This is a genomic window from Micromonospora craniellae (genome assembly GCF_014764405.1).
Classification (GTDB): domain Bacteria; phylum Actinomycetota; class Actinomycetes; order Mycobacteriales; family Micromonosporaceae; genus Micromonospora; species Micromonospora craniellae.
Genome location: NZ_CP061725.1, coordinates 3453789 through 3511093 on the forward strand (window position 1 = coordinate 3453789; position 57305 = coordinate 3511093).

Consider the following 57305-nt stretch of genomic DNA (forward strand, 5'->3'; position numbering starts at 1 on the left):
GCGGGTCCTGTAGCTGGGGGCGACCTGTTCCAGGTTCTCGTAGAAGGCGATCCACTCGTGCGGCGGCATTGCCATCGCCGTGGAGGTGTGGCCGATGCCGATGGTGCTGAACACGTGGTACTTGACCAGGGACACGCCGAGGTCGTCGGCGACCTGCAGCAGTCTCAGGCTGTCCCCGGCGTTGACCCGGTTCACGGTGCAGATGATCCGCACGTCGAAACCACGCCCCGCGAGGGTGGCGACGTTGCGCAGTGCCTCGTCGAATGTGCCTGGGCCGCGGATGCGGTCATGGCTGTCCGCCGAGCCGCCGTCCAGGCTGATCTGCACGTACGAGAAGTCCTCCGGCCGCATCTGGTCGAACTTGCGCCGGGCCGGCTCCAGTCCGTTGCTGGTGGTGATGACGTGCTCGAACCCGATCTCGCTGGCCGTGCGGATGATGCGGACGTAGTCCGGGTGCAGCGTCGGCTCCCCGCCCAGGATCGTCAGCTTCGAGCTGCCCATCCGCCGCCACAACCGCAGCGTCTCAATTACCTGGGCGTAGGGCATCTTCTCGGCCGAGTCGAGCCGATCACCCATGTAGCAGTGCGCGCACCGCAACTGGCATCGATTGGTGATGTAGACGTAGAGGTTCCGGAAACGCCCGTACTCGATCCGATCGATCCGTTCCGGGGTGGTGTCGTGTGCGCCGGCGGGCAGCCGGGCGTGACCGTACGGGTCAGCTCCGAGGTCGGGTTGGCGCATCGCGGGGATCCCGACGCGGACAGGTGCCATCGCGGACTCCTTCAGACAGACGGGGACTTGGTAACACCGACTGGAGTGCCGAGTGATCGGACGGCCGCCACCACCGCCTCGCTACAGGCATCAGCACCCCGCGTTGCGTCGACTCTGCGGTACGGCAGTCCCTCGTCCTTGGCGCACGCGCGGATCCCCGGGATTCGATCTCGGTAGCGTCGCAGTCGGGCGCTGAGTATGGCGGGGTCGTCGCTGCGCCGGGGAATGAGGCGGGTGTGGCAGCGTCGGCAGTGGCCAGGTGACGTTTCGCTGCCGACAGCGGGCCGGTGCGGATCGCCCTGCGGGTCGGCCTCGCAGGTGGGGCAGACCCGGCGCTGTCGCGAGCGCGTCTCGACAGTCAGGTCGTCCGCCACCAGCTCGATCACACCCACTGCTGACTCGGACAACGCAGCGATCTTCACAATCATCTGGAGCTGGTCGGCATTGCCGGGAAGGTTCTCCAGCAGCACGAGGCCACGTTCGGTGTAGGCACCATGGGCGAACGCCGCGGTCAGCAGGAGCTCTACGGTGCTGTCGCGGTACCAGCCCAGCGGATCGTCGGTGTCGAAGACTCCGGGATCGAATCGGCCTTCGCCGCGACAGCGGTAGGCGAACTCCCGCAGACGGAAGATCCCCAGGTCGGCCGCGTCTCCCAAAGTCGCCGAGACGGTGGATTTCCCTGCGGCGGGTGGGCCTACCAGGGCCACCCACGAAGGCCGGGTGGTGGCTGTAGGGACACCGGGGTGGGCATTCCTCTTGACCCCCGGCAGCGACCTGAAGTCGAGCAAGTCTCAGCCCTCCCGCCGTGTCGGCTACGCGACCAGTCAAGGCCGGTGAGCACGTGTCGAACACCCTCGACACAAACTTTCGACACGGCCGACGCGATCTCCGCCGGGCGATCGCAAATGCAAGAAACCATCCGTGATGCAGCGAGCCGGACCCAGATCGGTTCCTGACGACGCGCCGGAGGTGGAACATTGGCGATACGACGCAGTGAGCCTGGGGACATCGTGGGAGTTGGAACCCGCCAAGGTGGCTTGGGAGCGCCTTGTCGAGCGGGTTCGACACTCGGCTCTCGCGTCGTGGGGCCGCACGTCCACGTTCGGGGGCTGCGGGTGCCGCCGGCCGCGCAGCCAATAAAGATGTCGAGCGGTGAGGCGACGCGAATTCCCTCTCGTGTTTCGGCGCGCCATTCGGTATGGGCGGTCGCTGCAGCGACGCACGCCGCATATCGCGTGGATGCCCGACGACCTATCCGCTTCCGCCAAGGTGATCCTAGAAGCATCGCCTATCGGATTTTGAGGAGTTCAAGCGCGGTGCTGGCTTGGCGGCGAATCACGTCGATGAGGCCAAGTGCGGGTTGATCGCTGGCGATGGTGGCTTGGTGGAGCAGGGTTTCCGCTGCCCAGATTCGGTGCCAGGCGAGTGCCCAGGTTTCGGCCGGTAGGCCAGCCCGGTCGCTGAGGGCATGGGGGTGGCCGCCTGCTTGAACATAGCGGGTGAGCAGACTGCGCAGTCGTGGTGGGTCGGGCGCGTTGCGGGTGCCGTGCCAGGTGGCGAGGTCGAGAACGCTGGGCCCGTTGAAGGCTTTGGCGAGGTCGAGGAGGTGCCAGCCATGTTCGGTGATGTGCACCGAGGTGGGATGTAGTTCTGAGTGGCAGGTGCTGAACGGCGCCAGGTTTGCGCCGGCTACTCGGTCCGCGGCGACGCGACTCAGGGTGTGAAACAGTAGGGCCAGGCTGCGGGCGTCGGCGAGTATGCCGCTACCGCCGAGCTGTTGTACGTGGGCCAGACTTCGCGCGGGTAGCGTGCGAAGGGTGCTCTCGTCGAGAGTGACGAGCCCTGGTGAGGGACCGATGGCGTGTAATTTCGCGGCGGCGACGGCGGCGTCGTGCTCATTCGCTTCGCGGACTGCTGGGCCGAGATCCTCCATCAGCATGCCGAGGGTGTTCTCGATGATGGCGGAGCCATGAACCAGGGGTACGGGAACACCGTGCGCGGCCAGGTACGTTAGTGTGCGGCCCTCGTGAGTGAACGGGACAGTAGCGTATTTGAAGACCACGGTCGTGCCGCCTCGCAGGTGTAGGCGTTCGACGCCGCTGAGCTGCCAGACCTGGATCGGTTCCCGGCGTACGACGTCGACGCCAGTGGCGCGGGTGAGGGCGGCCAGGAGCTTGGCTACAACCTGATCGGGTATCACCGGTGCGGCCCCCGCATTCGCATTTCGGTCCGGGCAGTCGCGGTTGCCTGGTCGAGCAGGTGCAGGACGTGCCCGAGTTCGTCGGCCATGCCGGCGGGGAGCAAGCCGGCGGCGGCCTGGTGGAATTCGTGGAAGTGCGGCAGAAGACGCAGCAAACTGGGCCGGGCCGCGAAGAAGGCGTCCGGGGCGCCGCTGGCACGAGCGCGGCGTACCAGGGAGGCGAGAGCGACGATCTTGTCGGCGGTCGACGTGAGGAGGACGGGCCGGTCGTGTGTGATGATCGGCGGATTGTGCTGATCGAGGGCGTGGTGCTCGACCTGTAGCGCATGGATGACCCGGGATACTTCCCGGCCGTAGCGAGCGGTGAGGACGGCGTCGAGGTCCAGCTCTCGCGGGGCGAACTCCGGGGCGTCGTGCAAAAGCGTTGCGGCGACCAGCTCCGGCGACACGCCCGGTAGGTGCCGAGTGAGGGTGACCGCGACCCGGACGGCGTGCACGAGCGCCGGCCGTTCATCGATAGTCTGTCCGGTGCACCAGGTCCGGGCGTCGGCAAGGGCTTGACGGATGAGTGGGTGACGTGGCGCGGTGAGAACGGTCACTGTCGGCGCTCCTTCTGGCCCTAGCATGGGCGGATGGACGGTCCGCTGCCTGAGTGGTCCGAGCACACCTGTGGGGTGTGCCCCGCACAGGAGTTGGGGCCGGGCCGGTTCGACGTGGTCGACCGGCCAGGTCCGGAGTTCGCCTACAACCGGGCGGCGGGTTGGCGGGTCGACCCGAATGGGAACCCCGTGTGCGTCCATCCGTACCGCGTCGGGATGCCGCCGGGCAGGTACGCCTCCGCCGGAGATCCATTGCCGGACCTGAACGCGGCGACCCCAGCGCCGACCCCGGCCGCGCTGGAGTTGCCGACCGAGGTGGACGACCTGGAGGGCTGGCTGGTCGCGACGCTGCGGGTCGCGGCACCGGAGCAGATGTTCACGGCGGTCGCCCGGGCCGAACGGCTGGCCGGTGAGCGGTTCGCACCCGGCGTAGTCGTGCAGGCCCTACGCCGGGTGCTCTCCATCGAGCTCGCCAACCGATAGGTCAGACCGCGGCGGAGACGGGCTCGGTGTCGAAGGTGATGGTGTGGCTGCGCCCGCCCCGGCCGAAACCGGCAGGGGCGAGGTGGGCGTCGAGAATCTCCAGGCGCCGGCTCACCTCAGCCGCGTCGAGCCAGTACCGCAGCGGCTGCTCACCCCAGCCGGCCGCCGCGTAGTAGTCGTCGGTGACGCAGCCCCTCGTGTAGCCGAAGTCCTCCAGCTCGGTGGCGTGGGGGAACACCACCCGCAGGTCGGCCTGCATCCGGCTCATCAGGGTGAACTGCGCGAGGACCGCGTGGACCATCTCGTCCACCGGGGCCGGCACCAACAGCTCCGCCTTCTCCTCGTCACCGCCGGTCAGCTCATACACCGCCGCCTTCAGCGCGAGGACCCGCAGCGCCTCCACCAGCAGCGGCCCCGCGTCCCGCTCCAACGACCACTCGCTCACCGTCGGGTAGCCGGTGAACGTGGCCCAGCAGGTCGAGTACCGCATCGAGGACCCGTTGAGCCGCTCCCAGCCGGAGTGCTCCCGCATCGCGTCGAGGATCTGTGCCGCCCGCGGGCCGACCGCCTCCGGTGCCGGCATCTGCGTCAGAGTCGCCGTCATGGCCTGTCCCTTCCCGTACCTTGAGGATGAGGGAACGGCGGCCGAGCACTGTTCCGCGTCGACCACCGCACCGTTACCCATGACGCTAAAGACGATGACAGACGTCGATAAGAGTGTGTTGTGGGCCGCCGACGCACCAGCTTCACACGGGGTGTGAACGCGGCGAAACACTTCGATTGGCGCGCGCTTGGCCATACCCTGACGGGGTGGCCGAGGCGAACATCCTGCTCGATGCCTTTCTGGAACGCGCCGCGCTGTCCCACGCCGGCCTAGCCAAGCAACTCAACAGCCTCGACGACGGACTGCGCTACGATCACGCCTCCGTCGCCCGCTGGATCCGGGACCACGCGATCCCCCGCGACCCCGTACCAGTGATGATCTGCCGCATCCTCGGCGACCGACTCGGCACCACTGTGACACCGGCGGACATCGGCATGACGCGGGACCGGACCGGCACCGACCCGCCCGGCTTACCTCAGGCCCTGGACAGGGCCGCCGCGCTGTGGCGCAGTGACCAGAGAGGCCACAGGCCCAGGTCGACCGTCACCGGGCCGCAGGCGATAGCGCCAGTGTGGGAGTGGGAGAACCCACCCGAAGACGACGACGTGTCACACCTCGGACAGCGGCAGGTCGACCCGGCCGACATCGCCCGGCTACAGCATGCGCGAGCCCGCTATCAGGAGATGTATCGGCGTGTCGGCGGCGTACCCGTCAAGGCCCGCATCATGGACACCCTCACCGGGCAGGCGGCACCGTTGCTCCGCGCCGCCTACGACAACACCCGGGGGCGGGAGCTGTACCGGGCCGTGGGCGGGCTAACCGCCCTCGCGGGGGTGTGCGCGTACGACGCCGACCAACAACCCCTCGCACAACGTCACCTGCTGAGCGCCCTGCGACTGGCCAAAGCCTCCGGCGACCGGGCGTTCGGCGCTTACGTCGTCGCGCTCATGGCCAACCAAGCCCTCTACCTGGACGAATACCGCCTCGTCGTGCAGTATGCCCAAGCCGGCCTAAGGGCAGCAGGCACTGTCATCTCCCCAGCTCTGACCGCGGACCTACACGCACTCGCAGGGAAGGCATACGCCCGCATGGGGAACGCGCCCGACAGCCACCAACACCTCCGGCACGCCGAAACCGTCGCCGGGCGCATCATCCACGACGGAAGCCCAGTCGAAGTGTCCTACGTCCAACCCGGCCTGGTCGAAACCCAGGTCGCCGAGGCCCTACGTCGGCTCGGCGACCTCATTGCCGCGCAGACCTACGCCGAGGAATCCGTACGGACTGGCGCCACCACCCATCTACGCGGGCAGGCCCATCGGTACGCGGGGCTGTCACTCATCCTGACCGCGCGAGGGAACCTCGAGCGCAGCGTGCAGACCGCGTCGCAGATGCTCGACCGGGTCAGCGGAATGGAATCCGGGCGCCTGCACGACCGAGTGAACCAGGTCATCTCCGCATTACGTCCCCACTCGACCCACCCGACAGTCGCCGACCTCCTCGAACGCGCCCAACCGCACCAAACACCGACAGGAACCTGATGCGCTGGATAATTCACTCCGAACGCGACCTTTACCGCGACCAATGGGTCCACGTCGCCAGCGCCGACGTGGAACTACCCGACGGCCGGCACCTCGACCACCGCATCATCCGTACCGCCGCGCCCGGAGCCGGCCTCGCCGTCGTCAGCGACAATAAGGTCCTCCTCATCTGGCGACACCGGTTCATCACCGACACCTGGGGCTGGGAAATCCCCCACGGCAGCATCCGCCCCGGCGAAGACCCCGCCGACGCCGCCCTCCGCGAAGCCGAGGAAGAAACCGGCTGGCGACCGGAGCGACCGATCCAACCGCTCGTCTACAGCCAACCCTCACCCGGGCTGATGACCAGCGAACACCACATATTCAAAGCCAACGCCGCCGTCTACATCGGCCCACCCAAAGACGGCTTCGAAAGCGACAAGGTTGAATGGGTGCCACTCGCCGACATCCCGGAACTCATTATCAAAAAGCAAATCGTCGCCGGAACGACCCTCGTTGCCCTGCTCTTTCTGCTCGCCCACCGCCCTACTGCCGGATAAGCCGCTCGTTGCAGATCTCGCGTCGCACAGCAGTGGGTCTCGCTTGCGCGAGGCGGTGGCCGCACCGGAGAGCATTCGAGCAGCACCTGTGATCGTTCGTCGTGGAGACACCGGGTCTACTGGGGTGAGCAGATGATTCGGTTGTTCAGACCTCATGGACGTGACCACTGCCGCTGGCCGCCCGCGCCGAACGGCGCGGCGGCCCACACGCGTACGCCCATACCGCCAGGTGCTACGAAACCGCGCTCTTGGTTTCGTACACTGAGGCGCGCCTGCCGGCCCATTGTCACCGAGCCGTGACCGCCGGTGTATCTGGACCGAGAGGTTAGTGAGTGAAAGCCGTCATCGCCGTTGCTGGCATGGGCAGCCGTTTCTTCCCTGTCGGCAAGACGATCAACAAGTGCATGCTGCCGATCCCCCTGTCTGCCAGGGTGAGTTGAGGCCAGCGGTTCATAGCAAGTCCGCCGGACAGGGCGAGTTGAGGATTGAGAAGCGTTGACTACTGCTGTTGACATGGCCGTGGCCGAGGATGGGGTCATGAGTCGTAAGAAGGGACCGCGTTCGGGTGGTCCGCGTGCCCGCCGGTCGTTCACCCCGGGTCAGAAGTTGGAGCTACTGGCCGGATACGAGAAGGCCGTCGCGGCCGGTGACGGTGGGGCGTTCCTGCGGCGTGAGGGCTTGTACTCGTCGTTGATGTCGGAGTGGCGCCGGGCCCGTGACGCCGGGTTGTTGCAGGGCAAGCCGGCTGGGCAGACGGTAGGGCGGCCGTCGGCGGAGCAGGCGGAGATCGCCCGGTTGCGCCGTGAGCTGGAACTGGCGCAGGCGAAGTTGGCGCGGACGGAGACGGCGTTGACGATCATGGGAAAAGCGCGCGAGCTCTTGGAGGACATCTCCAGGAGCGAGCCGGACGGTCCGGACGTGTTCGGGCTCGGCAGACGCTGATGGACACCTACCACCAGCTGACCAGCGCGAAGGTCCCGACGCGGGAGGCGAAGCGGCTGACCGGGATCGCTCGGTCCAGCGCGGATCGGGACCGGCGGCGTCCGACACCGGCCCGGCCGATGCGACGCACGCCAGCGAACGCGCTCACCCTGGCCGAGCGGGAGCATGTGCTGCGGCTGGTGAACAGCCCGGAGTTCGTCGACGCGGCCCCGGCGCAGATCTACGCGGCGCTGCTGGATCAGGGTGTGTACGTCGGCTCGATCGCCACCATGTACCGGATCTTGCGCGAACACGAGCAGGTCCGCGAGCGTCGCCGGCAGGCCCGGCGCCCGGCCCGGCAGCGCCCGGAGCTGGTCGCCGACGCGCCGCGGCAGGTCTACACGTGGGACATCACGAAACTCGCTGGCCCCGTGAAAGGGATCTACTACGACGCGTACGTGATGATCGACGTCTACTCCCGGTACATCGTCGGCGTCCGCGTGCACGCCCGCGAGTCCGGCCCGCTTGCCGAGAACATGATGCGCGAGGTGTTCGACGTCCACGGCGTCCCCCACGTGGTCCACGCCGACCGGGGCACGTCTATGACCTCGAAATCGGTCGCTGACCTGCTCGAAGACCTTCAGGTAGCCCGCTCGCACTCGCGGCCCAAGACGTCCAACGACAACCCGTACAGCGAAGCATGGTTCAAGACGTTGAAGTACGCGCCGGTCTTCCCCAACCGGTTCGCGTCGCTCGCCCACTCCCGAGCGTTCATGAACGACTTCGTCACCTGGTACAACCACGCCCACCGGCACTCCGGAATCGGCCTGCACACCCCCGCCGACGTCCACCACGGCCGCCACCACCAAGTCCACGCCGCACGCCTCGACACTCTCGCCGCAGCCCGCGCCGCGCATCCGGAACGGTTCGGCGCCACCACCCGGACCACACCAAAGATCCTCGACCTGCCCGAACAGGTCTGGATCAACCAACCCCAGCCCCAGCCGCAACAACAAGCCGCTTAACTCCCGTTGGCCTCAAACCCTTGACACGTTCCGTCCTCAACCAGCCGGTCGTCGCCTACGCGGTCGCTGACTGCGTCGCCGCCGGCGCGCACGAGATCGCCGTCGTCACCGCGCCCGGCGAGACGGGCCGCCAGGTACGCCACTACTTCAGCGAGGACCACGACCTGCGGGCGTTCTTCGCTCACCGCGGCTGGCACGACAAGTACACCTCGGTCGCCGACCTACACACGCAGGCCGAGTTCACCTTCATCGAACAACCCCGCGACGACCGGTACGGCACCGCACTGCCCGCCATCCTCGCTGCCGAGTTCATCGCCAACGACGACTTCCTTCTCATTGCCGGCGACGACCTTCTGTTGCGCGGGGTCGGACGGTGGTGATCAGGTGTGCCAGGAGACGGCGGACCTCGCCCAGGGTGAGAGAAATGAGGCCGTCATCGGATTCGGTGCCCCCTTTTTGGCGTGGGCGGCGGTGACGGCGAGGTAGGCGTGGGCGCACAGAACGAGAGTTATGTGCCGGTACCAGGCGTCGTACCGACGCACCTGGTAGTGATCCAGACCAACCTCGGTCTTGGCGACGGTGGGTCGGCGGACGTAGTCGGCCGGCGAGTGCTCCAGGATGGCGTCGATCACCTGGGGATGTGCGTGTCTGCCGGTCACCTTCACCTCTTGGCTGGGGAGCGTAGCGACTATCCGCACCATCGGCAGGTCCCGACACCGGCCGCCCCGCTCGCTGTTGCTCCTCGTAGCGAGCGATCCGCGGCATGTCAGTACACGTCTGAACCTGGAAGAACCGCCAGCGATCGGACTCCCGGTCAGACGGGCGATCAACTGAGACGTAAGTGCAAGTGCATGGACGGCTAGGGCTTGCGGATCGGCTGTATGGAGCCGTCGTCGTGCCGTATCAGGGCGAGATGGCCGCCGTATTCCGCGGCGAAGGTCTCGTGCTGATCGCCAAGATCGAGTGTCTCGCCGGCTGGCGTCGGTTCGCCCATGGCAGCGGTGACGGCCGTGAGCACCCACAGCACATCCTCACGCATGCCGTCCATCACCTTGGCGAGGCTTCGGTTTTCCGGCGGCGTGTCGCTGATCTGCAGTGACGGCAGGTGCGCAAAGGTGGGTCGCAGGTCGATCGGCACCCCCTCTGCCGGGCGCTTTATCCTGAGTCGGGCCACCACCGCACCATCCTGCACCGCGCCCTCGTGTCGCCATTCCTCCACGACGGTTAGCGGAACAGACGCCTCGACCAGAACCGGCGCGATGTCGAAGGCGGTCCGTCCAACAACGTGCACCGTTCGATGCTTGTCGACGTTGCACAGCCAGCGCAGCACTTCCAGCGGTGTGGTGTGCGCCTGCGCCCCGGCGTGGAATGGCTGCACTGCCTCCACTACCTCCCACACCTTCGGCGCGACCAACGACTCAAGCTCCGTCGTGGGCTGCTGGAACTTGGCAGCCATGCTGGTGATGGGAAACTGCACCCGCTGCGGTTTCGCCGGTGGCCCGGAGTGGGCGACTACGGCGCTCCACAGCACGTGATCCAGCGCGGCCCGCAGGTTGGTCAGCACGTCACCGACGATCACGCTCCACTGCTCCGGGTAAGGCTGCTTGACGTGCAGCCGCCAGTGCATCCGCACCAGCGGGTCGGTGTGGTCGCGTGCGTTGTCGGTCCGCACGTACTCGTACGAGTCCACCTCGACGAACTCGCGCATCCGCCGAGCCAGGAGCCGTTGGTGTTCGACGGCCCGTGCCCACTTGATCCACGCTGACCGCACCACGTCGCCACCATACCGGCCACCACCAGCGTTTCCCGTGTCACCGTCTTTCCCGCCGAGCAATCTGCGTCTTCACCGCCGCCCTAGACGACGGCTGCGGCCGGATGCCGTCGGGCATGATGGCTGGCCATGGACAGCTATCCGGAGGATACCGACCGGCGACAGGGCCTCACCAAGGTCGTCGAGATGGGGATCGCCGCTGTGCCAGGCGTCGGCGGCCCCTTGCAGATCGCGTTCCAGGAGGTGGCCGGCCGACGTCTTACCGAGCGGCGGACGCGGTGGCTGAACGATCTGGCGGAGAAGGTGCACCGCCTCGAGGATCAGATCGGGGACCTCGATCATCTCCTCGACCAAGACACGTTCATGGACGCCCTGACCACGGCATCGCAAATAGCAGACCGGACGTCGCGCGCAGGGAAACTGGAGCTTCTGCGCAACGCGGTGGTGAACTCCGTTCTGCCGGACGCGCCGGATGACGACACTCAACAGTTGTTCTTCGACATGCTCGACCGGTTCACGCCCACCCATGTGCGGCTGCTTAAGCTGCTCTCCGACCCGCCCGGATGGTTCAAGCAGCACAACATCACCAAGCCGAACGTGATGATGGGCGGCAAGTCAGTGATCATCGAGTCCGGAATGCCCGAGCTGACCAGCCGGAAGGACCTCATCGACCGGTACGCGTCAGCGCTGAGCGGCGCCGGCCTGATCGCGCAGTCGTTTAGCGGCATGATGTCCGAGGCCGGCCTGTGGGCGGCAGCTACGACACCGCTGGCTGCCGACTTCCTGGCGTTCGTCGCAGACCCGGAGAGCGACGTTACCACCTAACAAAACATCAACTGTGATCGGCAGTGCCGAGTCGCCGTGGCCGGCTCGACCCGCTTGTCGATTGCGATCCGCTGCCGGGTGGCATAAAAGGGCGCTTGATCTTGGCTCCGGCCCGGAAGGTCGACTCGCCGCCAGAGTGACGCGCGCGTCGGCCTCTCCAGGTCGGACGGCCGGGGTCATGGCCGTCCGGGAACTTCGTCGCCATGTCGTGCCGGGTTCGGCGACAATGCTCGCCGGCAGGCGAGACGACGAATGGTCAGGGGTGCTGCTGGAGTGGGTCGACGGTTGGGCGGACGCAAGTGGCCGGTGCTGGTCAGCACGGTCCAACTCGGATGCCAGCAGTACCGAGTCGTGCGGCCTGCGAAGAGGCCGAGGTTCGCCGGTCTCTACGAGGGCCGTCTCGGAGCCCAGTTCTGCCTCGACGAGGAAACAGCGGTGATATTCGCCCAGGCGTGGGGCTTGGCTGCCCCGTCGCCACCGTCTACCTCCCCCTGCGCCGCGCGAAACTTCCCGACCATCACGGTTGGGGGGCCCGCTCGACCTGGTGCTGTTGCACCACCGTCTCGCAATCCGCCGTCACGGTGGAAGCAGGAGGTCCGTTCCCGGTTGAGGACCGGCAGGCCTCACACCATCGTCCTACCCAGTCGCGCGTGGCCGTCGCGGTCGATCGCCGACTACCGACCACCGACCACCGACCACCGACGAACCTGGCATCAGGAGTTTTGCGATCATCTTCGGTGGGACATAGCCGCCGACACGTTGGTGCTCACCGGCAGCCGCGAGGCGTTCGAGTTGGAAGCCGACCAGGTCCGCGCCTTGGCCGAGGAGTGTCCGGCTCATCGTGCCCGCACGCCGGGCACGCACTGCTGCGCCGAGATCGGCATGGGCAGGTCCCGGCACCACCCTGACCAACGCCGGCCGTACGCCGAACTGCACGCCGAATATTCGCAGTAATGCCCGACCCGGATGGAGGCAGTCGGGGCAGACGACGTCGAGCCCTTCGCGGCAGATGCAGACGCCGTGCTGTCAAGGTTTGCCGTAGCCGGGGAGACCCGTCACGCTGTTGGCGTGGGTCACCGATTCGACCTTGACTCCGCCGTTGAACAACTCCTCGGCACTGTGTATCGGCCTGGGCTTCTGCCTACCACCAGACGAGATCCGCCAGCTGTGCGAATCGCCTCCGAAGACTGTGGACAGCTTCACCGATGCGGTCTTCGACGTTGAAGGCATGGGCGACATGAACTACACCGATCTCCGCCGTCAGGTACGTGAAGTCGTCGCACGGCATATGAACCGCTGGATCGCGGACCGCGAGCAGGACGCCAGCCAGTAGATCTTGTTCGCGTCTACGTTCACCCTCCACGAGACCAGCGCTCCCAGACAGCCGGCAACCGTCTGACGGCGGCATGTCAGTGCGTTCAGCCGAGGGTGGGTCGCCCCTCGGCGATTTGTTCTTCCACCGGCCGACCGGATCAGGCCAGCCATGGATCCGCGCCGGACTTGGGCACGACGACAGGTCCGTTGCCTACCAACGAATCGTGTATGTCGCCTGACTCGATGAAGGCGCGGGACTGGTAGCCCACGGACCATGCGGTCTCGTGCTCCCACGCACCGATGATCACCCATTCACCGGCGCGAACCTTCAACGCGGTCAGCGAGGAAGGCAAATGCGACCTCGCGAGCCTCTTCATCGGTCATGCTCGTATCCCTAATAAGCCTTGATTGGCGCGGCCGACCTGGCGGCCTGCTCAATCTTCGCGCAGTAGGCTGCACGGGCTTCCTCGTCGATTGGCTGCTCGTGTTCGGCGCGCAACCCGGTCCGGCCGTCGAGGCCCTCGCGCAGGATATCGGCGTGCCCGGCATGCCGGATGGACTCGCCGAGGACATGGACCATGATGGCGAACAGGTTCGTGTCGGCATACGGCTTCGGCCACCACGGCACGTGACCGGGGGCGTCGAGGGGAAGCTCGTTGATCGTCGCATCCGAGTGTTCCCACGTACGCCGGTAGAACCCGATGATCTGATCGCGGGTTTCGTCCTCAGTCGCCCACAGATCGCTGCCCTTGGAGTCCTGCCACCGGGGCAGCGGTTCCGGGGAAGGGCGGTCGAAGACCTCGCCGAAGTACCTGGCCTCGACGGTGGCCACATGCTTGACCAGGCCGATGAGGTTGGTCCCGGTCGCTGTCAAAGGTCGGCGGGCGTCGTACTCGGACAAGCCGTCGAGTTTCCAGAGCAGCGCCTTGCGGTCCCGCCGCAGTCTCCCGTGCAGGTTGTCTTTCGCGAATTCGTCGATCATGCGGCATGAGCCTGCCATGGGCTACTCGTGGTCTAAAGCGGCGCTCACATGGCAGCGCTTAGCCACACTAGCGACCGAACTCAACACTGCGTCTTCCTCGGCGCGGACGCCGCACGCTTGCAACCTACAACCAGTAGTGCTTGGCGGTGTAACCGGGCTCCGACCATCCCGCGTTGCTTGGATGGCTCTGCCAGTGACCTCGCAGGGCGACCAAGCTCGCCGTCACATCTTTGAGCAGCTCAGCCTGCTTCCTGACGAACGTCTTGTCGGTGACGTTCGACCGCAACGTGTGCGCTGGCCTTTGCCGGGCGGATCGCACGTCTCTGATCGGTTTGAGAATCTCGCGTCGATTGGCCTGCGTGACGGCAGTGTTCTCCAAGAGGCGTTCGAGGCGCGACAGCGTGCCAAGGTTCTGCCCGTTATTGTCCTGCTTCGGGATGCCTGCCCTGTCGAGGGCCTCGTGCCGTAGGTTCTCTGAGAGCAGCTTGTCGAGTAGGTGGATGAAGGCGTCGTACTCCTGCTGCGACGGGCGCAGGATCCAGCCGAACTCGCGGGGGCGCTCGGTCGTCCGCATCAGATCGACGCCGAATATGCTGTTGTGGAACCCATTCCACGTCCGCAGCTCGAACAGCAGGCGCTCGAAGGGGCCCAGACCGTCCGGCCATGCGCCGTGCGCCTGCGCGTTCCACCACACAGGATGCGGCTCCAGGCCATCAACTTTCGACACCTCGTAGGTGCGCCACCTCTGCTGGTGCGTTGGCGTCAGATCCCCCAGGTCGCAGAGGAAGGCGCACACCCGCCGGATGATCGGGGCGTTCGCGTCCTCGGGGTCAAACTTCGACAGGTCATAGGCGAAGCCGACGTGCGAGATCGAGGTCTTGTCCTCCTCGTGCTCCTCGGCGTCCTCATACGTGGCGTCGGTGACCGAGATTCGTACGCCAAAGTCGGTTAGGTCGAAGTGGTAGCGCGGGTCGTTGCGGTAGGGCTCTAGGACATCGAACCGGAAGTAGGCGGCTTCCAGACGGCCACCGCCTTCGGCCTGCCTGCGCCGGTAGGGCTGATCCCGGTAGAGGTCGGCCGGTAGGCGATCGGCGAGCGCGGCCGCCGTCGGGTAGAGGCACACCACCCTCCCCTTGTCACCGGACTCGGCGATGTCGAGAAGCTGCTCCTCCCGAGTGCGGCGACTCGACCACCGGCGAATGTGAGGGTTCATCGAATCGGCGTCGCTGATCACCTCGATCAAGCCGGCAGTGACCAGCTCAGAGGCCTCGTCACGAACCTCCTTGGTGGCGTCGCGCAACGGCAGACCGTTGAAGTCGGTCGGCTCCAGGTAGAACTCGACAACGTCCTCAAGCAGCGACTTCACGCGAGAGACACTAGCAACTCCCCGGCGTGGCAGCTCCCTACCTGAGCGTCGGCAGCTCTTCCTGAGGCAGAATCACCATATGCGCCTCACCCTGGTCGAACTCGACCGCCCAGTGGGCGAGCGGTTCTGGTTTCCGTTCACGTACGAGGAAGCAGGCCTCGGATTCAACAACCTATGGTGGTACGGCAGCCCCGTCTATCCCCATTCCAAGAGCGTCTTTCTGCGAGTTGTAGAGAACAACAACGAGGTCGCGCGGGTTCACCTGGACAACGAGGTCGAGATCGATCACTATGCCGACGTTCCGCCACTGGGAGCCACCGCACTCGAGATTCAGTTCATTGAGGTGCACGACGATCACCGCGGCTGCGGCATCGGCCGCGCTGTCATCGGCCTCCTTCACAACCGCTACCCAGACCGTCGGCTCGTGGCCTTCTCCGAGGGCGCCGACGGCTTCTGGTCATCTCTCGGTTGGCGTCGCCACCTTCACGCCGATCCCGAGGAGGCGTCGTTCTTCCGACCGCTCTTCATCCAGCCACGGGCGTAACGCAGTCCCGCCGCGCTGACGAGATTCTCAAGACCTACCGGGCCTCATCGGCTTGTGATGAGCCGGGCGGGGAGGTGCCGCTTCGCTGCCGAAGGCGCGCTCATCGGCCAGATCCGGACGCCCCCGGCATACCCCGTTCGAGGACACCGGCACCACCCTTCGGGGCCTACGCGATACAGGCAAACTCACCCGGGGACTACGCGTGGTCATCGTGGAACACCTGATCTTCCACTCGAACCAAATCGGGGTACCTGCCGCAGCCCAAGCCACCTCGCGCAAGCAGCCACGGAAGCCATCTTCGGCCACGCCGACGTGTGCCTACCTCGCAGCCGTGGTACCGGACCACAGCCGAATCCGCCGATATCGTCAGATGACGTCGAATCGGGGGACTGCCCCGGGCTCGATGTGTCTCGAAGGGCTATCTGAGCAGCGCGAGACTCGCCGCGAAAGACCTGGTCAGGCTCTCCAGGACTGCCTTTCCCTTGCCGGCCGTAGCAGCGGATGGTTTGCCGATGACTCCGGTGTCGGTGTAGCCGCGCATCCCGAGTACGAGCAGATCCGGGCGGTCCGCGAGGTGGTCGGCGGTCTGGTATCCGGGCCGGACGAGTTCGGGGCAGAGGTGCAGTAGCAGAGAGGTTTCGATCTCCCCGGCGTGCATGTCGTCATGACTTGTGCTGCTCAGCCCGGCGTGCTGGCGGGCGGTCTCCCAGTCCTGCCGCCTCGGGTACAGGGCCATGCGGCGTCCGGCGACGTTCGCCTCCTGCACGACGTTGGACAGCACGTAGTTCCCGCCGTGACCGTTGACCACGACCAAGCGGTCGACGCCAGCCCGGCTCAGTGACTCCGCGACATCAGTGATGATGCGGGTCAGGGTGGACGAGCGGATACTCACCGAGCCGGGCCATCCCGCGTGCTCCTGCGAGCAACTGATCGTCACCGGGGGCAGCAGCAACAACTCGTACGCGGTTGCGGCAGCTTGTGCGATCGCGCAGGCCACGATGGTGTCCGTCATCAGTGGAAGGTGGTCGCCGTGCTGCTCGAAACTGCCCACCGGCAGTACGGCGACATCCGCAGCCCGGTTCGCCTCGTCCGTGGTCGTCGCTCCAGAGATCAAGCCCATGATCAGAGTTTGACCGTGGACTCGACGAGGGAGAAGGCATTACGGAACTCAGTCACGTCGGCAGATGTCGTCGTGCCTGCGAGTCGGAGATGCACCTGGCGCAGCGAACGCATCGCCCTCGCAGAAGCCGTCGCGGCGGCGAGGGTCAAGGCCCGGCTACCCTCGGCGCCCGCCTCGGCAAGACGGTTCGTCGCGACGTAGGACAGGGCGAGCCAGCCTCGTGTGAGCGCTTCGTCCTGCCGGTAGTCGACAGGCCAACCGTTCAGGACGTCCTCAAGAACATCAACCGCGGCCCGAGCCTGACCGAGGCGTAGCAGGCAGTAGCCCTCATGCGCTCGAAGATAGGCGTCGGTGCAGTGGCGGCCGATGGTGTCCGCGTCGTCTGCGACGTCACCTGTCGCCCGGTCGACGAGTTCTCGTGCGGCCGTGATCGCGGTGAGCGATCGGGGTCGGTCGCCGCGCAGAGCGTGTCCCTGGGCTTGGCGAATCAGGCACAGGGCACGGTCGCGGTCGGTGAGCGGCACGATGGTCTCGGCGGTGCGGGCAAGTCCTGTGGCCGAGGTGCCCTCAGATCGGTCCACGGCTTGCTGCGCTTGGCGCATGAAAATGTAGGCGGCCATCCGCTTGTCGCCCGCTCGGTTCGCCAGGGTGAGCGCGTGGTCGAGCCAGTGCGTCGCTGCGCCGACATCTCCGAGGCTGTCGGCAGTCCACGACGCGAACTCCGCCCATCGTGCCTCCACCGCCAGCAAACGCGGCTTGAGATCGTCTGGGGCCACATGTCGGTAATGACGGACGATCGGCAACTCCCGGCAGACAACACCATAGACCTGCCGTGAGCCGAAAGCATTGTGGGAGACCGCAAGGAGCTGGAGCATCTCGTTCCAGTGCAACGCCAACGCCGGATCAACCGTCACCGAGGCTAACCGCTGGCCGGGCATCGGGGCAGCCGGCAGGTCGGTCGACCACGCCTTCTCCGTAGGGTCGCTCGACGCCGTTTGGCCCGTCGCGGCACCGACGCCGCCCGGCGACTGTGGCAGATCATCGTCGGTCTCACCCCACCGCGCGTGCTGCCTCGCCCGGCGCCTCTCCTGATCGAATTGCAGCCTGAGGCTCTGGTACTCGTCGTAGGTGGCGAGGAGTTGCCCATCGGTGTCCAGCAACCTTTCGCAGCGCTGCCAGAAGACCCGGTCAGCGACCTGGTGACCCCGCTCGACACCAGCGACGGTGCTGCGGGTGCTGTACACCCGAGCGGCGAGGTCAGCCTGCGTCAGACCACGCGACCTGCGCCGGAGCGCGAGCTTCGCACCCAGCGCACGCTTGGCGTCCTGGACCTGCTGTGGCTCGATCACGAAAGTCCCGACTCTCGACGGCCTCACGGGAAAGGACAGAATAGCTGTTCGGCGCAGTGCGAAGCCGCCGCAACGACCAGACGTCTGGGGGTGTGACCGCCCCGCGTTCACGCTCGGCGCTGCCGGCGAATCACGCGATGGTTCTAGCCTGGGACTGCAACGGACTGTTCAGCCTCGTGGGAGGACCCGTGCCGACCCGTCGCACCGTCATCGCTGTCACCGGTGCCGCGCTCACCGCCCCCGCATGGGCCGCGCTCCACCAGCCCGCCCCGGACATCGTCTCCGCCGCCAGCGAGGGCGGACCTGTCAGCCCACCCCTGCTGGACATGATCGACAATCTCGTCAACCACGCCCAGCAGCTCGACGACCATCAAGGCGGCGCCGCCCGCGACTTCGTCCACGACCAATTCACCGCCGTGGCACGACTCCTGCGCCGGGCGTCTTACGACACTGCTGCCGGCCGTCGACTCGCCGCCGCCCTCGCGCAACTCGCCCAGACCGCAGGATTTATGGCTTTCGACGCCTACGAGGACGGCCTCGCGCAACGCTGGTACCTCACCGCCCTACGCGCCGCGCACGCAGCCGCCGACCCCGGCCTTGCCGCCAGCGTCCTGGCCCTCATGTCCAACCAAGCCGCCGACCGCGGACATGCCCTCGACGCGCTCCAACTCGCCGCCGCCGCCCAGGAATCCGCAGCGACCACCCCACCGGCCGTGCGTGCCCTGGTCGCCGCCCGCAGCAGCCTCGCCCACGCTGTCGCCGGCGACCTGACCAGCTTCCACCGCACCCGGGAGGACACCCTCACCCTCCTCGACACCACCCCCGACACGCCGCTTCCCCGATGGGCCTCCTACATCGACCATGTCGAACTCGACGCGATCACCGGCCGCGGACTCGTCGTTCTCGCCGAGCAAATACCCCAACAACGGCGCCGGCTCCTATGCCACGCCGAGCAGCTGCTGCACGCCCGAGCCCACACCGAACCCAACGACCCGCCGCAACGCTCCGCGCTGCGCCACGGAGCATGGCTCAGCCTCGCCCACCACGCCGCCGGCGACCTCGACCTCGCCGTCGACACCGCCCGACTCGCCCTACGCCGCCTACCCGCCGTCAGCTCCGCGCGAAGCGTCGCACTACTACGTCGCCTCCACGACGACCTCACCCCCGCCAGCGCCCGTTCCCCTGCCGTGCGAGACCTCCTCAACGAGCTACGAACACTCCCTCCGGCGTGAACGAAACTCGCCCCGCACGACGACAACCGACGCTAAGTGTCGCTGGCTGGTCTGCTGCCAGCGCCGCCCGGTCCGCCCTCAGCGGCACGATCGCCCAGCCTCGATGACAGACCCATGTCACTCAGCAAGGAGCAGCCAGTTCGTAATCGTGGCGCCTGGAGACGGATCGTCACCGCCGTCGCACCCAACTGCGAGCTCGCTGACGGTGCGCCACCGCCCGTGATGGAAGGAGTCCTGTGGCGGTCGCCGATTCACCGCTCGGAAGTGTGCCTCAGCGCTACTACGTCCACAACGAGGAACCGCGGTGACGGAAGTCATATGGATGAACGTCTGTATTCGCAGGTGGAAGTCTTCTTTTTGTAGGCCGCCGGGGACTCGAACCCCGAACCTACTGATTAAAAGTCAGCAGCTCTGCCCATTGAGCTAGCGGCCCGCCGAGCCATAGGCTACCCGATTCCGTGGCAGGGAGACGCGCGGCTTTCCCCGGAGGGCCGCGCTGCTGCTGCGCCCGGACGCTCAGTCCGGCGTCGTGGCATTATCGCGACGCCGGACTGAGTAACCGGCTGCGGCGAGCGGGCTGTGCGTCGGGCGGTCCGACGCCGTCGGCCCTAGAGTCGCACGATGCACAGCGGCGCGGTTTACCTTGGCCCCTGGTGGGGCGTATCGGAGGATCCCCGAGGCCATCCGTGTTGGGGCACGTCGGAGCGGTTGTGCGGGTGGATCGTGTCGGTCAAGCGGCCCGTGGGCGTCGGCGGCGGGGAACCAGCGCGGCGGCGGCCTCCGCCTTGTCCCGTTCGACTTCTAGTTCGACGATGACAGAGGTGTAGGTGTTGCTGGTGATGGTGATGGTGGAGTGACCGAGTAGTTCCTTGACGTCGGTGAGGTCGGCACCGGAGGCTTTCAGGTACGTCGCGGCACAGTGTCGCAGGTCGTGTAGCCGGATCGGGGGCAGTCCGGCGTGGCGGACGAGGCTGTCGAAGCGCTTGCTGACGGTGTCCGGATGCCACTTCTCGCCGTTGGGTTGGACGAAGAACCGCCCGGTGTTCGGCCAGCTGTTGCCAGTTGCCAGTTGCCAGCGGGCGCGGCGGGTGAGGTAGGCGCGCCACGCGGCTGCGGTGAAGCTGTCCAGGGCGAAGGTGCGGTTGCCGGATTCGGATTTGACCTTCTTGTCGACGGCGTCGTATCCGACCGTGGTGCGCTGTAGATCGACCGTCACCAGGGCGTTGTCCAGGTCGACGGTGGTGTCGCGCAGGCCGAGTGCCTCGCCGCGGCGCATCCCGCGGTGCATGATTCCGACGAACACCGGATAGAGGGCGATGTCGTGATCCTGGGCGTAGTCGAGGAATGCCCCGGCCTGTTGCGGGGTCCATACCATGACCGGGCTGGGCCTCTCCCCGGTTTCGCGCCACCGTGCGACGGCTTTGTCCGTCCAGATCCGGGGCTTGGGCTGCTTCGCTGAGGGCAGCTCGACGTGCTTGGCGGGGTTGAAGTCGATCAGCCGGTTGTTGGACCGTGCCATCGCATCGTTGAGCGCCTTGCGCAGAGTGGCGCGTATACGCTGCATCATCGCCGGGCCGGTGATCCGGACTCCACGAACGGTGGCGCGGATTTGCGGGTCCTCGCTCTGACGGGCGACCTCGATAGCGGTGTTGCGGTCGATGATCGCGGTGAACATCGCCGCGATGTGCTCGACGCGCAGCTTCACCAGCGGGATGGCGCCGAGGTGAGGGATGAGGTGTACGCGGATGTGGCAGCCGTAGGTGCGTTCGGTGCTCGGCTCGATGTTGCGTCGGGACTCCAGCCACTGCCGTAGGTATTCGCCGACGGTCATGTCGACGCTGGCGGGAAGGCCCGCGCTGACCCGTTTGGCGATGGTGTCGCGGTCGGGCATCGGGGCGCCTGCCTTGACGTGCTGGAGCAGGTCGGCGATCTCGGTCGCGAGGGCGGTGTCGTCGCCGGCGAGCGCCAGCAGCGCGAGGGCCTGGCCGCAGTCCGTGGCGGCGTCGTCCTTGCTGTCGAAGGTGTAGCGGCGCAGCGAACGGCGGGAGCCGTCGACCTTTCTCGGCAGTTCGAGTTGGTATCCCCACTTGCCGTGGTGGGCGTTCCATGCCCCGCCGGTGCGGCGGAGCTGAGGGCACCTTTTGCCGAGCTTCTTACCGTCCGGGTCGCGGCAGGTGCAGATTTTGAGGATGGATCCTTGTGCCATGGTGCTGTTGCTCCTAGGAGTTGTCGGGCAGCCGGTGGCTGTGGATTTCGTCCGGATGATCGACGCGTGCCTTCGGCGGTAGATCAAGTCGCCGGCGGTGGCGGATGCTCGTCGCCGACGGGCAGGTGCAGGGCGGCAAGGATCGCCGCGACCGGTACCCGGTAGCGACTACCGAACCGCAGCACGGCGATCGGGAACTGGCCGCGTTTGGCGAGTTCGTAGGCGGTGGCGCGCGACAGGCCGAAGATTTCCGCCACGGTGGCGATGTCGGTCCACGGGCCAAGTGCGCGGATCCGCTCGACAGTCCAAGCGGTGTCATCGGGCTGCTCGCATTCGAGGTTGGAGTAGTCGGCGGCGTGGTGGTCGGGCATGGTCATGGCAAGACGGTCCTTCCGAGGACGTGAGGTGAGAGGGGCTGTGGGAAGCGAGGCCGACGGCGTGGGGCGGCGCGCCGCCGCGCAGCCGCCGCGTAAGCCCGCGTGAAATCAGCGCCCGTCTGCGGGCGGCTGCATAGCGCCGAGCTGGGGGCGCGTCGCGGATGCCGCCGCCGACCCGCGCGAGCCGGTGGCGACCCTGGCGGCATTCGGCTGTGGCGTGCACTTGCCCTGCGCCTAGAGGTGAGGGTTCATCAGCACGCGCCGGGAACGGTTCGGCGCCGACCGCGCGGCGTTCGCCGCCTGTCGATCGATGTGTGAAGGAGAATCCTGTGACGGATACGGCACCGCAGCCACGTTCCGACCCGGAGGACACCGGGCCTGGTTCGAATTAAGCGTCGGGCACGGTCGGGATCGACCCGGAGGACCCCAAGGTCGTACGTGGTTTGTCCAGCCCGCCTGACCGTCAGCGTGGCGGCGGACGAGAGCAGGTAACGAGGGCCGGTGCGGGATCGGATCCTCGGGCTGGCACAGTCGAATCCGCCGCCGGAGACCGAGTTGTCGCACTGGTCGAGCCGTGAGATGGCCGCCTACCTCGAGCGCCGAGGGCGTGGTGGTGTCCGAGCGTTACGTGTCGCGGCTGTGGAGCGAGCATGGCCTGCGAATCCGGCGAGGGTCGCCGACGTTGTCGGGCTGTTTCTGGAGCCGCGATACCGGTAGTCGTCCAGGGTGCTGGGATCGGTCATGCCGGCACCGCCCACCGGTGCGGGCACAGCAGCAGCCGCAACGCGACGGCCGCCTGTTGGGGGACGACGCCGTTACCGAGGACCCGCAGCGCGGCGGTGCGCGGCACCGCGAGCGTCGGGTCGGTCACGTGGCCCGCATCCAGGCCCATCAGCCATTCCACGAACGGCGGTGCCAGGACCGGTTTGCCGTGCCGTCCCGGTTGGGTCGGCGCAGGTGCCGGACGGCCGAGCAGCAGCTCCCACCGGGCCACCGCCGCGGCGTACGGACCCCACCGGTCGGCGTCGGGCCGGCCCAGTCCGGCGACGGTGGTGCGTAGGTCCGCTCCACCGTCACCGTGCCTGCCGGGCCCGTGCGCGTCGGAGGCACGCGGAGTGGGCAGCGTCCGCACTGGAACCCGCACAGTCGCCGAGGGCAGGGTGAGGTCACCGTGCGACCCGCGTTGCCCGGGGCAGCCCTTGACGCCGTCGGTCGCTCTGGGGGTGGGTAGCAGGACCTGCGACAACGGTGGCCGCCATCCGGTGCCGGCCCGCCGGCCGGGCGTGCCGGTGTCGCTGGCCCTCGGCGTCGGCAGCAGCCGGGCCGCCCCGGTCAGCGTCCGCCCCGCATGTGCGGTGGGTGTGGTGCGGCCGGCGGTGGTGTTCGCCGAGGAGCGGCTGTCGGCCACGGTCGGTGTCGGCAGTAGCTGCGTGGCGACGCCGGCCAGGCTGGGCCGGCGGGCCGCTCCGGCCGACGGGGACATGTTCGACCCGTAGGCCACCGCGGTCGGGGTGGGCAGGAGGCCGTGGCGGGTGCCGGTCGGCTCGATCAGATCCGGCAGGCCGTAGGGGTGGCCGGGGCCTTTGCCGTCACGGGCGCAGGGTGTCGGCAACGTCGGCACCTCCTCCCCGCGGTGGAGTGGGGGTGGCCAGCAGGAACAGCCGGTCGCGTCGGTGGGCCGCGCCGACGTCGGATGCGCGTAGGCATAGCCAGCTCGTGTCGTACCCGATCTCGGCCAGGTCGGCGTGGACGACGTCGAGCCCTCGTCTGAGGAGGGCGGCGACGTTCTCCACGAAGAGCAGTCGGGGTCGAAGTACGCGAACAGCGGTGGCGACGTGTTTCCAGACGCTGGAGTGCTCGCCCGCGATGCCGACCCGCTTGCCGGCGTTGGAGATGTCTTGGCACGGGAACCCGGCGGTGAGGATGTCGACCGCCTCGACCCGGGTCCAGTCGACGGTGCGGATGTCTCCGAGGTTGGGGATGCCGGGCCAGTGGTGGGCGAGGACGGTGCTGGCGTGCCGGTCGGTCTCGGCGTACCAGGCGAGCTGGCCGCCGAGCACCAGCTCGACGGCCAGGTCGAGCCCGCCGTATCCGCTGCAGAGGGATCCGATTCGCCAAGCGGTGGTGTGCCCAATGCTCACGCCACCTCCCCGTGCCCCATGACCGAGACCGGTGCGTCGTGGGGGCAGGTCCACGGCCCGCAGCCCGGCGTGTCCGATGGCTGGGGGCGTGGACGCAGGACCACCTGGTCGAGCGGCACCCGCTGCCGGTGCAGGAAGAACTGCCCGCGCAGCGGATGCCCTTCGGCGTTGGCTCGCGCGGAGCCGTTGCGGATGGCGTGGTCGAAGGCCACCGCCTGCGCCCACTCCTGTGGGCTGTTCTCGCGGAGTGCGAGCCAGAAGCCGTCGTCGTGGAACGGGCACCCCACACACGACGAGCGCGGGGTGTCCCCGAGACCCTGCTGGTGCAGGTAACGCAGGCAGTCGTCGCGCCGCCAACCGAGGTCGAGCAGTGGGAAGACGTTGCGCATGTAGCCGACGTCGGCATCGCGGGCCCGGCCGATCTCGTCCAGGCTGATCCCGATCGCCATCTCCGCGACGACGCCGGCAGGCATGCGGGCCGGGTGCGGATAGCCGAGTCGGCGCCGTACCTCCGCCTTGATCGGTTTGATCTTGTACTCGGAGGTGCATTGCCGCCGGGCCATGCCCCGCTCACCGTTCGGTCCGAGCGTGAACAGCGGCATCGAGGCGAATCGGTGCGCCGGGTCAAGAGCGTCAGCCCGGATGTCACCGGTGCTGACACGCACGACCTCGATCCCGGCCCGCTCCGCGATGCCGGTCAGGCGGTCCAGATGCCGGTAGACCGCGGCCGGCTCCCACGAGGTGTCGGCGAAGATCGCCGCGTCGAACCCAGGGATCTCGCCCTGGGCTGCCAACAGCAGAAGCGTCGAACTCTGTACCCCGGCGCCGAGGGAGAGGAAGCGGTGGGTGGGCGCGCTCACGCAACCACCTCGGTTCCGTCCTCCGACGAGGTCGCGGCCTTGGTGAAGATCAGGACGTCCTCGTGGGCGATGAGGTGCATCGGTGTTCCGCTGGCCCTGGCCTTGCGGACTTGCTGGAGTTGGAAGAACGACGGGCGGGCGACGAGGTGCCCGTCGCGGACGGCGGCGAGCAGGGCGACGCACCGTTCGATCGGGACGAGCCCGGCGCGCAGGCCTGCGGCGATGACGGCGCTGGGCAGGTCGACCAGCTCGCCCCGCTTGCGCCACGGCCGGGCGGTGACCACGACGACGCCGCCGGGTCGGAGCAGGGTGGCGCAGCCGTGCAGGATCTGGGCGAACCCGTCGGCGAGGCCGGTCAGGTCGCGGTAGGCGAGGTTGCCGCGGTCGTGGCCGTCGTTGTACCGGTCGTCGTACTTCACGACACCGTCCGCGCTGGGACGGACCAGGCCGTGCACCGTCGGCCCGTAGGGCGGGGAGGTGACCACGAGCGCCACCTGTCCGGTGAGGGCCTTCGGCACCAGCGACATCAGCCGGGTGGCGTCGCCGCGGATGACCGATGCGCGTCCGGTGGCGCCGTGGTCGTGGGCGTGGCGGATGTTGGCGTCGGCGATGTTCGACCATTGAGGCTCGTACTCGATGCCGAAGGCGTCGCGGCCGGCGTGGACCGCCTCGACCAGGGTGGTGCCGATGCCGCACATGGGGTCCAGGACCAGGTCACCGGGCTGGGTGTAGGCGCCGACGGCGTGGGCGGCGATCGCGGGCAGCATCCGGGCGGGGTGCTTGACCGACTCCGGCACGTACCGGCCGCGTCGTTGCACGGGGCCGGTGGACTGGGCGGTGGCCCAGACCGACAGACCTTCGAGGTCGGCGCGGTGGCGGCCTTCGTACTCCCGATGCCGGCCCGGGTAGTCCTCGCCGGCGGCGGGGCTGTTGATGTCCGGCTCGTGCGGGTCGGGTTGCCCGGGAGCGGTGTGCTCAGGCACGGCGACCACCGCCGTTGCCGCGTCGTCCCGACTCGTGCGCCGTAGCCGGGTGGGGTGTGAACACCAGCAGGTCGGCGTGCACCCGCAGGTGAGCCACCGTCCACTGCGCGGGGTTGGTGTGGGCCAGGGTGAGTAGTTCCTCGTCGGTGACGACGTGGTAGACGAACTGGTCCCCGTCGGTGTCGGCCTCCACCGCGACGATGTGCTGCAGGTAGCCGAGGCCCGCGCTGGAGGCGGCGGCCACGAGGGGACCGAAGTCCTCCGGCGTGGGCTGGGTACCGGCGGGCACACCGACCACGAGGACGAGGCAGCCGCCGGGACGCAGGAGCCGCGCGCAGGCGGCCAGCAGCCAGGCGAGCCTGACCCGGGCGGTCGTGTCCGCGTAGTGCAGCGGCCAGCAGGCGACCACCAGGCTGGTAGCCGAGTCGAGGGAGCCGTCCTCGGGCGGCCGGACGGCCGCGGTGTCGGTGCCGCACAGGTCGGGGTCGGTGAGGTCGTCTCCGAACCACTCGGTCAACTCGGGCGGCTCCTCGCCATCGCCGGCCTCCGGCTCGTGGGAGGCGAGAAGCGGGTTGGTCTCGATCGCCGTCCGCACGCCACTGGTGGCCGGGCCGATGAGCAGGCCCGAGCCGTCGGTGAACCAGGCGCGGTGGTGTCGGCGTCCACCCCGGGCGCAGATCGCAGCCAGGGCGTGGTCGGTGGTGAGGTCGACGACCGCCTCTCCGGGCCGGCTGTAGGCGGCGACGAGGCGGTAGGCCAGACGGGTGGGCAGGCTGGTGCGGGTTTCGGCGCCGGTGCGGGCCGTGCGCCAGACCGTGATCGGTACCGGCGGGTCGCCGGCGATCAGGTCGATCAGTGTGGAGTCGGCCGGCTCGATGTGGTCGGCCGGGTTGTACTGGTGCGGCGTGTGCTCGCTCATGTGCTGTCGGCTCCGCGCCGCGCCGTGAAGCGCTGACACCCCCAAACCGGGGTTTGTGAGTCCTGGCGAACACTTGCCGCACTCACAGCCACTCAGAGGGCGGTCCGCAGTGCTACGTCCGTTTCGGGTTAAGTGCGAAGACACCGGGTTCGTTTTCGGTGAGGACGCTGTGGTTGACCATGCGTTTCAGCTTCGCGCGGGTGCCTTCGACGTGTTTCGGTAGGGGTTCGACGCCGAGTGCGAGGCAGATGCCCTTGGCGCGCATGCCGGTGGGCGCGGTGCTGAGGATGTGCAGGATTTGCTGGTAGGGGGCGCTGGCGATGGTGGGGTCGTCGGCGGTGAACTCGGCGGCGGCGAGGGTGCGCAGGGTGGTGCGGGTGGTGGCCAGGTCGGCCAGTTCGCCGTCGAGGCGGGCGAGTTCTTCGGTGAGCGCGGTGATCTGCTCGCGCAGCTGGTCGGCGCGTTGGCGTGTGGTGGTTTCGCGGTCGGCGATCAGGTCGAGGACGGTGGGGAGGTTCACCGGTGCCGCCAGGAGGGTGTGCTGGTTCCGGTCAGCCGGCGCACGATGTTCGCCGTCGACGCCCACAGGGTTCGTGACACCGACGATTCTGGTCGGCTTTCGTACTCCCGCGCGAGTCGGCGGTGCAGCATCAGGGTGCCGTTGACCTGCTCGACGATCCACCGTTTACGGATCGGTACGAACCCGGGCTTGGTGTCGGATCGTTTGACGATCTCGACGTCGATGCCCAGGACGGCGCCGTGCAGTGCAAGGTCCTGTTTGAACCCGGCGTCGACCCAGGCGCGGCTCACCGTCGGGGTGTGTGCGACGACCTTGTCGAGCAGCCGGATACCGATGGCGTTGTCGGTGACCGACGCTGCGGTCACCACGACCGCGATGACCAGCCCCAACGCGTCCACCGCCAGCCCCCGCTTACGCCCCGACACTTTCTTCGCCGCGTCCTTGCCGGTCGTCGCGGCCGGGACGTGGTTCGCCGCCCGGATCGACTGGGTGTCCAACACGACCGCGCTCGGATCCTCCCGACGGCCGACCTTCTCCCGGGCCTGGCAGCGCAGGAGATCGTGGATCACCTGGTCGGTGCCGTCGTCACGCCACAGCGCGAAGTAGTAGTAGGTGGCCGACTTCGGCGGCAGGTCGTGCGGCAGGTACGCCCACTGACACCCGGTCCGGTTCTGGTAGAAGATCGCGTTCACGATCTCCCGCAGGTCGTAGTCACCCTCACGACCCGACACCGAGACCGCGACCCGCTTGGCCTTCCACGCCTGCAGAAACGGCCCGATCAGCTCCCACTGCTCGTCGGTGACATCACTGGGATACCGCTTTCGATCACCCATGACCGGGCTAACGCCCCATCCGCCCGACGGTCACGACCAGAACTCACATTCAACCCATCGACTTACTGCTATCCATGGCGAACCCGCCGGAAGACCACCAACCGGACGCAACGCATAGATCAGATCAAGTTACTGCGGACCGCCCTCTCAGTGGTGTTGACGCCGTGTCGCAGGTTGCGGGGTGGGCCGGTGTCTGAGCCACCGCGAGCGCGTGCCACAGGTTCTGTCAGTGTGTCACAGGGCAGGTCAACCCGCCTTTGTCAGAAACCTTTCCATTAGTCACAGTCGATGACACTTTCCTGCTTTCCGTCTTTGTCGGAGGCCGGGACGCGGACGGTGATCGGAGGTGTGAGCAGCTCTGTCAGAGGCTTGTGAGCCCGCTGTGGCGGAATCGATGTCACCGCTCGCCGTGACGACACCGGCGGCGTCATCGAATCTCATCGCTGTCACAGGAGTTTTGACATGAGTGTGTCCGACGGTACGGACTGGCCCACTTCCGCCCTTGACGCGGCGGCGACCGCCTTCGCCGCGCTGACGTGTGAACCCGCGCCACTGGTTTTGGACTGCGCGGCGTTCGGCCTCGACACGGGTCTCCCGCAGCAGGAGGTGCCGTTGCCCGCGCTGCGGGAGTGGCTGTTGCGTCATCCTCGCGCCTATGCGGCGCGTGACGAGGTGTGGCGGGAGTTGATCCGCCGTGCTCGGCTCGACGGGCCGCACTGGGTCGTCGCTGCGGTCGGCATGGCGATGCCGGCGCTGCGGCAATACGCGGGCCGGTTGTGCGAGGGGTACAACGGCGACCCGGCGGACGTGGACGCCGAGATTCTGACCGGCTTCCTGACCGCGTTACGTGATCGGGCGGACCTGACCAAGCCGGCGCCGTACGCGAGCCTGTGCAAGGCGGCGTGGCGGGCCGGGCGTGACCTGCGGCTGCGGCAGCAGGAGTACGTGCCGGTGGAGGACATCGAGCACGTCACGTCCGGTCCCCGCACGCCGAAGGTGCCGTACGGGCATCCGGACCTGCTGGTCCGCCGTGCGGTGACCCTGGGAATCCTCGACCCGGAGGACGAGCAGGCCTACATCGACGTGCGGCTCGGACGACGCGCGATCGAGCCCATCGCCGCCGCGGCCGGCGTCAGCGTGGACGCCCTCCGTATGCGCCTGTCCCGCATCGACGGCCGCATCGCCGAAGCCCTCACGGACGGGCTGCTGACCGGGGGCGCGTCGCCGGAGACGGTGGCGCAGCTACGGCTGCAGGCCGGGCAGCGCGGCCGACGGCGAGCGGGCCGTGCCGCTGCCCGCCGCGAAGCCGCCGCCCAGGTCCCGGTCACGGCGGCTGCCTGACAACTCCACCCCACCGACTCCAGCGGCTGTGGCCCGACGTGCACCACGTCGGGCCACAGCCGTTTCTGCGGGAGACCGGCGGTTGTACCTGTCGATGTCTGTCAAGGGCTGTGAGCCCCGCCAACACTCACACAACGACACGCCTGGGCAGTTCCCCACCGCTGTGAGCCCCTGTCCTTCGGACACGCCTGCTGTGCGCAAGAACCAGCCCTGACCTGCGCTGTGAGCCGTCGCCGCACTGTGTGAGCGGCTTGTGGGCGCGGCAAGTGTTCGCCACGGCTCACAAACCCCGGTTTGGGGGTGCGGGACCTCTACGAGCCATGCCGCTCGTCGGTCCCGCCCGCCGCCGGGCGACACGAGGAGCGAATACGATCCGCATGCCTCGGGTGCCGCGCCACGTTGATGCGCTGACACCACATTGATGACCGCAAACCACCCACGAGGGAGGACGAGCTCCTCCCGGGGCTCACGCGGTTCGTCCGCTCCTTCACCTGCGCCCGGCGGCGGTCCCTTCAGACCGCTTCGAGCAATCGCCACGCCTCGGTCACGCCGTTCGTTCGGCGCGTCCAGGGCGCGGCGGGAGGTGAACCTCAATGTCCCGCACCCCACTGCGCACCCTTCTGAGACAACCCGCCGCACGCGCGGCGCTACGCGTCGCCGTGCCGGCGGCCGGCCTCGCCCTGACACTCGCCCTCCCGGTCGCCGCGCACGCCGACCCCGGCGCCGCCGTCGACCTGGCGGCGAACTCGCTGCCCGCCGTCATCACCAACCTCCGCATGTGGATCATGGGGATCCTCGCCGCGCTCGCCACCCTCTTCCTCGTCCTGGCCGGCGTGTACTGGGCCACCGCGGGCGGTGACCCGTCCCAGGTCGAGAAAGCGAAGCTGGCCCTGCGCAACGCGCTGGTCGGCTACGGCCTGGCCGTCCTCGCGCCGGTCCTGCTGCAGGTCGTCCGAGGCATCGTCGGGGGCTGACCCATGACGGTGTGGATGCTCGACCAGATCCTCGGCTGGATGACCACCGCGGTCCTGGCGTGCCTCGACGCGATCTTCGACCTCATCACCGGTGTCCTACTCACCACCCCGAGAGTCACCGCGCTGCCGCAGGTGCAGGCGCTCACCGGCCGATCGGTGTGGATCGTGGACGCCGTGTTCGTGTTGGCGTTCGTCGCCGCCGGCATCCTGATCATGGTCGCCGGCGGCGACGAACAGGCCCGCTACACGGCCAAGGACCTCCTGCCCCGACTGGTCGTCGGATTCACCGCCGCGCACTTCTCCCAACTGGTCTGCGGCCAGCTCATCGACCTCACCAACGCCCTGACCGCAGCCGTCGCCGACGGCTACGACAGCGACGGCACGTTCACCGCGATCCAGACCCACCTCACCGCCGCCCAGGACCGGGCCGTGCCCCTGCTGTTCCTCGTCCTGACCCTGATCATCACGATCCTGATCGCGACGACCGCGGTCCAACTCATCGGCCGGTTCGTCGCGCTGCTGGTCCTGACCGCCATCGCCCCACTGGCCCTGGCCTGCCACGCCCTGCCGCAGACCGACCCGCTGGCCCGCCTGTGGTGGCGCGCCTACACCGGCTGCCTGGCGATACCCGTCGCGCAGGCGTTCTTCCTCACCGCCGGAGAACGGGTCCTGCTCGACCCGGCGACCATGCTGCCCGTGTTCGGGATGCCCGCCGACCCCGGCGGCACCCTGAACCTCCTGGTCGTCGTGGTCCTGCTGTGGACCACCGTCAAGATCCCCGCACTGATGGCCCGCTGGGCGGGCCAGAGCGGACACGGCACCACCGCGATGCTCGGCGCCGCCGCCCGCGTCGTCGTGGTGCAGCAACTCACCCGCACCGTCCCCGGACTCTCCACCCTGAGAAGGACCGTCAGATGAGCACCCCCGAACCCGACACCGGCCCGGCACGCACGCGCATGCCCGCCGACGTCGACGCCCCCGACAAGGTCGCCTACGGCCTGACCTTCCACCAACTGGCCATCGTCGCCGCCGGAGCGCTTCTGTACTACGGCGCATGGCAAGCCTTGAACACGGTGGTCCCGGTACCGGTGCTCATCGGTGCTGGTGTGGTGTTGGGCGGGCTGGTGATCGGCCTAGCGCTCGGACGCCGAGACGGTCTGTCGATGGATACGTGGCTGCTGCACGCGATCCGTCACACCCGTACCCCTCGGTCGCTGGCCGCCGCTGACATCGCGGCGGAGCCCACTGCGCCGGACTGGGTCGAGACGCCGAAGAGCGGCCGGACGCCGCTGCCGGCGCCGTTGCGGCTGCCCGCCGACGCCATCGACGACGACGGGGAGATCAGCCTCGGTAGCGCCCGCGCCGCGATCGTCGGCACCACCACGGTGAACCTCGCGCTGCGCACCCCCGACGAGCAGGCCGCCCTCATTGAGGGCTGGGGCAGGTGGCTCAACAGCCTGTCCACGCCGACGCAGATCGTCGTGTCGGCGCAGCCGGTCGATCTGGCGTCTCACAGCCGTGCGCTCGCCGCCGCCGCAGATGCCCAGCCGCATCCGCAGCTTCGCGCGGCGTGCGCCGACCACGCCGAGTTCCTCGGCGACCTCGCCTCGCGGCGCGACCCGCTGCGCCGGCAGGTCCTGGTCGTCCACCGCACGACCGCAGGCGAGCGCACCGGGCACGCCGCTCGGCGCCGCGCCGACGACACCGTTCGGGCACTGGCCGGGCTCGGCGTCAGCCCCCGGGTGCTCGACGGCGCGGCAGTGACCGCCGCCCTGACCTGCGCCGCCGACCCCTACCGGCCACCGCGCCCGGGCGGCCTCGCCGCACCCGATGCCGTCATCACCGCGAGCGCCCCCGCTCGCACCCGCAGGAAGAGGAGGACATCATGATCAGGAGGAGACGCTCCGGCGGCGCGGCCGTGGAAGCCCCGCCGGCCTCGCTGGCGTCGGCGGTCGCACCGGCCACGGTCGAAGTCGCGCCCCGGTGGCTGCACGTCGGCGACGGATACGCCGCCACCCTGGTGGTGACCGGCTACCCGGCCGAGGTCGGCCCGGCGTGGCTGGAACCGCTGTTGTCCTGGCCGGGCCGGCTCGACCTCGCCATGCACATCGAGCCGCTCCCGGCGCCGATCGCCGCGTCCCGGCTGCGAAAGCAGCGGGCCCGGCTGGAGTCCTCCCGGCGGGCCGACTCCGAGCGGGGCAAGCTGGCCGACCCCTACGTCGACGCCGCCGCTCACGACGCCGGCGACCTGGCCGAGCGCCTCGCCCGGGGCGCGGCGAAGCTGTTCCGGGTCGGCCTATATCTCACCGTGCACGCCCGCACCGAAGACGAACTACTGCAGGCGTGCGCGCAGGTCCGGGCCGCCGCCGCATCAACCCTCCTCGAGGTACAACCCGCGACCTGGCGCCAGCTCCCCGGATGGACCACCACCCTGCCGCTGGCCTCCGACGGGCTGCGGATGCTGCGCACCATGGACACCCAAGCCCTGGCCAGCTCGTTCCCGCTGGCGTCACCGGATCTGCCCGCGCCGCCGCCCGGTGACCCGCCGACCACCGGTGGCGTCCTCTACGGCGTCAACCCCGCCAGCGCCGGGATCGTCTGGTGGGACCGCTGGACGCAGGAGAACCACAACGCCATCGTCCTCGCCCGAAGTGGGGCGGGGAAGTCGTACTTCGTCAAGTTGGAGATCCTGCGCAGCCTCTACCAGGGTGTGCAGATCGCGGTCGTCGATCCCGAGGACGAGTACCTGCGACTGTGCGACGCGGTCGGAGGCAGCGCCGTGCGCCTCGGCCTCCCGGGCGTGAAGATCAACCCCCTGGACTTGCCGGCCGGCGACCGGCGTCCGGACGTACTCACCCGCCGTGGACTGTTCCTGCACACGCTGATCAGCGTGCTGCTCGGGCATCAGCCGCCACCGGCGGAGCGGGCCGCCCTGGACCGGGCCATCCTCGCCGTCTACCGGTCCGCCGGCATCACGGCGGACCCGGCCACACATCACCGACCGGCACCACTACTACGCGACCTGGCCGAGACGCTGCGCACCGACGACGACCCGGCCGCCGCGACTCTGGCCGCCCGGCTCGCGCCGTGGGTACAGGGCAGCTTCGCCGACCTGTTCAACGGGCCGACCACCCAAACCCCACTCGGGCACCTCGTCGTGTGGTCCCTCCGTCACCTGCCCGACGAGCTGCGCACGGTCGGCACGCTGCTCGCGCTGGACTCGATCTGGCGCACGGTCGACGCGCCGGTCGGCCCGCCGCAGCGGCGGCTCGTCGTGGTCGACGAGGCCTGGTTGCTGATGCGTGACGGCGAGGGCGCAAGGTTTCTCTTCCGCATGTCGAAGGCGGCGCGTAAACGCAACGCGGGGCTGACCGTGGTCACCCAGGACGCCGCCGACGTGCTCGGCACGGACCTCGGTCAGGCGGTGGTGTCCAACGCCTCGACGCAGGTGCTGCTGCGGCAGGCGCCCCAGGCCATCGACGCCGTCGGAGAGGCTTTCGGCCTCACCGGCGGCGAGCGACGGCTGCTGCTGTCGGCCCGCCGCGGCCAGGGGTTGTTGATCTCCGGGGTGAACAGGACGAGCTTCGAATCGATCTCCTCGGAGGCGGAGCACGAGCTGTGCACCACGAACCCGGCCGAGTTGGCCGACCTCGACGAGAAGGACGACCTGTGACACCACCAGCCGAAATTCTCCGAGCGGCTCTCGTTTCGCCGCCACCGGCGCCCAGCCCCACGTTCGGGCCGGGCGCCGATCTCGTTCCGCCAGCAGGACCCGGGGCCGCTGTGGTCGACGCCGCCGTGTGGGCCGCACATCGGCCGTGGCTGGCCGGTGTCGCCGCCGGCCTGCTCGCCGTCTGGGTGGCCGGCCGCAACATGGTGGAGATCTGGCGGCACCGCCACCACGCCCACGGCGCACGGCTGGTGACGATCGCGCCGCCGCCCGAGGTCGACCCGCACAGCGCGGGCGCGTTGTGGGCGAACCTCGCCGGTGTGCTCACCCCGTCGCGGCGACGGCGCCTGCTCTACGGCGCCCCGCACGTCGTGTGGCAGTACACGTGGTCCGGCCGGCAGCTGCTCATCTCGATCTGGGTCCCCGGCACCGTTCCCCCGGGGGCGGTCGAGGCGGCGGTACGGGCGGCGTGGCCCAGCTCGGCCACCGCCACCGATGACAATCCGCCACCGCCGATCCCCCTGGAAGCGCATCCCGCCGCTGGTGGGCACCTGCTGCCGGTCTACGCGGAGTGGCTTCCCCTGGCCACCGACCACGACACCGACCCGCTGCGCCCGCTGATGTCCGCCGGAGCGCAGCTCAAGCCCGGCGAGTACGCGTGCGTACAGATCCTCGCCCGCCCCGCCACCCCACGGAGGGCGGCACGAGCCCGCCGGGCGGCCGGACGGCTGCGGGCCGGCAGGACCGCCTTTCCCGCGATCAACCCGGCCGCACCGGTGCTGTGGCTGCTCGACGCGTTCCTGCCCGGCAGCGGCGGCACCGGCCGCACCACGCCCCCGGCCAGGCGTGATCCCACCGTCGAGCGGGACGTGCGGGCGATCCTCGACAAGACGGCGCACCCGCTATGGCAGACCGGCATCCGGTACGCGGTCGCCACCACCAACCGCCGGCACGGCGCCGACCCACTCGGTCGGCTGCGGGGCATCGCCGACACGCTCGCCTCGGCATTCGCCATCCACACCGGCCGCAACCGGCTGACCCACCGAGCACGGATGCCCGCGCCTGTGGCCGTCCTCGCCGCCCGCCGACTCGGTCCGGGATTCCTCACCTCAGCCCCAGAACTCGCCGCACTCGCCGCGCTGCCGCAGGACCTCACCGTTCCCGGCCTGGACCGGGCGCGGGCCGCCTCGATGCCGGCACCGGTCGCGGTTCCCGGCGGCGGACGCGGGGTGAAGATGCTGGGCGACGCCGAAATCGGTGGCCACGCTGTGGGGCTGTCGGTGCCCGATGCGAGGTATCACATGCATGTGATCGGATCGACGGGCTCTGGCAAGACCACACTGCTGGTCAACATGGCCCTCGACGACATCAAAGCCGGCCGGGGCACCGTCGTCATCGACCCGCACGGCGACCTCGCCCTGGACATCCTCGACCGGCTCCCCGCCGACGTCGGCGACCGCGTCGTGCTCTTCGACCCCGACCAGGACAACCCGCCCACGCTGAATCCCCTTGAGGGCGAGGACCCCGACCTCGTGGTCGACAACCTGGTGTCGATCTTCGGGAACATTTTCGCCAAGGCGTGGGGGCCGCGAATGGACGACGTCATGCGGGTCGCCTGCCTGACGCTGCTACGGCACAACAACGTGACCCTGCAGCACATCCCGCCGTTGCTGAACTCGCCGCAGTTCAGAAGCGCGATGACGGTGGACCTGGACGACCCGGCCGGGCTGAGCGGCTTCTGGCAGTGGTACGACAGCCTGAACGACTCGCTGCGGTCGCAGGTCATCGGGCCGGTCCTCGCCCGCCTGCGGTCCTTCCTGCTGCGCGACTTCGTGAAGCGGACGATGCGGTACCCGAAGTCGAGTTTCGACATGGGCAAGGTCCTCGACGGCGGAGTGCTGCTCGTCCGGATTCCCAAGGGTGTGCTCGGCGAGGACACCAGCCGGCTGCTCGGCTCCCTCGTCCTCGCGCAGGTGTGGCAGGCCGCCACCGCCCGCGCCGCCACCGCACCCGAGCGGCGCCGCGACGCCAGCCTCATCATCGACGAGGCGCAGAACTTCCTCACCCGTGCGGCCTGAAAGTCGCTTGTAGCCAGTGAATTACCCGGGAGGTGACGGTAATTCCCCGCTCAGTGGTCGTAATGGGCGGGTCTCCTAGGGCGGGTGCGGGACTGGTAACGGATCCGTGCTAAGCCGCCTGACACGAAGCCCCAAGAGCAGGTGGGCCATCACCAGCCACAGGGCAAGGAGAAGACCTGAAGGACGAACGTAAGTGAACCCCCGATGAGGCCTCGTAAAAGTTGACCGCATCAATGGTTGGCAATCGGCGGAAAGGACCCGGAGTTGGAAGGCTCAAGGTGGCAGCGGGAGGCGGGTTTCTCCTGCTGCGTGACCACCACCGGTCCCGGGGTAAAGGGGGCGTCCTCCCAGGTCGCATCTGGCACAAGCGGAACAGGTAAACCCCGTAGCGGTCCAGAGCGGATGCGTTCTGGTAAGCCGACGGTAACGGACGCTGAACTCCGCTGCGGGAGTAGGAAGACCCGAGAAGCGAATGCCGCTAGGACGAAAGTTCAGGGGAAACCGTGGAACCAGGCGCCTCAGCCTCCACGGATAACCCGGCGGATACCGGGACCTGTTCCCGGGCCCGAAAGGGAGCCCACGCGGGTCTGGTAGGCCTTTGACGATTCGAACCACAAAGCCTTAACCAACGCCGGAGTTAGATACCGAAGGAGAAGAAGTGACCGACACGACCGCAAGCAGTCCAAACGCGGCGGCGGACGTCCTGTCTTCGCCTGCGGGGAACCAAGCGTTGGACGACGCCCGGTACTGGCACAGCATCGACTGGGTCGACGCCGAGCGCACCGTACGGCGACTGCGGCAGAGAATCTTCAAAGCGACGCAGGACGGGGACCTGAAGAAGGTCCGCAATCTCCAAAAGCTCATGCTGCGTTCACGCTCCAACACGCTGGTCAGCGTGCGGCGGGTGACGCAGCGGAGCCTGGGACGGCGCACCCCCGGGGTAGACGGGGAACTGGCGCTTGACCCGACGGCCCGGGGGCGGCTGGCAAGGACACTTGCCGAGCAGCCCCGGCCTACGGCCAAGCCTGTGCGCCGTGTGCACATCCCGAAAGCGAACGGGAAGATGCGTCCGCTCGGTATCCCGGTGATCCGGGACCGGGTGCAGCAGGCCAGGGTGAAAAACGCCCTGGAGCCTGAGTGGGAGGCGCGGTTCGAGGGCCGAAGCTACGGCTTCCGTCCCGGACGCAGTTGTCACGACGCGATCGCCGCGGTTTTCAACTTCGCGGCGGGTAAGAAGGCCCGGCGACGCTGGGCTCTGGACGCGGACCTGACCAGCGCCTTCGACAAGATCAACCACGATCGCTTGATGGAGGCCATCGGCGCGTTCCCGGCTGCTCGGGAGATCCGCCGCTGGCTCAAGGCCGGTGTGATGGAGGGCGGGCGGTTCGCCCCGACCGACGAGGGTGCACCTCAAGGCGGAGTGATAAGCCCCCTGCTGCTGAACATCGTCCTACACGGCATGGGGACCGCCGCAGGTGACCGGGAGGACGGCACGGTACGGCAACGATGGTTGCAGTGCCCGCCAGCGTTCGTCCGGTACGCCGACGACTTCGTGGTGCTGTGCACCACGAAGGAACAAGCGGAGCAGGTGAAGCAGCGGCTCGCCGACTGGCTGGCGCCGAGAGGACTGGCCTTCAACGAGGACAAGACACGGATCGTCCACCTTGATGAAGGCTTCGACTTCCTCGGCTTCAACGTCCGGCGATACGACGACAAACTGCTGATCAAGCCGAGCGACGCGGCGGTAAGACAGGTCAAGGGGAAAATTAGGGAACTGGTGAGCGTCATGCGCTCCGCCCCAACCGAGGACGTCATCAGGCGACTCAACCCCTTGATCAAGGGATGGTCCACCTACTACAGGGGCGTAGCCTCCACGGAAACGTTTACGTCCCTGGACCACTACGTGCACTACCGCATGTACCGGTGGGCCAAGCGCCGCCACAACATGAAGTCGGTCGCGTGGATACGCGACCAGTACTTCGGGCGCTACAACCCCGAACGGGAAGACCGCTGGGTCTTCGCCGACCGCACCACTGGACGGTACCTGTACCGGTTCGCATGGACCCATATCCAACGGCATGCCCTCGTGAAGGGCCGGGCGTCCAAAGACGACCCGCAGCTGGAGGACTACTGGGCGGCACGCACCCGAAAGCGAAAGCATCCAGAAGCCGACAAGCGCAACTTGTGGCTGGCTGCCAAGCAGAAGGGACTGTGCCCGCTATGCGGATTGGACCTGATCGCCGGTGCGGGCTACGAACCTGAGTCCGTCTACGAATGGGCGTCCTGGTTCTGGGCCAACTCCCGAACGATCAACAGGCACCACGTGGTCTACCGGTCGCACGGCGGCCCGGACGTCAAATCCAACCTCATGCTCATCCACTGGGAATGCCACCGGCAACACCACGCCAAGGCAACTTCCGATGGACCCAAGGAGATCCAGAATGCGCGCTCATAGTGGCCTGCTTGAGCCGGATGCGGGGAGACCCGCACGTCCGGTTCTGAGGGGGCCCTCGACCCGAGAGGGTCGGTGGGCTACCCGACTCGCCAACAGCCTGGACACGATGCTCGCCGAGGCACGCAAGTACCGGCTCTCGCTGGTGCTCGCCCACCAGGACCTGGCGCAGTTTCCACGCGACCTGCTCGCCGCCGCGTCGGCTAACGCCCGCAACAAGATCTACTTCACCGTGGCGCCGGAGGACGCGAAGGTGCTGTCCCGGCACACCGGGCCCGAGCTGGGTGAGCACGACCTCGCCCACCTGGACGCGTACACCGCCGCCGCGCGTCTGGTCGTCGATGGCCGGCAGACGCCGGCGTTCACGATGCGGACCCGGCCGCCGAGGCCGGTCGTCGGTGAGTCGACCGCCATCCGGCAGGCAGCCGCGGCGGCGGTACCGGTTCAGGACACCAGCGCCGTCGACGAACTCGTCGAGCGGCTCAGCCGCAAGCCCGACGATCGGCGGTCCCGGCGGAAGGGTGACCGCGCCTGACTCACCGGTCAACCGGTGGCGCCGCCCGGGTCGCGCATCGGCTCGTCACGGGGATCGTCACCGGTGACCGCCGGATGCCAGCCGAACAGTGCTGACCTGGGCTGTCAGTGCCGCACACGGCCCCTGACAGACCATCCGCACTGCCCTCCTCTGTGCCAGACACCCCTCCCGATCGGGAGGGGACCTCATTCTGCCCAAGGAGCAAACCGTGTACTCCCGTGTTCCGTCCGCCTCCAGCAAACCGGATCCCCTCGCCGTCTTCGGTCGTATCGTCCCCCGTGACCATGCCCTGCTCGCCCTGCTGGCCGAGCACTACCTGCTGTCCACCGACCAGATCACCCACACCTTCTTCGACGGCCGTCGCACCGCGCAGCGGCGGCTCACGATCCTGCACCGCCTCGACGTGCTGCACCGCTTCGGCCGCAGCGGCGCCCACGGCCGGTACGGGTCGCTGCTCTACACCCTCGGCCCCGTCGGGCTGCAACTGCACCCGAGCGTCTACCACGACCCGGCCGGCACCGGCGGCAAGCCGCCGCGCAGCTCCCTGGAGCGGGCCAAGCGGATCGCCGCCAGCGGCCAGGTCAATCACCTGCTCGGCGTGAACCAGTTCTTCACCGACCTGATCGCCACCGCCCGCCGCACCGACGGCGCCCGCCTGTCGCGGTGGTGGTCCGAGCAGCACGCGACCACCGTCTACGCCCAGGCCGGCATCCGGCCCGACGGACACGGCATCTGGACGACTTCGGACACTTCGACCGGTTTCTGGCTGGAGCACGACAACGACACCGAGAACTTGGCACGGGTCGTGGCCAAGCTCCGCGGCTACGAGCGCCTCACCGCCTTCGGTCCCCGCTACCCCGTGCTGTTCTGGGTGCCCAGCCGGCGCCGCGAGGCCAGCCTGCTCGGCGTCCTCGCCGGACTGCGCAGCGCCAGCCCGATCGCCACCGCCGTGCACAGCCCCGACCCCGCCGGCAGGGTGTGGACCCTCGTCTCGGACCCCACCCACCGGCGGCACCTGCACGAACTGCCGTCGGACCACGGACCCGACGCGGTCACGAACCCGCAGCGCTTCGACGACCTGTAGACACCGGCACGCCGGCTACCGTCCGCGTCTGTCAGACAACAAGATCATTTGTGAGAGTCGCGGAGTCTCACAGCGACGGCGCCGACATCGGCAAAGTACCCGCCTGAACGTCTCACACCGCAGGTCAAGCCCACTCTTCGGCGAGCAACTCGCCGGACCGGCCTGACAGAACAGGCCGCTACCGTTCACGGCACTAACAACACCTCAATATATCTCCACCCCGGTTCGGTCCCACCTCGGAACCACCGCCGCACCCACCGGTGCGCCACGCCCACCCGCCCCCAAGGCCGGTCGGCACCGCGCCGCGCGGCGACCCAGGTCGCACCCAACCAACCCGCACCACACCTTCCCCTTCAACCGACCCACGCACCCAGTGGGCCGGTTATCTCCGCGCGCCCTGACGCGCCCACCCGTAGGAGGACCGCCTTATGTCCAAGACCCCCCGCCCGCTCGCCCACACCCCGGCCGTCAAGCCGAAGGCCACGATCCGCACCATGATCCTCTGCATCCCGCAGGAGCTGCCCCGCGAGGCATTGACCTCGCACCAGCTCGACCGCAACTTCGGCGTCCAGGGCACCCTGTCGGCCCGGTTCTGGGCCAGCGGTGCTCTGCATCTCTGGCAGCGCCGGCAGATGATCAGCATGCGTAAGGGCCGCCCGGCCTACTGCGCCGGCGGACCGGCGAAACTGCTCGACCTGGACGGCATGCTCCAAGCCGCCGCCATGGGGGCGGGCATCCGCCACCAACTGTTCAGCAGGGTCGTGCACGGCACCCGCAACGCCACCCCGTGGCACGTCTACGAGTCCCGCCACCTGGCGGACCCGGACAAGTACCTGTGGGACAAGGCCGCAGCGGACTTCAACAACCAACCCCGCGTAAACGCGATCCGGATGCACAACGCCGCCACGTACGGCGCCGGGCAGATCGCCCTCAACGAGCTGGAGATGTACCAGGCCGGATACATGGCCTACCAGCACCACAGCGCGCTGACCGCGATCGCGGGCGATGTGCTCATCACCGCCGAGGGCGCCAAGCTGGCCCCGGCCAGCGACGCCATGGCCGACCGGGTCACCTACCTCGAACAGGCCAACCGCCTGTTCGCCGCCATCGACCCCGACCAGCGCCTGCTCGCGGTCGCGCTCTGACCACGCCGAAACAGGAGGAGGACAGCCCCATGGGCCGCGCCATGTTCCTGCTCGACGAGGTCGAGCAACTCGCCGACGCCTGCGTCCGCGCCCAGCGCCGCGACGCCGGCAACCGCGAGGCACCCCAGCCGGCACCACCGGCACTGCGGGTGATGCACGACGAGTTCCACCAGATCTATCTCACCGGCGACAGCACCTACGCGGGCGAGAACCACCGCCTGCGACCCGTCACCTCCAGCCTTCTCGGCTGGCAGGAGACACCGGTGCTCGCCGGAGAGCTCACCGGCAAGCGATACCGACGGCTGTACCCGGGCCGTCTCGGCGACATCCCGCTTGCCGGACCAGCGCACAACCTGCTCCACCTCATCCAGTCCGGCGTCGACGCCGGCTGGAGCACCTTCGTCATCGACTACATCGACGACACCGTCATCCCCGGTGTCGGCCGCGGACGCTTCCACGCCCCGCACTGACACCTGCAGGAATCGATCGGTCCAGCAGCCGCCATCCCTGTACCCGAGGGACACGCGCTGCTGCCCGGTCGGCTCCACCCACCACCCCAACGCATCCCTCAGCTTGAAGGGACACCCCAGCATGAACTCGGTCTTCCGGTTCAACCTCGCCGCCGCGATGGAACTCGCCGAACACGCCGTGTCCGCCGCCGAACACGGCGACCCCATCGACGACGAACCCGCCGGACCCGCGCTGCTCCTCGTCGCCGACGACGGCGTGTACCTCATGTCCAACGGCCTGCCGCAGCCACCGCCGGGCCCGGACCAGCCGGCGACCTCGACCGTACGGGCGGTCTTCGCCGAGCACCGCAGCCCAGGGCAGCCGACTCACGACGGCGACGACCTGCTCATCGCCCTGCCGCTATCCCAGCCCGGCGACCCGCTCATCGAGAAGCTCCGCGCCGCCTCCCGCACCGGTCACGACGCCCTGGTCATCACCCTCCTCGACGACCAGCTCACCGTCGCTGCCACCCGAACGCCGCACGCCCCGCGCCTCGGCTGAACCTGCCGGCCGCCCCAGGGGCGCCCAGCCGACGCCGCGGCCGGCGAGACGGCCGCCCTTTCCCTCTTCCACCAGTAAACGGCACCAGCCCGGCAAGTCGCCGGATCCCGTCGTGCCCGCAGAAGCCAACGGCGGCCAATCCCGGTCGTCGTCATCACCCTGTCTGAAAGGACACGTCAGCATGCCGCAACTTCCGATCTGCCCCGTCTGCGCCGAGCCGGTCGCAGACCAGCCCGTGCAGGGCTGGACCAGCGCCTACCGCGGTGGCGAAGCCCCGTGGTGGCACCTGATCGACAACACACCCATCTGCCCCGCCGGGGGCGGAACCTACTCCCAGGCGGTGTTCGTCGAGGACGGGCTCCCCGCCGACACCCAGTCCCACACCTGGCTCTTCGCGATGAGCGAGCTGTTCACGATCGTCGGCCCCTACGACCCCGCCCGACTGGGCAGCGCCCTCACCGCCGCCGAGCACCTCACCCGCTGGCTGTTCACGGCCACCGGACCGTTCAGCGCGTTTCTGGCCATGCCCACACCAACCGACGTCGCGGCCCTGATCGGGCACCTGCACCGCACCATGCGGCTACTGGCCCGCGTGCACGTACAGACCGATTCCTACATCGTCGAGCAGGTCCGCCAGCCGCACTTCACCGGCCTCGACCCCGCCAGCAGGGCCGGGGGAGAGGTCATCGACGCGGCCGACGACGCTCACGTATTCCTGAAGTACGCGGCGGACGGGACCGCCCAGTCCGCGCAGGTGGCCGGGATCGCCTTGTCCCATGCCCGCAAGGTCGCCGCCCTGACCGCGGCCACCTCCGCCGGACGCACCGACGAGCGCGAATCCGCCCGGGACATCGCCTCCGGCGCGACCGAGCCGACGGGTCAGGATCTCCCACAGCAGACAAGTGACACCGTCGAGCTCTCCGATGCCCATGTGGACGAGCTGATCGCATCGGCCTTCGGTGACGAGGCGGGCTTCGGCTCGGAAATGACCGAACGCGCCACCCGGATGCTCGCGACCCTCATCACCTACCTGTCGAACTGCCTCGGCCCGGCCCGGGCCGCCGCCATCCCCACCTCGCAGGAACTCGCAGATCTCGCCACCTCACTCACGTACGTCACGCACACCCTGGTCAGCGGGCTGCGACACCTCACCGAAAGCCCACGCGGCAGCGAAACCGACGGTCTAGACAAGACCGACGCCGCTGCAACGCGGGCGTCGCTCAAGGATGCCGTCGAAGGTCTGCGCTTCGCCGCGAACCACTTCGCCGCCGCCTCCTACACCGCCGCCGGCCTCGACCCCGAAGGAAATCAGCGGTGACCAGCGGCGGCGAGGAGGAGGGCAACGCGGACACGACCGCACCCCGCACAGCGCCGGTCGACCGTGTCTTCGGCGAGCGCCGGCAGGGCTACGACCTCACCGAGATACGGCGCGTCGACGGCAAGCTCCTCCGAGTCCGGATCCACCGCGACTTCTACCCACACCAGAGCCACGCGCTCGTCCAGGTCCTCACCCCGGCGATGACCTGGACCGAGCTGACGACCGAGCCGGCGTCGGCATGGCACGCCGCCACTCCGTCCAGCAGCACCAGCCCCGCACCGCTCGACCACCTCGCCGAGCGGCTCTTTCAACGAGCTGAGGCGATCCTGCGCACGGAGTAGGGCCGCACCGACCAAGGTCTTGCGCCTGCACGTCACCGATGACGCGCGCAGTGCCTTCGTTCCGCTCGTGGCATCCCGCACCACGTCAACTCCGGCCGTCGCCCGACCGAACACGCGCGATCACCCGCGCACCCGGGCACGGCCGCACGGCCGTGCCCGGGACATCCCAGAGAGGAGCGATACCGATATGCCCAGGGGCCGTTCCCGATGGTCGACGCCTGCGCCGACCTGCCACCCCGAGGGTGACACCACCGCCTGGCCCGAGCAGCGGTACGCCTGCGACTGCGGCGAGGAACTACGACTGGTTCGGATGAGCCTCGGCATCAACGACTGGGCCCACGAGACCCTGTCCGGGCAGCGCTACCGCGACGACCGGCCGCCACTGCTGCGTGAAGACCCGGCCCGCTGGTGGGACGAACTGCGTCGTCGCATGGCAGCCGGTGACATGCGCGCGGCCCAGATCTACAGCACGGTGAGCGCCGCCGAGGACCTCGGATGGAACCTGTGGCGGCACTCCCACCACCCGGCGACGACGCTGACGAAGAGGTCCGACCGGCAGCCACCGTACTGCTGCGAGTCACCGATGTGGGCCAGCCCGGACGGCTGGACCTGCCGTATCACCCACCGCCTCTTCCCCTACACCGCCGCGACGCACTGACCGGCCCGGCACACGGCAACCGCCGTGCGCCTCAGGTCAGGTGCCGCGCCTGAGGCACCAGCGCGCAAAAGTTCCGTCGCCCGGCCGAACAACGCCTGACCGCTCCGCATCCGGGGCACGGCCGACCGGCTGCGCCCGGGACCCTTCGCTGAAAGGACCCGCTCATGGTGTACCGCGCGCCCAACGCTCAACAACTCGTCGAGATGCTCACCGACGCCATCCGCCGCCACGACGGCAATCCCGCCCTGCTCGACCGCGTCCTGGTCGACGTCAGCGGTGTGCGTGTCCCGATCGACTTCGTCGACCTGTTCGACGTCACCGACGAGTGCCAGCAGACCGGCTGCCACTGCGGCTACGGCCAGGAGGACCGGCCCGAGGACGCCCCCAGGAAGGGCGTGCACTTCGAGTTCCTCATCGGCGGCGACGTCCCCTGATCCCGCCACCGGTGCCAGCCGCGCTCCCGGTGCTGGTACCGGCCCTGCTCACCCACGTCTCGGCTCTTTACCCCGCGCCATACAGGCGTCGGGGCCCACCCCATACCCGTTGAAGGGAAACCCGATGGCAACCAGAACGATCTTCGTGGTCACCGATGACCTGGACCACAGCCAGGACAACGTTGGCACCTACCGCTTTGCGCTCGAAGGCGTCGAGTACGAGATCGACCTCTCCGCGCACAACCTCGCCCGGATGCGAGAGGTGTTCGCCCCGTACATCGAGGCGGGCAGGCGGCTCCCGAAGCAGGCTCCCGCCCGGCGGGGTTCCGGCACCCGCGACAGCCGATCGGTCAACGCTCAGCTCCGCGCGTTCTGGGCCAGCCACGAGGAGCGGCTGGGCCTGCCCCCGCACCGCGACCGCGGCCTCATCCCGCGCGAGGTCCGCGACGCCTACCGCAACGCCCACTGACCCACGCCCCTATCGGAAGGAACACCAAGGACATGCGTGTCATCGCTGCGCTGCCACGACCGGCAGGCGAGTTCAAGCCCGTCACCGCCGTCGCGGCGCCCCGCGAGTCGGTGGTCGTCACCTGGTGCCGGGAGATCGCGACCAACACCGCCACCTCCGTCGGCAGCCCCGTCGAGAACGCCGAATACCTGCTGACGCTCTACCCTCACGGCTTCGCGCCGTACTCGCTGTACAGCTCCTTCGTCATCGCCGGCCGCACCATGTCGATCTCCGTGCTGTGGGACGACCTGTGGCGCGAGCCCGGATTCGCCCTCGCCATCGACGGCCAGCCGGTGCCCCTGGACGCCACGAGCACCGCACGGCCAGCCGCCGTCATCGCCCACGCCGCCTGGCACGCCATCCTCGCCCCCAGTCCCCGAAGGGCTCGCTGATGGCACACCACCTGATCGCGGTGCCCCGCCCGGTCACGCCGGGGTGGTACGGCGGCCGGTCGCAGCCGCCCACCTGCCGGTTCACCTCGGCCGAGTGGTCGGTGGCGGTGGCCGATGCCCACGCCTGACTACGAGCCCCGGCGCGGCAGCACGGCCGTGTTCTCCGGCCGCTGGCTGCGCTACGAGCCGGTCCCCGGGTTCGACCGCTACCACGAGGGCTACCGCGCGACGGTGCTCGGCTGGTGGAACGGCGCCTTCGAACTCTCGCTCGACCACGAGGCCACGACCGCACTCGCCCAGACGTTCAACGGCATGGCCGACTACGTGGGCGGCGACTGGCGCACGGTCGACTTCGACGGCCACACCCTCACCATCGCCCGCCCGCCGTCCGTCGGCGGCGGCGTCCACCGCGCCGAACCCGCTGACGGCCGCTACCGAATCGGCTGGGGCCTGCCCTGGCTGCCGGTGAACCCCCACCGCTGCGACCGCGTCTTCGGCCACCCGTAGCCGGACAGCCCCGGCAGCACCGGGCCTCGCAGGCCCCCGCCCACGCTTCGACGGCGTCCCGAAATCCGGTCAGCCGACTTGATCACGAGGCGCCGTCGAAGCGTCCATCAGTGCACGCCACATCCAAGCACGTCGAACAGCAACCCCAGGGAGGACCAATGGAAAACCCGGAACAGACCACGATGCCCACTCTCGACAAAGTCGCCGCCGCGCTGGCCGAACTCGGTCAGGAAACCGCCGCCGCCATCGCCGCACGCGCCGGCGTCGGGTACTCCACGGCCACGAAGAAGCTCCGCGTGCTGGAAGAAGCCGGCCAGGCCGAACCGTACCGCGCCGACGACGGCCGCACCCTCTGGCGCCCGGCCCCGAGCACCGCGGGCAGCACCGACGGCGACGACGCGTCAGCCAGCACGCCCGATGCCGAACTGCGCGACGCACCGGCACCGCCCATCGCCGAGGACGGGGGCCGCGAGCAGGCTGACGAACCCTCCACACCGGCACAGAACACGACCGGGCAAGACGATCCCTCCGCACCAGCGGAAGACACCACCGAGCCGGACGAGCCCACCGCCGACCAGCCAGACGACGGCCCCGCGTCAACGGACGACGACACGGACCGGCCGACCCCACACGACCCGCCGGGCCAGCCGGACGACTCCCCGACCGAGCCGACTCCAGCAGCCGAACCTCAGGAGAATCGCGACGAACCCGCCGAGGCCGGCAGCGTCAGCGACTCGGTCGTCGCGACGGTCGACGAGACGGACGTTGCCGACCCGCCGGCGAGTACGGACGACTCGGCCTCGGCCAGCGCCCCGGCCGAGGATCCGAACGCCTCCACCGACGGTAGCCCACGCCGGTCGAAGGGCACGCTACGTGGCGCCATCCTCGACGTGCTTGAGGCCCACCCGGACCAGCAGTTCAAGACCAGCGAGTTGTGTCAGGCCATCGACAGGGCGAACGAGGGCAGCGGCTCTGCGAAGGCCAGCGCGGGCGCGGTCGTCAACGCCGTGCACAAGCTCGTCGCCGACAACCGAGCCATCCAGGTTGTCGAACGACCGGCGGCCTTTCAACTCGCCCCGAAGACCGACTGACCGTCCACCTCTGGTAGCCCGGGGTGGGCGTCGATCTTGGCGGAACACGCCCACCCCGGTGCTCCTCCTACAAAGGAGCGATGTCGAGTGTCCCACCTCAACTCCTACCTCACCGCAGCCGGCGGACTCCTCGCCGGTCTCGCCGCCGCGGCACCCCTGCTCGCCTGGCAGCGGCAGATCATCCACCAACAGCGACAGGCTCTGGCGGCCCGCGAGCGGGACCTCTCCTACTGGCGCGACCTCGCCACGCACAGCGACACCACCGACCTGCCGAACCGCAGGGCGTTGCAGGCCAATCTGGAGGCCGCCTTCTCGCTCGGGGAACCACTCGGGCTCGTCCTCATCGACCTCGACCGGTTCAAGTGGGTCAACGACACGTACGGTCACGAGCACGGCAACGCCCTGCTGTACCAGGTCGGCGAGCGCCTAGCCACCCTCAAGCCACCAGCAGTCCTGGTCACGCACCTGTCCGGCGACGAGTTCGCCGTCGTCGTCCATGGCGACGAGGCCGAGGTCGAGGAAGTCGCCCACGCGGCCTATGTACTCATCTCGGGTACCCCGAACACCGTCGATGACCAGCAGTTGACTCTCACCGCCAGCGTCGGCTACGCGGTCGCGGAACCGTACATGCTGCCCCGCGACCTTTTGCATGCGGCGGATCAGGCGATGTACCTGGCCAAGGCCAGGCGCAGTGGAGCCCACGCCCACGACCCGAGCCACCACACGCCGCCGGGTGCCGTTACCCGCTACCGCGACCTGCGGTAACACCGCCCCGGCAGCACCTGGCGCCAAGCGATCCCATCCACAGGAGCCCCGCAGGCCGATCGGCCTGCGGGGCTCCCTGCGTCTCAAGGAGCCGAAACAGCGTGCTGTCCTTTCCCACCGTCCACACCCTGACCGGATGCCTCCTCGACCTCGAAGCCAGCGCCGACGAACTCGGCTGGGGTCGCCCGCCCTTCCTGCTGCTCATCCAGGACCAGCCCGCACCATCGGCACCCAGCCCCAAGGCACGCCAGATGACTGCCGTACGGGTACCGGTGAACCCGGGGCGCGTGGGCCGGTACCGCGCCGGCCTGCCCCACCTCCTGCTGGATCTCGCCACGTCGCTGAGCACCGACCGGCCCCTCGGGCGGCCCACGCTGGCCGCCTGCGTCGATCTCGGCCCCATCGTCGACCGAGTCTCCGACCCCACTCCCGGACTACGACTGCTGGCCTGGGCCGTCTGCTACGAGGACGTCCTCGTCGAGTCCGACCAGCTATGCGAGATCCGGCGGGTCGACGCCGTCGACGCCGACGGACGCGGCTACCAGATCACGAGGTTGCGCGGCGAACCGCACCCCGTGGTCTTCATCGACGAGCAGCCCGGGGAGTACGAGCCGGCCACACGGCCCGGCCTGCAGAGGCTCGTCCACATCACCAGCCGCCCCAGGCCACCATCGCGGACAACCGACTGACGACCTCGCGCGACGGGCCCAGCCGCGAGATCCAAATCTGCGCGTCCGCGCGGCTACCCATCGTGCTCGCCCACGCCCTCCAGGCAGACGACTTGACCATCATCGAAAGATGAGCGTCGATCGTATTGGTCATCGCACGAGCCGCCCATCAGGAAGAACACGACCGACGGGTCGGACGGTGGCCCCTGCCCGGATACCGATGGAAGGTCACCCCGCATGTCCGACGCGACCAGGCCCCGCCCTTCCGAACGCGCGCTGCTGCCCCGCGACGTCACCGACCCTCTGCTGTGGCGGCTGGCCGTCGACGTGGCCACCGCCCACCAACTCGGACCCGACGACCGGTGCGTCAACCTGCAGTGCGCCGACCAGTCCGGTCCGTGCGTGGCCGCTCGGATGGCCCAACGGGCAATGCGATCCTCGCGCACCCCGAAGCCGCGACCACAACGCCCGCCACACGCCGCCGTCCGGGAACGGACGTCGCAGCGGCCGGTCCGCGACTGCGGCGGCTTCGTCGGCTGGTTCATCGCCCGCGTCACCGCCACCACCACCCACCTGCGGCAGCGGCTACCACGCCGTGTTCCCGGCGCGACCCTGACCGCCGCGTACGCCGCGTGATCGCAAGCGCCAGGGCGACCAACGCCATCCAACCCCGACCAGGAGACCCAGCATGACCTTGCGCACCGAGACCACCCTCGCCGGCTACGCCCGAGCCGCCGTGGCGATGAAGACCCGCATGCACGAATTCTGCACCAGCACCGCCGGTAGTGAGTACACACGAGCCTTCGTCGAGACCCTCTTCGACAATGTCCCCGAAGCCGACCGGCACGGCGAGGCCGCACCCGACCAGAAAGTCGCCGAGGTCATCAACCGCGCCAGCGGCACCGTCTGGGCGCAGGGCGAGGCATACGTTCTCGCCCCCGCCATGACCGCCATCGTCGCCGCAGCGGCCGAAGCCCTCGACCTCACCGGCGACCTCCTCACCGCCGACGCCGCCCCCACCGACGGCGGCGTGCTCTTCCTGCCCGAACCGATCTACCACCGCAACCTGGCCGGCAAGGTCAGCGGAATCGCCGCGATCACCTGGACCACCGTTACCTCACCCCGCGGCCGGTCCTGGCTGATCTGCGGCTGGGCCGACCGCGACGACCTCGACGACCCACACGCCGCCCGCATCCAGGACTACACCCGACAGGATCCGACCCTGCGCGCGCGACTCGGCCCCTACGTGCTGACGAACCTGAACATCCTGCCCATCGCGGCACCGGTACCCGCCGTCGAACACCCGGACGACCTTGAGCCCGACCGCGACTGGGAAACCGCGCCCGACGGCCGATACGTCATCGCCGACGCCACCGCCCGCACCCACGTCTGCGCCGCGATCGCCTACGCGTTCTGGCGCATCCAGGCACAACCCATCGCCATCGCCGCTGCGGCGCCGCTGGACCGGCCCGCCCGCCGCCGCGCCGCACGCGCCTGCATCGTGCACGACACCCGCGTGGTGATGCTGCGGCGTACCTCCGCCCTGACTGAGACCGGCGACGGACCGGCCAGGTGGCACTACCGCGTTCGGTTCGTCGTACGCGGTCACTGGCGCCGCCTGATCGACAAGCACGGACAGGCGTACAGGATCTGGATTCACGCCCACATCAAGGGACCCGACGACGCGCCGCTGCTGCACGGCGAGAAGGTCGCCGTCCTCGCCCGCTAGCGCAACCCGCACCCCACTTCGCATCGATGACCGCGCGGCCGACCAAGACCGCGCGGTCATCGCCGTGCCCGCACCCCATCCAGCGATTCACGAGGAGACCCACCCGTGGGAACCCCCTGCTACGTCGGCGCCGCCGACCCCGCCCGGCCGACCATCGTCCGCGCCCGTTACGTCCACTTCGACGGCTACCCCTCATCGCTCTTTCCGCAACTGCGCGGCATCTGGGCCACCACCACCCGCCGCGACACCAGCGCCCTCATCGACGCGGTCCTCGCCCACGACTGGGACTACCTCGGACCCGACGTCACTGCGGACACACGGCCGGTCTTCTCCGGCCAGCGCCCCATCGCGGGGGTCGGCATGACCCTCGACGACACCACGCCGGAGCCGCTCACCGTCTTCCCGCTCACCCGCGCCGTCGACCTCGTCGCCTCCTGGATCTACGTGATCAACCCCGCTGACGACACGGTCACCGTGCACAACGGCGACGGCGAGCCTGTCGGCGTCCACAACTTCGGCTAACCCGTACGGACCAGGAGGAACCCCGTCATGCCCGGCTCCGCCGCGCGGCTCGACCGAACCCGTCACCTCCGCCTCGACGGCAGGGGGCCGGGATGAAGCTCCGATCCCTGGTGTCACTCGCCGTGGCGCTCACCGCCGTGTTCATCCTCTGCGCCGGCGGCCTCGGCGGATTCCTCGCCGGCGGCACCGCCGCCGGCTGTATCCCAAAAGCCACCTTGCCCGGCTCCTCTTCACCCACGACGGCGCCACCCATCACCGGACCGACCCTGTGGCCGGCCATCGGTGACTGGGACAGCGGCCAGGTCGGAAACGCCGCCGCGATCGCCACCACCGGTGCCCGTCTGGGAATACCCGGCCGCGGCTGGGTGATCGCGGTCGCCACCGCCATGCAGGAAAGCACCCTGAGGAACCTGGCCGGTGGCGACCGCGACTCCGTCGGCCTGTTCCAGCAACGCCCCAGCCAGGGCTGGGGAACCCCCGCCCAGCTCCAAGACCCCGTCTACGCATCCGAGAAATTCTTCGGCACGTTAGTCACGATCGACGGCTGGCAGACGATGCCGCTCACCGAGGCGGCCCAGGCCGTCCAGACCTCCGCCTACCCCGACGCATACGCGAAGTGGGAAGGACCAGCCACCGAACTGGTCACCGCCATCGCCGAAACCGCCGGCCTACCCACCAACGGGCTGGCCGGCTGCGGGGCCGTCGGCCCGTGGACCCAGCCGGTGCTCGCCCCGGTCGGATCCGCCTTCCGCAGCGCGGACCGTCCCGGCCACGACGGCGTCGACCTCAGCGCCCCACGCGGCACGGCCATCCGCGCCGCATCGGCCGGCACCGTCCGCACCGTCCGGTGCAACGCGGTCTACGCCGACAGCGGCGCCGAGTGGGGCTGCCACCGCGACGGCGATCCCGACCTCACGCGCGGGTGCGGCTGGTACGTCGACATCGACCACACCGGCGGCCTGCTCACCCGCTACTGCCACATGGACCAGGCCCCGATGGTGACGGTCGGGCAGCAGGTCGCTGTCGGCCAACCCATCGGTGTCGTCGGCTCCACCGGCCGCAGCTCTGGCCCGCACCTGCACTACGAGGTGCACCAGAACAGCGACGCGAGCGCGAACGGGGCCATCGACCCGGTGCCGTTCATGGCCGCACAAGGCGTTCCCCTCGGGGCACCTCCCGCCTGACCGGCACCTTCCCGCCTTGCGCCACGACCGAGCGGATCCCACCACGAGACCTCCCCGAGAGGGGCGACGTGTGACCACCGACGAGGACACGGACCACGAGGACCTGCTGGAGCGTCTGCTCCGACACCTCCTGTCCGGCGGCAACCTCGACGAACTCTGCGAGGAAGCCGGCCTGCCCGTGCTGCTGGAGAGCACCGGAAGGCCGGTGAACGTGCGGGAGGTCGTCGCCGACGGCGACGCCGGTGTCCTGGCCCTCAACCGCGGCGTCGTGTTCCGGCTGTCCGGCGGCAGCGAGGTCCAGCTCAGCATCGTCACCTCTCGTCGCCCCGACAGCCCCGTCCAGGAGCGCCCGCCCAGGACTTCCGGCTGAGCGAGCCACCGCCCCTGCCCGCTCGGCCCAACCCGGCGGGCCGCCCTGCCAGCAACCCACCGAAACCACGGAGGTACCACTGTGTCCCACACCCCAGATGAGCCAATCGCCCCCGAGCACGCAACCGCTCCGTGCCTGATCGGCCAGCTTCACGACGACGGGCACACCGTCACCGCCGTCGCCATCAGCGATGAGGTCGACCCCCAGAACGTGCTGCCGGTGCTGCGCAGTCTGCTGGACGAGGCCGTCGGCGACATGCGCCTGATGACCGACCAGGTCATGACCTACGGCTGGATCTCACTCAACACCCCCACCCCGCCAGGACAGGCCACGCCGACGTCGGCCACGCCGCCGAGGCTTCAACTCGATCTGCACGAGGCCAGCGTGCCACCGCGCGCCGAGTGGCTGTATCTGCTCGGCGACCGCGAACCGATGGTCCTGGTCTACGAGGCGACCGTGCACGGCACCTGGGCCCGGCACAGCCGCCACTGGCTACCGGCGCCCGCCGACACCCCGCTGCCGACCGGCCTCGGCATCGTCGGTGACCTCTCCACCGGGCACGGCGAGCACCAGTGGAGGCCCGCGACGATCGGGCTCGCCGGTCTGCACACCGCCTGGCAGGTCGAGATCTGCTCGACGGAGTGGGCGCGCGGTGTGATCGTCGCCCGCCTCGACCGGGAGGTGCTGCGCGACGTCATCGACGTGACGAGGCAGTGGCACGAGGGCCGGATGCCCGGCTCCGGCCTGCCCGTACTGACCCTCGCCGCACACATCCTGATCGTCTTGTGGTGGAACGGGTCGGGACACGAGCAGACACAGCAGATCTCGCCCGGCTTCCAGATCCGGGCCGACGAGATCACGCCTCGGATCCTGCCGAACCTCGACGTGCACTACGTCATCGGCCAGCACGTCCTGCCCTGGACGCTGCCCACCGAGGAACGGCCCGGATACCGGCCCGACGAGCTGCGCAACGGCGTCCCGCCGATCCGGGAGTGGGCTACCGAAGCCGGAGTGCACGCCGCCTACCCGCCCCTGCGGGGGTACCCACTGCCGCTCATCGCCGCCGCGCTGGCCGACCTCGCCGACGGCGGCCCGGCGGCGCTGGCCAGCTACGACCACCCGTACCAGGTCTGCCTGATCGCCGCCGGCTATGCCGTCGTCGTCACCCCCACCGCCTGGGAAGGCCGCTCCCACGTGACCCTGCCCCGCCCGCTCGGCGGTATCTGGACCGACGACCCGCTGGTCCCGGTCTTCAGCCCGTGGCAGGTCGCCACTCGCTGCGGAATCCTCCGCAGCCGCAACCACTGACCAAGACGAACCGAGCGAAAGAGGAGAGAAGTGCCCGACCACGAGAACCGAACACGTACCGTCCGGCAGGCGGATGAGGCGCATGCGACCACGTCCCACGAGCACCTCGCCCCGCACCATGTCATGGTCGGCGACCTCGGCGTCTTCGCCGGCGACTGGGCCGCCTACGACCACCACGGCCGAACCCGCTACCCGACCGGCTTCGTCGGCCGCCTCGACGCCCAGCGCGGGCGCGACGGACAGTACGCGGTCTTCTCCTGCGACCGGGCCGTCGCCGAGGCGATCGTCGCCGAACAGGGGCGGCTGCGCGACGAGACCCGACAGAGGCTGACCGCCGGCGGCCTGCGGGGACCGGATCTCGACGCCGAGGTGGACCTAACGTACGCGCCGCTGCGCTTCGACGGTGACGAGATCGTCATGGACGAACGGCTCGTCCACGGAGAGGCCGACAGGATCTCGCGGATCTGCCCGGACGCCGACGGCCGGTACGCGATCTGCGCCTGGCAGTGGGAGTGGCGCACCGTCGCCCCCACCGACTGCGACCACGTTGTTGGAGCGGCACCGACGGCGGCGGATCAGCCCGCCCGGATCCCACTCGTCCACAGCCCGCTGCACGTGCCGCACGATCGACTCACCGTCACCAACCTTCACCAGCGCCTGGCCTACAACGGAGTCGCGTTCACCGCGACGCTCTGCCTCGACGGCACGCCGGTCGGAATGATCGAGTACGACGGCAACGGCGGGGAGACCTGGCTGCGTCACCACGACCCGGCCCGGTTCAGCTGGCGCGACATGCACGAGTTCGTGCTCGGGTGCCGTTACCTGCGCCAGCCCACCGATGAGGGAAAGGTCCTGGACCGGCTGGTCACCGAGTACGACCTGGCGCGGCAGATCGCCCCGATGCCCCCGAACGCGACCCTGGCCCGGTCGGTGAACGACGACGGCGACTTCTGCGGCGACACCGTCGCCCTCGAATCCCTCCACGGCCTCGACCGACTCAACCAGCCGGTGGCGTGGACCGACCTCGCCCGATACCTGGCCACCTTCAAGCGCAGTTCGCTCAGTACGCACTGGCAGGTGTGGCGCAACGGCTTCTGGAGGGACGTGCCCGCCCTGGCCGCGACCGCCGACGTCGGGGCGAACAGGCACTGAGGTACTGCAGGGCGTTCCACCGGAGTCGTATCCACAGCTACGACCCAGAGGGGCGAGCCCAGCTACCGGGCTCGCCCCTCAACTGCTTCAGGAAGGAAGGCACAAGAATGTCCGATTCCACCGAGCGTCACACGGGTTCTCGCGGCTTCGAGGACCAGACAAACTGGCCCGAGTTCGGCCGCCGACTCCAGCAGATTCAGGCCAAGCTGATCCACGGCGACGGCGAGCCGCTGTTGTCCGGGGACGACTTCTACGGCGAGGCGCTGCGACGCCTGCTCACCAGCGGCTCCGGCTGGATGAGCCGAGCCAAGCACGAATGGCACCTGCGAGGACTCCACGTCTTCAACGGTTCGGCGGCGCAGACCGCGCGGCGGCAGGCACGCGAAGCGCGCGCACGGTACGCCATCTCCGCCCGGGCGATCCGCGTCGAGCTGGCCGCCTGGCTGCGTGAGGCCGGGTCCAGCGAGCGGATCGTGCCGAGCCGGTACCGCCGTGACGGCGTTCTCCTCGCCGCCGACTGGCTCGACCCTGCCACGGCGGCGTCGCCGTATCCCCAGCCTGAGCAGGACCAGGAGGCCATGCGATCCCGGACCGGGGACTTCCGGTGGTCGCGGGTGCTGGAGGCGCTGCGCGCGGCGGGTGAGCAGGACGGTGAGCAGGCCGCCGCCTGGTGGGCGCAGTACACCATCGGCGGCTCCAGCCGAGACGACGTCACCGCGCTCGCGGGAGCGGTACTCGCGGGAATCGACGCATGCGACCCCGCCGTCCTCGACGGTCTACCCGCCTTCGACCTCGCCGGGTACGACGCCGAGCGGTACCGCGTCCACGCACCCCACGACGCGCCGAAGTGGGACGACCTGTCCGACGCCGACCGGGCCGCCGCGATCGACGCCACCCGCGACGGCTTCACCACCGCAGTCGAGGACGGCGTCGCCGTGCGCTGCGCGGCCCTGCTCGACAGCGACAGCCCTCCCACCGAGTAACCGCTCCGCCAGCCAACCCGGCAGGCGTACCCCGGTCCATCGCCCTCGGCCGTCCAGCCTGAGGGCAGTTTCATTTTTGAAAAGGGAGCAGCACGTGAGGAAGCTCTGGTTCGACCTGCGCGAGGCCATCGCGCAGGCCGAGGAAACCATCGCCGGCTACACAGCCGGCGAAACGCACGAACCCCTGGAGCCGTGGCTCGTCCTGAACACCGTCGGCGCACGGCTGTGGTTCACCGCGGTGAACGCGCCCCGCCCCCGCAGCGCCACCATCGCGGCCATCCACGACGACGGGCCTCCGCCCGGCGTGGAGTCGATACCGCTGTACCGGCAGCCCTTGACGGAGCCCGACACCGACGGCAAAGACCCGCTGGGCCAGTTGCGCGCCGCCGCAGAGCAGGGGCACTGGTGGCTCGTGGTCGACACCTCGATGCCGCCACGGCTGTACACCGCCGCCGCCTACGACACCGACTGCGTCCCGGAGACAGCGGTCTGGACCCCGGCCTGGCTCGCCACCGGCGATCTCGGCCCGTACCCCGGGCAGGTCGCCCACGGCTACCGGCACAACGGCTCCGTCATCCCCCGTCTCCGCCGCGAGACGGTGCAACGGATCGCCGCCGACTCCAACGCCCGCGCCTTCGGGCACCCGGAGCAGGACGCCGACCTGCTGGTGCTCCGCCACCACGACAGCCGCATCGAGATGTTCGTGGTCCGTGCACCCGGCGCGAACAACCTCGGTCACCACAACGAGACGTTCGTCGTCGAGACGCGGCAGCTCACCGCCGGCCCGGACGGCTGGTTTCGCGCCACCGACGGCCGCTGGCCCTGGCGTCACGCCAGCCCAGCTGCCCTGCCTCCCGAGCGACGCCGAGGCGAGCGCCACCAGCACGAACCGGACGTCTTCGAAGCCAACGGACTGGACGGAAGCAGGTGCACGGTGTGCGGGGCGACCGGCTACGACATCGCCCACCAGGAGTTGCCATCGATGGCCGGCTACGGCACCGATACCACCACGTCGTGCCGGATCTGCGGCTCCTCGGAAACCTACGCCGAGGAGATCGGCTGG

60 protein-coding genes, 1 tRNA gene and 2 pseudogenes (2 of these 63 cut by a window edge) are annotated in these 57305 nt (G+C 69.0%); 41 read left to right on the plus strand and 22 right to left on the minus strand.

All coding sequences use genetic code 11. The features are described 5' to 3' along the window. The 4 genes from ID554_RS15355 to ID554_RS15370 all read right to left on the minus strand — a co-directional run. Nucleotides 1–771 carry the 5' portion of a radical SAM/SPASM domain-containing protein gene (locus ID554_RS15355; RefSeq protein WP_117230763.1) on the minus strand. 372 nt of this gene lie to the left of the window's left edge, so only the first 771 of its 1143 coding nucleotides appear in the window; its start codon is at nt 769–771; its stop codon lies beyond the left edge, outside the window. Between the two features lie 11 nt (nt 772–782). Then, the gene (locus ID554_RS15360) at nt 783–1478 is read right to left on the minus strand and encodes an adenylate kinase family protein (protein ID WP_147333580.1); all 696 of its coding nucleotides are present in this window, start codon (nt 1476–1478) and stop codon (nt 783–785) included. Nucleotides 1479–2059: 581 nt separating this feature from the next. Continuing rightward, complete coding sequence (locus ID554_RS15365; protein WP_117230765.1) at nt 2060–2971, minus strand: phosphotransferase; 912 nt, start codon at nt 2969–2971, stop codon at nt 2060–2062. Further along, nucleotides 2968–3570 (minus strand): HD domain-containing protein, encoded by a 603-nt coding sequence (locus ID554_RS15370; RefSeq protein WP_117230766.1) that lies wholly within the window; start codon nt 3568–3570, stop codon nt 2968–2970. Before ID554_RS15370 ends, ID554_RS15365 begins: the two co-directional genes overlap by 4 nt. A gap of 33 nt (nt 3571–3603) precedes the next feature. Between ID554_RS15370 and ID554_RS15375 the strand changes: the two genes are divergently transcribed. Next, nucleotides 3604–4053 (plus strand): hypothetical protein, encoded by a 450-nt coding sequence (locus ID554_RS15375; protein WP_117230767.1) that lies wholly within the window; start codon nt 3604–3606, stop codon nt 4051–4053. Nucleotide 4054: 1 nt separating this feature from the next. On the opposite strand, the gene ID554_RS15380 is transcribed toward ID554_RS15375, so the two are convergent. Continuing rightward, nucleotides 4055–4657 (minus strand): hypothetical protein, encoded by a 603-nt coding sequence (locus tag ID554_RS15380; RefSeq protein ID WP_223884089.1) that lies wholly within the window; start codon nt 4655–4657, stop codon nt 4055–4057. 206 nt (nt 4658–4863) lie between these two features. Here ID554_RS15380 and ID554_RS15385 point away from each other — a divergent pair, with 206 nt between their 5' ends. The 4 genes from ID554_RS15385 to ID554_RS15400 all read left to right on the plus strand — a co-directional run bounded on the left by ID554_RS15385 (nt 4864) and on the right by ID554_RS15400 (nt 9060). Further along, nucleotides 4864–6195, plus strand: coding sequence for a transcriptional regulator (locus ID554_RS15385; protein WP_117230768.1), 1332 nt, complete (start codon nt 4864–4866; stop codon nt 6193–6195). Further along, on the plus strand, nt 6195–6734 hold the full coding sequence (locus ID554_RS15390) for an NUDIX hydrolase (protein WP_117230769.1): 540 nt from the start codon (nt 6195–6197) through the stop codon (nt 6732–6734). The genes ID554_RS15385 and ID554_RS15390 overlap by 1 nt, the downstream gene beginning before the upstream one ends. A gap of 513 nt (nt 6735–7247) precedes the next feature. Then, nucleotides 7248–8680, plus strand: a protein-coding gene (locus ID554_RS15395) for an IS3 family transposase (RefSeq protein WP_396888540.1) whose coding sequence is annotated in 2 segments (ribosomal slippage) — nt 7248–7605 and nt 7605–8680 — 1434 coding nt in all. Because the reading frame shifts where the segments join, the coding sequence is not laid out codon by codon here. Between the two features lie 20 nt (nt 8681–8700). After that, nucleotides 8701–9060 (plus strand): glycosyltransferase family protein, encoded by a 360-nt coding sequence (locus ID554_RS15400; RefSeq protein WP_117230198.1) that lies wholly within the window; start codon nt 8701–8703, stop codon nt 9058–9060. Here the strand turns inward: ID554_RS15400 and ID554_RS15405 are convergent. Both ID554_RS15405 and ID554_RS15410 read right to left on the minus strand, forming a co-directional pair. Continuing rightward, nucleotides 9061–9255: pseudogene (locus ID554_RS15405) on the minus strand (IS701 family transposase); the annotation flags it as partial. Nucleotides 9256–9539: 284 nt separating this feature from the next. Continuing rightward, entirely contained in the window at nt 9540–10388 is an 849-nt protein-coding gene (locus ID554_RS15410) for a hypothetical protein (protein ID WP_147333551.1), read from the minus strand. A 192-nt stretch (nt 10389–10580) separates the two neighbouring features. Between ID554_RS15410 and ID554_RS15415 the strand changes: the two genes are divergently transcribed. Then, nucleotides 10581–11276, plus strand: coding sequence for a hypothetical protein (locus ID554_RS15415; RefSeq protein WP_117230200.1), 696 nt, complete (start codon nt 10581–10583; stop codon nt 11274–11276). Nucleotides 11277–12375: 1099 nt separating this feature from the next. Next, a complete protein-coding gene (locus ID554_RS15420) occupies nt 12376–12609 on the plus strand; it encodes a hypothetical protein (RefSeq protein WP_199489276.1) in 234 nt (77 codons plus the stop codon). Between the two features lie 139 nt (nt 12610–12748). Here the strand turns inward: ID554_RS15420 and ID554_RS15425 are convergent, their stop codons facing one another. The 3 genes from ID554_RS15425 to ID554_RS15435 all read right to left on the minus strand — a co-directional run bounded on the left by ID554_RS15425 (nt 12749) and on the right by ID554_RS15435 (nt 14938). Then, nucleotides 12749–12967 (minus strand): YrhB domain-containing protein, encoded by a 219-nt coding sequence (locus ID554_RS15425; protein WP_117230202.1) that lies wholly within the window; start codon nt 12965–12967, stop codon nt 12749–12751. Between the two features lie 17 nt (nt 12968–12984). Next, on the minus strand, nt 12985–13572 hold the full coding sequence (locus ID554_RS15430; protein WP_117230203.1) for a DinB family protein: 588 nt from the start codon (nt 13570–13572) through the stop codon (nt 12985–12987). 124 nt (nt 13573–13696) lie between these two features. Further along, complete coding sequence (locus ID554_RS15435) at nt 13697–14938, minus strand: hypothetical protein (protein ID WP_199489277.1); 1242 nt, start codon at nt 14936–14938, stop codon at nt 13697–13699. A 79-nt stretch (nt 14939–15017) separates the two neighbouring features. Here ID554_RS15435 and ID554_RS15440 point away from each other — a divergent pair, with 79 nt between their 5' ends. Next, the gene (locus tag ID554_RS15440; protein ID WP_117230204.1) at nt 15018–15482 is read left to right on the plus strand and encodes an N-acetyltransferase; all 465 of its coding nucleotides are present in this window, start codon (nt 15018–15020) and stop codon (nt 15480–15482) included. A gap of 418 nt (nt 15483–15900) precedes the next feature. Here the strand turns inward: ID554_RS15440 and ID554_RS15445 are convergent, their stop codons facing one another. Beyond that, nucleotides 15901–16602: a creatininase family protein gene (locus ID554_RS15445; protein ID WP_117230205.1), complete on the minus strand. Its 702-nt coding sequence runs from the start codon at nt 16600–16602 to the stop codon at nt 15901–15903. Nucleotides 16603–16604: 2 nt separating this feature from the next. Beyond that, nucleotides 16605–17951: a helix-turn-helix transcriptional regulator gene (locus tag ID554_RS15450; protein WP_158573810.1), complete on the minus strand. Its 1347-nt coding sequence runs from the start codon at nt 17949–17951 to the stop codon at nt 16605–16607. A 188-nt stretch (nt 17952–18139) separates the two neighbouring features. On the opposite strand from ID554_RS15450, the gene ID554_RS15455 reads away from it, so the two are divergent. After that, nucleotides 18140–19183, plus strand: a complete 1044-nt coding sequence (locus ID554_RS15455) for a hypothetical protein (RefSeq protein ID WP_223884090.1) — start codon at nt 18140–18142, stop codon at nt 19181–19183. Between the two features lie 360 nt (nt 19184–19543). Here the strand turns inward: ID554_RS15455 and ID554_RS15460 are convergent. The 10 genes from ID554_RS15460 to ID554_RS15505 all read right to left on the minus strand — a co-directional run bounded on the left by ID554_RS15460 (nt 19544) and on the right by ID554_RS15505 (nt 28022). Then, nucleotides 19544–19616, minus strand: a tRNA-Lys gene (locus ID554_RS15460). Between the two features lie 297 nt (nt 19617–19913). Continuing rightward, nucleotides 19914–21389, minus strand: coding sequence for a tyrosine-type recombinase/integrase (locus tag ID554_RS15465; RefSeq protein ID WP_117230207.1), 1476 nt, complete (start codon nt 21387–21389; stop codon nt 19914–19916). 83 nt (nt 21390–21472) lie between these two features. Then, nucleotides 21473–21766 (minus strand): helix-turn-helix domain-containing protein, encoded by a 294-nt coding sequence (locus tag ID554_RS15470; RefSeq protein WP_317985196.1) that lies wholly within the window; start codon nt 21764–21766, stop codon nt 21473–21475. A 739-nt stretch (nt 21767–22505) separates the two neighbouring features. After that, nucleotides 22506–23387 carry a hypothetical protein gene (locus ID554_RS15475; protein ID WP_396888369.1) on the minus strand — a complete coding sequence of 294 codons (882 nt, stop codon included), beginning with the start codon at nt 23385–23387 and terminating at the stop codon, nt 22506–22508. Beyond that, complete coding sequence (locus ID554_RS15480; RefSeq protein ID WP_117230208.1) at nt 23356–23907, minus strand: DNA cytosine methyltransferase; 552 nt, start codon at nt 23905–23907, stop codon at nt 23356–23358. The genes ID554_RS15475 and ID554_RS15480 overlap by 32 nt, the downstream gene beginning before the upstream one ends. Next, nucleotides 23904–24767 carry a hypothetical protein gene (locus ID554_RS15485; protein ID WP_117230209.1) on the minus strand — a complete coding sequence of 288 codons (864 nt, stop codon included), beginning with the start codon at nt 24765–24767 and terminating at the stop codon, nt 23904–23906. Before ID554_RS15485 ends, ID554_RS15480 begins: the two co-directional genes overlap by 4 nt. Beyond that, on the minus strand, nt 24764–25759 hold the full coding sequence (locus tag ID554_RS15490) for a TRM11 family SAM-dependent methyltransferase (protein ID WP_117230210.1): 996 nt from the start codon (nt 25757–25759) through the stop codon (nt 24764–24766). The genes ID554_RS15485 and ID554_RS15490 overlap by 4 nt, the downstream gene beginning before the upstream one ends. After that, nucleotides 25743–26669, minus strand: a complete 927-nt coding sequence (locus ID554_RS15495; RefSeq protein WP_117230211.1) for a class I SAM-dependent methyltransferase — start codon at nt 26667–26669, stop codon at nt 25743–25745. Before ID554_RS15495 ends, ID554_RS15490 begins: the two co-directional genes overlap by 17 nt. Nucleotides 26670–26781: 112 nt before the next feature. Continuing rightward, nucleotides 26782–27189: a hypothetical protein gene (locus tag ID554_RS15500; RefSeq protein ID WP_117230250.1), complete on the minus strand. Its 408-nt coding sequence runs from the start codon at nt 27187–27189 to the stop codon at nt 26782–26784. Then, nucleotides 27186–28022, minus strand: coding sequence for an IS5 family transposase (locus ID554_RS15505; protein ID WP_117230212.1), 837 nt, complete (start codon nt 28020–28022; stop codon nt 27186–27188). The genes ID554_RS15500 and ID554_RS15505 overlap by 4 nt, the downstream gene beginning before the upstream one ends. Nucleotides 28023–28484: 462 nt before the next feature. On the opposite strand from ID554_RS15505, the gene ID554_RS15510 reads away from it, so the two are divergent. The 32 genes and pseudogenes from ID554_RS15510 to ID554_RS15660 form a co-directional block, all read left to right on the plus strand. Further along, nucleotides 28485–29363 carry an RNA polymerase sigma factor gene (locus ID554_RS15510; RefSeq protein ID WP_117230213.1) on the plus strand — a complete coding sequence of 293 codons (879 nt, stop codon included), beginning with the start codon at nt 28485–28487 and terminating at the stop codon, nt 29361–29363. A gap of 593 nt (nt 29364–29956) precedes the next feature. Further along, nucleotides 29957–30337: a pilin gene (locus ID554_RS15515; protein WP_117230214.1), complete on the plus strand. Its 381-nt coding sequence runs from the start codon at nt 29957–29959 to the stop codon at nt 30335–30337. Nucleotides 30338–30340: 3 nt separating this feature from the next. Continuing rightward, on the plus strand, nt 30341–31255 hold the full coding sequence (locus tag ID554_RS15520; RefSeq protein ID WP_117230215.1) for a conjugal transfer protein TrbL family protein: 915 nt from the start codon (nt 30341–30343) through the stop codon (nt 31253–31255). A 38-nt stretch (nt 31256–31293) separates the two neighbouring features. Further along, nucleotides 31294–32226, plus strand: coding sequence for a PrgI family protein (locus ID554_RS15525; protein WP_117230251.1), 933 nt, complete (start codon nt 31294–31296; stop codon nt 32224–32226). Continuing rightward, the gene (locus tag ID554_RS15530; RefSeq protein ID WP_117230216.1) at nt 32223–34010 is read left to right on the plus strand and encodes a VirB4 family type IV secretion system protein; all 1788 of its coding nucleotides are present in this window, start codon (nt 32223–32225) and stop codon (nt 34008–34010) included. The genes ID554_RS15525 and ID554_RS15530 overlap by 4 nt, the downstream gene beginning before the upstream one ends. After that, nucleotides 34007–36085 carry a helicase HerA domain-containing protein gene (locus tag ID554_RS15535; RefSeq protein ID WP_396888370.1) on the plus strand — a complete coding sequence of 693 codons (2079 nt, stop codon included), beginning with the start codon at nt 34007–34009 and terminating at the stop codon, nt 36083–36085. The genes ID554_RS15530 and ID554_RS15535 overlap by 4 nt, the downstream gene beginning before the upstream one ends. A 658-nt stretch (nt 36086–36743) precedes the next feature. After that, nucleotides 36744–38540, plus strand: coding sequence for a group II intron reverse transcriptase/maturase (ltrA, locus tag ID554_RS15540; protein ID WP_223884092.1), 1797 nt, complete (start codon nt 36744–36746; stop codon nt 38538–38540). 85 nt (nt 38541–38625) lie between these two features. Beyond that, nucleotides 38626–39072 (plus strand): annotated as a pseudogene (locus tag ID554_RS15545) (type VI secretion protein); the annotation flags it as partial. A 208-nt stretch (nt 39073–39280) separates the two neighbouring features. Continuing rightward, on the plus strand, nt 39281–40156 hold the full coding sequence (locus ID554_RS15550) for a replication-relaxation family protein (protein ID WP_117230217.1): 876 nt from the start codon (nt 39281–39283) through the stop codon (nt 40154–40156). 428 nt (nt 40157–40584) lie between these two features. Next, the gene (locus ID554_RS15555; protein ID WP_117230218.1) at nt 40585–41301 is read left to right on the plus strand and encodes a hypothetical protein; all 717 of its coding nucleotides are present in this window, start codon (nt 40585–40587) and stop codon (nt 41299–41301) included. A 29-nt stretch (nt 41302–41330) separates the two neighbouring features. Continuing rightward, nucleotides 41331–41771, plus strand: a complete 441-nt coding sequence (locus tag ID554_RS15560) for a hypothetical protein (protein ID WP_117230219.1) — start codon at nt 41331–41333, stop codon at nt 41769–41771. A 121-nt stretch (nt 41772–41892) separates the two neighbouring features. Then, complete coding sequence (locus ID554_RS15565) at nt 41893–42312, plus strand: hypothetical protein (RefSeq protein WP_117230220.1); 420 nt, start codon at nt 41893–41895, stop codon at nt 42310–42312. Nucleotides 42313–42493: 181 nt separating this feature from the next. Next, the gene (locus ID554_RS15570) at nt 42494–43630 is read left to right on the plus strand and encodes a hypothetical protein (protein ID WP_117230221.1); all 1137 of its coding nucleotides are present in this window, start codon (nt 42494–42496) and stop codon (nt 43628–43630) included. Next, the gene (locus ID554_RS15575; RefSeq protein WP_117230222.1) at nt 43627–43971 is read left to right on the plus strand and encodes a hypothetical protein; all 345 of its coding nucleotides are present in this window, start codon (nt 43627–43629) and stop codon (nt 43969–43971) included. Before ID554_RS15570 ends, ID554_RS15575 begins: the two co-directional genes overlap by 4 nt. A 187-nt stretch (nt 43972–44158) precedes the next feature. After that, nucleotides 44159–44629 (plus strand): hypothetical protein, encoded by a 471-nt coding sequence (locus ID554_RS15580; protein ID WP_117230223.1) that lies wholly within the window; start codon nt 44159–44161, stop codon nt 44627–44629. Nucleotides 44630–44793: 164 nt separating this feature from the next. Continuing rightward, nucleotides 44794–45063, plus strand: a complete 270-nt coding sequence (locus ID554_RS15585; protein ID WP_117230224.1) for a hypothetical protein — start codon at nt 44794–44796, stop codon at nt 45061–45063. Nucleotides 45064–45187: 124 nt separating this feature from the next. Continuing rightward, entirely contained in the window at nt 45188–45532 is a 345-nt protein-coding gene (locus tag ID554_RS15590) for a histone-like nucleoid-structuring protein Lsr2 (protein WP_117230225.1), read from the plus strand. Between the two features lie 32 nt (nt 45533–45564). Continuing rightward, nucleotides 45565–45963, plus strand: a complete 399-nt coding sequence (locus ID554_RS15595; protein ID WP_117230226.1) for a hypothetical protein — start codon at nt 45565–45567, stop codon at nt 45961–45963. Continuing rightward, a complete protein-coding gene (locus ID554_RS32440) occupies nt 45963–46091 on the plus strand; it encodes a hypothetical protein (RefSeq protein WP_263407283.1) in 129 nt (42 codons plus the stop codon). The genes ID554_RS15595 and ID554_RS32440 overlap by 1 nt, the downstream gene beginning before the upstream one ends. After that, nucleotides 46078–46470: a hypothetical protein gene (locus ID554_RS15600; protein ID WP_117230227.1), complete on the plus strand. Its 393-nt coding sequence runs from the start codon at nt 46078–46080 to the stop codon at nt 46468–46470. The genes ID554_RS32440 and ID554_RS15600 overlap by 14 nt, the downstream gene beginning before the upstream one ends. A gap of 158 nt (nt 46471–46628) precedes the next feature. After that, nucleotides 46629–47561 carry a MarR family transcriptional regulator gene (locus tag ID554_RS15605; RefSeq protein WP_117230228.1) on the plus strand — a complete coding sequence of 311 codons (933 nt, stop codon included), beginning with the start codon at nt 46629–46631 and terminating at the stop codon, nt 47559–47561. Nucleotides 47562–47648: 87 nt separating this feature from the next. Then, the gene (locus ID554_RS15610; protein WP_117230229.1) at nt 47649–48326 is read left to right on the plus strand and encodes a GGDEF domain-containing protein; all 678 of its coding nucleotides are present in this window, start codon (nt 47649–47651) and stop codon (nt 48324–48326) included. A gap of 101 nt (nt 48327–48427) precedes the next feature. Then, nucleotides 48428–49015, plus strand: coding sequence for a hypothetical protein (locus ID554_RS15615; RefSeq protein WP_117230230.1), 588 nt, complete (start codon nt 48428–48430; stop codon nt 49013–49015). A gap of 216 nt (nt 49016–49231) precedes the next feature. Then, a complete protein-coding gene (locus ID554_RS15620; RefSeq protein WP_117230231.1) occupies nt 49232–49630 on the plus strand; it encodes a hypothetical protein in 399 nt (132 codons plus the stop codon). Between the two features lie 52 nt (nt 49631–49682). Then, nucleotides 49683–50723: a hypothetical protein gene (locus tag ID554_RS15625; protein ID WP_117230232.1), complete on the plus strand. Its 1041-nt coding sequence runs from the start codon at nt 49683–49685 to the stop codon at nt 50721–50723. A 105-nt stretch (nt 50724–50828) separates the two neighbouring features. Further along, on the plus strand, nt 50829–51245 hold the full coding sequence (locus ID554_RS15630; protein ID WP_117230233.1) for a hypothetical protein: 417 nt from the start codon (nt 50829–50831) through the stop codon (nt 51243–51245). Nucleotides 51246–51337: 92 nt separating this feature from the next. Beyond that, nucleotides 51338–52429: a M23 family metallopeptidase gene (locus tag ID554_RS15635; RefSeq protein WP_117230234.1), complete on the plus strand. Its 1092-nt coding sequence runs from the start codon at nt 51338–51340 to the stop codon at nt 52427–52429. 70 nt (nt 52430–52499) lie between these two features. Then, on the plus strand, nt 52500–52799 hold the full coding sequence (locus ID554_RS15640) for a hypothetical protein (protein ID WP_117230235.1): 300 nt from the start codon (nt 52500–52502) through the stop codon (nt 52797–52799). Nucleotides 52800–52880: 81 nt separating this feature from the next. Further along, complete coding sequence (locus ID554_RS15645; protein ID WP_117230236.1) at nt 52881–54107, plus strand: hypothetical protein; 1227 nt, start codon at nt 52881–52883, stop codon at nt 54105–54107. A 30-nt stretch (nt 54108–54137) separates the two neighbouring features. After that, complete coding sequence (locus ID554_RS15650) at nt 54138–55259, plus strand: hypothetical protein (protein ID WP_117230237.1); 1122 nt, start codon at nt 54138–54140, stop codon at nt 55257–55259. 107 nt (nt 55260–55366) lie between these two features. Continuing rightward, nucleotides 55367–56242: a hypothetical protein gene (locus ID554_RS15655; RefSeq protein ID WP_117230238.1), complete on the plus strand. Its 876-nt coding sequence runs from the start codon at nt 55367–55369 to the stop codon at nt 56240–56242. A 94-nt stretch (nt 56243–56336) separates the two neighbouring features. After that, nucleotides 56337–57305 carry the 5' portion of a hypothetical protein gene (locus ID554_RS15660; RefSeq protein WP_117230239.1) on the plus strand. It continues 75 nt past the right edge of the window, so only the first 969 of its 1044 coding nucleotides appear in the window; its start codon is at nt 56337–56339; its stop codon lies beyond the right edge, outside the window.

Coding starts and splice junctions, on each gene's coding strand:
- ID554_RS15600 (WP_117230227.1), top strand. CDS start 46,078: ATGCCCACGCCTGACTACGAGCCCCGGCGCGGCAGCACGGCCGTGTTC.
- ID554_RS15445 (WP_117230205.1), bottom strand. CDS start 16,602: ATGGGCTTGATCTCTGGAGCGACGACCACGGACGAGGCGAACCGGGCT.
- ID554_RS32440 (WP_263407283.1), top strand. CDS start 45,963: ATGGCACACCACCTGATCGCGGTGCCCCGCCCGGTCACGCCGGGGTGG.
- ID554_RS15505 (WP_117230212.1), bottom strand. CDS start 28,022: ATGGGTGATCGAAAGCGGTATCCCAGTGATGTCACCGACGAGCAGTGG.
- ID554_RS15530 (WP_117230216.1), top strand. CDS start 32,223: ATGATCAGGAGGAGACGCTCCGGCGGCGCGGCCGTGGAAGCCCCGCCG.
- ID554_RS15620 (WP_117230231.1), top strand. CDS start 49,232: ATGTCCGACGCGACCAGGCCCCGCCCTTCCGAACGCGCGCTGCTGCCC.
- ID554_RS15585 (WP_117230224.1), top strand. CDS start 44,794: ATGGTGTACCGCGCGCCCAACGCTCAACAACTCGTCGAGATGCTCACC.
- ID554_RS15590 (WP_117230225.1), top strand. CDS start 45,188: ATGGCAACCAGAACGATCTTCGTGGTCACCGATGACCTGGACCACAGC.
- ID554_RS15495 (WP_117230211.1), bottom strand. CDS start 26,669: ATGAGCGAGCACACGCCGCACCAGTACAACCCGGCCGACCACATCGAG.
- ID554_RS15375 (WP_117230767.1), top strand. CDS start 3,604: ATGGACGGTCCGCTGCCTGAGTGGTCCGAGCACACCTGTGGGGTGTGC.
- ID554_RS15380 (WP_223884089.1), bottom strand. CDS start 4,657: ATGACGGCGACTCTGACGCAGATGCCGGCACCGGAGGCGGTCGGCCCG.
- ID554_RS15515 (WP_117230214.1), top strand. CDS start 29,957: ATGTCCCGCACCCCACTGCGCACCCTTCTGAGACAACCCGCCGCACGC.
- ID554_RS15580 (WP_117230223.1), top strand. CDS start 44,159: ATGCCCAGGGGCCGTTCCCGATGGTCGACGCCTGCGCCGACCTGCCAC.
- ID554_RS15525 (WP_117230251.1), top strand. CDS start 31,294: ATGCCCGCCGACGTCGACGCCCCCGACAAGGTCGCCTACGGCCTGACC.
- ID554_RS15625 (WP_117230232.1), top strand. CDS start 49,683: ATGACCTTGCGCACCGAGACCACCCTCGCCGGCTACGCCCGAGCCGCC.
- ID554_RS15570 (WP_117230221.1), top strand. CDS start 42,494: ATGCCGCAACTTCCGATCTGCCCCGTCTGCGCCGAGCCGGTCGCAGAC.
- ID554_RS15430 (WP_117230203.1), bottom strand. CDS start 13,572: ATGATCGACGAATTCGCGAAAGACAACCTGCACGGGAGACTGCGGCGG.
- ID554_RS15415 (WP_117230200.1), top strand. CDS start 10,581: ATGGACAGCTATCCGGAGGATACCGACCGGCGACAGGGCCTCACCAAG.
- ID554_RS15635 (WP_117230234.1), top strand. CDS start 51,338: ATGAAGCTCCGATCCCTGGTGTCACTCGCCGTGGCGCTCACCGCCGTG.
- ID554_RS15560 (WP_117230219.1), top strand. CDS start 41,331: ATGGGCCGCGCCATGTTCCTGCTCGACGAGGTCGAGCAACTCGCCGAC.
- ID554_RS15425 (WP_117230202.1), bottom strand. CDS start 12,967: ATGAAGAGGCTCGCGAGGTCGCATTTGCCTTCCTCGCTGACCGCGTTG.
- ID554_RS15465 (WP_117230207.1), bottom strand. CDS start 21,389: ATGGCACAAGGATCCATCCTCAAAATCTGCACCTGCCGCGACCCGGAC.
- ID554_RS15655 (WP_117230238.1), top strand. CDS start 55,367: ATGTCCGATTCCACCGAGCGTCACACGGGTTCTCGCGGCTTCGAGGAC.
- ID554_RS15440 (WP_117230204.1), top strand. CDS start 15,018: ATGCGCCTCACCCTGGTCGAACTCGACCGCCCAGTGGGCGAGCGGTTC.
- ID554_RS15565 (WP_117230220.1), top strand. CDS start 41,893: ATGAACTCGGTCTTCCGGTTCAACCTCGCCGCCGCGATGGAACTCGCC.
- ID554_RS15595 (WP_117230226.1), top strand. CDS start 45,565: ATGCGTGTCATCGCTGCGCTGCCACGACCGGCAGGCGAGTTCAAGCCC.
- ID554_RS15410 (WP_147333551.1), bottom strand. CDS start 10,388: ATGCGCGAGTTCGTCGAGGTGGACTCGTACGAGTACGTGCGGACCGAC.
- ID554_RS15470 (WP_317985196.1), bottom strand. CDS start 21,766: ATGACCATGCCCGACCACCACGCCGCCGACTACTCCAACCTCGAATGC.
- ID554_RS15510 (WP_117230213.1), top strand. CDS start 28,485: ATGAGTGTGTCCGACGGTACGGACTGGCCCACTTCCGCCCTTGACGCG.
- ID554_RS15520 (WP_117230215.1), top strand. CDS start 30,341: ATGACGGTGTGGATGCTCGACCAGATCCTCGGCTGGATGACCACCGCG.
- ID554_RS15390 (WP_117230769.1), top strand. CDS start 6,195: ATGCGCTGGATAATTCACTCCGAACGCGACCTTTACCGCGACCAATGG.
- ID554_RS15555 (WP_117230218.1), top strand. CDS start 40,585: ATGTCCAAGACCCCCCGCCCGCTCGCCCACACCCCGGCCGTCAAGCCG.
- ID554_RS15605 (WP_117230228.1), top strand. CDS start 46,629: ATGGAAAACCCGGAACAGACCACGATGCCCACTCTCGACAAAGTCGCC.